The sequence below is a fragment of the Pedobacter sp. genome, from assembly GCF_041662865.1.
Lineage (GTDB): Bacteria > Bacteroidota > Bacteroidia > Sphingobacteriales > Sphingobacteriaceae > Pedobacter.
In genome coordinates this window covers 1-54,298 of record NZ_JBAZRL010000021.1, presented here as the reverse complement: position 1 = coordinate 54,298, position 54,298 = coordinate 1, and the positions used below count along the sequence as shown (strand labels likewise).

The following is a 54,298-nucleotide window of genomic DNA, read 5'->3' as shown; positions in this document are numbered from 1 at the left end:
ATAGAAATTTGGTTTTTCCCAATGGGAAATGTCAATCTCCCATTACGCAAAGGACATTTCCCATTACGCAAAGAGCTTTTCCCATCACGCAAAGAGCTTTTCCCATTACGCAAAGGACATTTCCCACTGCGCAAAGGACATTTCTCGTTACGCAAAGGACATTTCCCATTACGCAAAGCCCTTTTACCATTGGGAAAAACGGAGAAATAGAGGTGAAAAATGTCTAACCGCTAAATTTAAGGGTTAGATCTTTTAAAAAGGGCTAAAATAATTGACTTAGGGAAACAATCTCTTAATGATGTATTCTATTAAAATGACAAGTAACTTTGATTCGCTAAGCTTATTCTCAAATAGTAGACAAGTCGAACTTTCTAAGAAAAACTAAAATATATTAATTCGTATAATCTTTTGTAAACGTGAATGTTATGAGTTAGAAGTGAAAAATAAAAAACTTATCTGTGGAATTGGTACGATTTTTACATCTGATAGGTATAACACACAAATTTAAATATCATAACATGAAAAAATTAATAGCATTAGCCTTTGTTGCCTTATTTAGTGTAAGTGCCATGGCTCAACAAGTAGACTTAAGAAAGAAAATTAATGTAAGTGGTTCGGCTGAAACAGAAGTTACACCAGATATTATCTACATAGGCATTTCTCTAAAAGAGTATTTAAAAGATAATAACAGTAAGAAAAGAGTAGATATTACAGAGCTGGAAAATCAGTTGTATAATGCAGTTTTAAAAGCAGGAATTGCAAAAGAAGATTTGATGATTAACAATGTATCGAGCTACAACTATGCTACAGAAAAAAAGAAAAATCCTGATTTTTTAGCGAGCAAACAATACCGTTTAAAAGTAAGCGATCTGAACAAATTTAACGAAATTATGAGTGCTATTGATGTAAAGGGGATTGCAAGCACTAACATTGAAAGCTATGATTATAGCAAAATGGAAACGCTAAAAAAAGACCTTAAAATAAAAGCATTATTAGCTGCAAGAGACAAAGCAAGTTACATGGTTACTGCTCTAGGTGAAAAGCTAGGTGGTGTGCTAGAAATACAAGATGGTGGCGACAGTGTAGTACAACCTGTATACAGAAACTACATGATGAAAGCTGAATCAGCCGATGCTGCTGCACCTGCTCAAGAAATTGATTTTAAAAAAATAAAGCTGAGTTTTACTGTAAATGCAGTTTTTGAAATTAAATAGCTAATTATTTAAATTAAATAGCGTTTTTAAGACCTACCAAACATATTGGTAGGTTTTTTGTTATCTTACAAATAATTAACCTTTAAAATCAAAATCACATGAAAAAATTTATTTACTCTCTCGTTCTAATTTTCACATTGGGAATTAGCACCAACACTGTTTCTGCAGCCGATAAAAAAGAACCAAAAACAGAAATGACTGCTGAACAAAAGGTTCAATTTGAAAAAATTGTAAACAGAGTTGAAGAAATCCGTAAAATGGATAAGTCTAATTTAACTAGAGTTGAGAAAAAGGAATTACGTAAAGAATTGAGAGAAATGAAAGATAAAGCTCGTGCTTTGTCTGGTGGTGTTTACCTTTCAGTTGGTGCAATTATTATCATTATTTTATTGTTGATTTTAATTTTATAAGAACGTACACAATCCTATATAAAAGAAAAAGCCCCCGATATATAATCAGGGGCTTTTTCATTCTGTAGAGTTTTTATTAATCTATAATATCAAATCCAGTATATTTTCTTAAAACTTCTGGAATAACAATTCCATTTTCCGTTTGATAATTTTCTAAAATTGAAGCTACAATACGAGGTAAAGCCAAAGCACTTCCATTTAAGGTATGTGCTAATTGAGTTTTACCTTCCTTTCCTTTAAAACGTATTTTTGAACGATTACTTTGGAAAGTTTCTACATTTGAAACAGAAGAAACTTCTAACCAACGCTCTTGAGAAGCACTCCAAGTTTCCATATCGTACGTCATTGCAGAACCAAAACCCATATCACCACCACATAAACGTAACACACGATAATGTAATCCTAACTTCTGTAATAAACTTTGCACATAGGTGCTCATTTCTTCAACGGTTTCGTAAGATTTATCTGGATGCGTAACTTGTACCAATTCTACTTTATCAAACTGATGTAAGCGATTTAAACCACGCACATGTGAACCATAAGAACCGGCCTCTCTTCTAAAACAAGGAGTATAAGCTGTATTTTTAATTGGTAAATCTTCTTCCTTTAAAATTACATCGCGGTATAAATTTGTAACTGGAACTTCAGCAGTTGGAATTAGGTACAAATCATCAATTGTTGAGTGATACATTTGTCCTTCTTTATCAGGTAATTGACCTGTACCAAACCCAGAAGCAGCATTTACCATATGTGGCACTTGCATTTCTCTATAGCCTGCCGCAACAGCTTCATCTAAGAAAAAGTTAATCAAAGCACGTTGTAAACGAGCCCCTTTTCCCTTGTAAACCGGGAAACCTGCACCAGTAATTTTTACGCCAAGTTCAAAATCAATAATATCATATTTAGCCGTCAACTCCCAGTGTGGCTTTGCATTTGCCGGTAATTTTGCAGGTTCACCATGAACTAGAACTACTTCATTTTCTTCTGGCGTTGTACCTGGCTTAACTAAATGGTGGGGTAAATTAGGTAACTGAACAAGCAAATTAAACTGATGTTGTTCTAATTCAGCTAGTTTTTCACCAAGTGACTTAATACTTTCTTTTTGAGATGCTGTTTGAGATTTTATCACTTCAGCTTCTTCTTTTTTGCCACTACGCATTAATTCGCCAATTTGTTTGGCTGCTGCATTAGCTTCTGCCGAAAGGTTATCTAACGAAGTTTGAGTTTGGCGACGTTCTTCATCTATGGAAATGATTTGATCTACCAATTCGGGCTGTTTAAAATTGCGCACATTTAGGCGCTCTAAAACTTTCTCTCTATTTTCGCGGATATAGTTAACTTGCAGCATTATTTTATTTTTTCACAAAGATAAGATTGAATTACGAATTACGACTTACGATTTTAGATTTTTAAATCGCAATACACTAAATCGTCATTCGTCTAGCTAAAAATCGTACATCAATGGATGGAAAACTATATCTCGTACCTACTCCGATTGGCAATTTAGAGGATATGACCTTTAGAGCTATCCGTATTTTAAAAGAAGCGGATGTGATTTTGGCTGAGGATACCCGTACAAGTGCTCCGATGTTGAAACATTTTGGTATCGATAAAAAGGCATATTCCCATCATCAACATAATGAGCATAAAGCAACTTCAGAAATTATAAAATTCTTAAAAGAAGGTAAAAATGTAGCTCTAGTATCTGATGCGGGCACACCTGCAATTTCTGATCCTGGTTTTTTCTTAGTGAGAGAAGCATTAAAAAACGAAATAGAAGTGAATTGTTTGCCGGGGGCGACAGCTTTTGTCCCGGCTTTAGTTAACTCTGGTTTACCAAGTGATCAGTTTGTTTTTGAAGGATTTCTTCCTGTTAAGAAAGGCAGACAAACTCGTTTAAAATTATTGGCTGATGAAGAACGGACAATGATTTTTTATGAAAGTCCCCACCGATTATTAAAAACCTTAGAAGAATTTGCAGAGTTTTTAGGAGAAGATAGGCAAGCATCCGTAAGCAGAGAGTTGACAAAAATTTACGAAGAAACCGTTCGCGGTACAGTTATGGAAATAAAATCACATTTCGAAAACAATATATTAAAAGGAGAATTCGTAATTTGTGTTGCTGGAAAACCAGAAAAAGAAAAAACAGTAAAGAATAAAGACAAATACAAACAAGAAAAATAATGAACTCAATAGATAGATTTTTAAGTGACGAGCAAGATCCAAAAGCAGTAGAAAAAGTAATTGGGAAATTAAATGATTTACTAACCAGTGGTGAAGAAATTTTATACCTCGCTGTACAAAAAAAACCAGCAGTAAACTTGTTGCCAGATAGTATTGCAATTAGTAATAAACGGATTTTTTATTGTGAACCTGGAAATTTAGGTTTAACCATGAATTTTAAAGATATTTCTTGGAAAAACATTAAAGAGGTTTCTTTTAAAGAAGAATTTTTTGGGTCTAAATTTATATGCGTACCGCAGCATGGTGAAAATATTGTAACTGAGTTTATTCCTAAAATACAGGCTAGAAAATTACACCAAGCTGCAAATGAGCAATTAGAAGCCTTTAAAGAATTAACTAGACAGCAAAAATTAGAAGAAAATCGGGCTTCAGCATCAGCTATAAATGTACCGCCAGTTGTTCAAAATACATTCGAAACTCCAATTGAAATTGAAGAGGCAGTTGTAATTCAGCAAGCACAACTCGAAGAGCCGGAAGATGAAACTACGTTGAAGTTGAGAAAACTGAAAACTCTTTACGATAAACAGCTAATTACTCGAGAAGAATACGAAAGTAAAAAATCAGCTATTTTAGATAGTTTATAATAGTAAGTCGTCACCCTGAATTTATTTCAGGGTCTATCTTGTAAGAAATAATAGCATAAAAGATACTGATCTCGAACGTTCGGGATCAGCATAACGACAGATTAAATAAGATTGTAAAAATGGAAAGAGGTGGTTGTGTTTATATTTTGGCAAACTTCACTCACTCCGTTTTATACATTGGTGTAACTTCAGAACTATATTTTAGAAGTATAGAGCATAAAGAAAAGTTATATCCAAAATCTTTTACTGCTAAATACAATTGTAATAAATTAGTTTATTATGAACAATTCAGTACAATTGAAGAGGCTATTGGCAAAGAAAAACAATTAAAGAATTGGAGAAGAGCTTGGAAAATTAATTTAATTAATTCCTTTAATTCAGAATGGGATGATTTGTTTTTTAAGTTAGAATAACAAATAAGCTGATTGTCTTGAATTTACTCAGGATATAGGCTGGAAAAAATGGAATAGCATGAAAGATGCTGAAATAAATTCAGCATGACGACCGACATATAATAAAATGACCAAAAAAAACTATCTCCTAGCTCTATTTAGCGCACTTATATTATGGTTAGCATGGCCACCACATGTTTGGCTAGCTCCTTTATTACTTATTGGTTTAGTACCGTTGTTTATTGCATTAAATAATACTACTGATCAAAAACAAAATAAGACTGGCAAACGTATTTTTTTAACCGCTGGATTAACTTTTTTAGTTTGGAATACCGCCAGCATTTATTGGGTTTATAATGCCATAAGCGCTTCGAATACTGGCTTTATTGGTGTGGTGGTTTCTTTATTGGTATCACTTATCCCGTATGGTTTAGGTGCGTTATTAATGACCTTTGCATTTTGGCTTTATTATCAGCTAAAAACAAAAGTAAATACCAAAATGGCCTATTTAGGACTGATTTCCTTTTATATTGCTATGGAATATCTCCACCAAAGTTGGGATTTAGCTTTTCCATGGATGACTTTAGGTAATGGATTTGCAGGCATGCATCAATTAGCCCAATGGTATGAATACACCGGTGTGTATGGTGGTTCTTTTTGGATTTTATTAAGTAATATTTTAGCTTTTGAAGCTTACAAGACTTGGAAAAATAATAATCCAAAGTTAAAACCTACTTTAAGTTGGATATTGGTTGTTGCAATACCTATCGGATTTTCTCTATACACTTATTATAGCTATAAAGAAAAATCTGTTCCAGTTAATGTAGTAGTTGTTCAACCAAATATAGACCCTTATCAGAAATATGGATCAATTAGTCCTGAACAACAATTAAATATCCTTACCCATTTATCAGATTCTGTTGGACAAGTAAATACTGAATATTTTATTTGGCCAGAAACAGCTTTACCAAGGTATGCTGATGAAGAAAAAATAAGAAGCAATCCAGATTTTTTAAAAGCGCAACAGTTTTTAAGCAAGTACAAAAATGGAACATTAATTACAGGAATTGAAAGTGTAAAATGGTATAATACAAAAGAGACGATTTCAGCTAAACAATCTAAGGACGGTACAGCTTGGTACGATAATTATAATGCAGCAATGCAAGTAGAAAATTCAGCAGAAGTTGAGTTCTATCATAAATCCAAATTAGTACCTGGAGTAGAAAAAATGCCTTTTCCTAAAGTATTTTCTTTCTTAGCTCCAGTTTTTGAACACTTAGGCGGTAGTGCATCTGGCTGGGGTTGGCAAGAGAAACCAGCTGTTTTTTATTCGCAAAATGGAATTGGGGTAGCTCCTGTAATTTGTTACGAATCTATTTGGGGAAGTTGGATTGGTGAATCCGTAAAAAATGGGGCGCAATTCATTGCTGTTATTACTAACGATGGTTGGTGGGGGAATACATCTGGCAAAGACCAACACCTATTGTATGCAAAGTTAAGAGCTATCGAAACACGCAGATGGGTTGTTCGCTCTGCAAATACTGGTATTTCAGGATTTATTAATCAACGTGGTGATGTATTTAAACAATCTAAATGGTGGACAAGAGCTGCTTTAAAAGCCGATATCAATTTAAACGATTCTATAACACCTTACGTTAATAGTGGTGATATACTAGCACAAATATTCTCAGTTTTAGCGGTATTGTTAGCCTTAATTATTCCTTACAAAAAATGGATAAAAAAATAAAGCTTGTTTAATCGTTATGCAAAAGAAGGAAACGTTAAGATTGATTTTACTTTTGACAATAGTTGCTCTGAACATTGGCTGCGATCAAGTTTCAAAAAGTATTGTAAGACAAAAGATTGACTATGATGAAAACATCAGCATAATTAAAAATCATTTTATATTAACCAAAGTAGAGAATACGGGTGCTTTTTTAAGTGCGGGAAACGATTTACCTGAAGCAGTCCGGTTTATTTTATTGAGCATTTTACCTGTTTTTGTGCTGGGCTATGGCTTATTTTATCTGCTCAGTAAAAACAAATTATCTACAGGTATACAATTAGGACTGTGTTTTTTAATTGGTGGCGGAATTGGAAATGTTTATGATCGCATTTTATTCGGTTCAGTTACAGACTTCCTCCATTTAGATTTTGGAATTTTCAGAACTGGCATTTTCAATTTGGCAGACGTTTCTATCATGATAGGCATAGCTCTCTTATTTATCCAATCCTTAAAAAGGAAAATAATTAAGCCAGCCTCTTTAGAAAACAATTTTTAAGCCTAAGGCAATTTCTTAAATATATTAGCAACTACGTTAGGGATATCGTTAATTGCCTTTTGTGGATCATTAACTTCCCCTTCTGCCCAACCTCTCCAAATTAATTTAGAAGTTCTACGTTCAATAATATCAATCATTATACTACCTTCTTTCACTTGCATTTTTCTAGCTCTGCTGCCTACATACACTGGAAAAGGATCTGTATAAGCGTAATAATATATTGCTCTACCACGATAATAACCTAATCTTGGAGATAATCTTGCTGGTGGATTATAATATACTGGCTCGTCATAAGTTCTAGTCTCTTTATTCACAACTGCTGTATATTTAATCAATAAATCTGGATTGCTATTTTTTAATGTCAATCCTCTTTTATTTAATTCAGCACTTGCCGCATCCACAATTTTGTCTGTTGCAATATCATTGTTATAAGTAGATGATGCTTTAGATTGAGATTCTGGAATCCAAGCGTATGTTTTATAGCGAGCAGTATTTACGGGTTTATTACTAACTGAATAGTAGTCATAACTTGAGCATGATGCTAATCCTATTACAATGCTCACTAAAATTAATATCTTTTTCATGGCACATCATTTTATTGTTTAACAATTTTTGATGCATTAAGTTTAATGTGCCAGTATAAAAATTACATATGTATTACCGATGCTAATAACTTCTTAAGCCATATATTTTCCAACAATAGGCATTCTTCGGCCCATGCCAAATGCTTTAGGCGAAACCCGTAAAATTGGTGGCGTTTGGTACCGTTTAAACTCAGCAAGATTAACCATTTTAAGAACACGTTGTACTAAAGCCTCATCAAAACCTTTTGCTATGATAGCTTTTGACCCCTTTTGTAATTCGATATGCTGAAATAGTATTTGATCAAGAATTCCATAATCCGGTAACGAATCAGAATCCTTTTGATCTGGCCTTAATTCGGCTGAAGGTGGTTTTACAATCGTGTTTTCAGGTATGATTTCTCCATCTTTATTAATGTAACGTGCTAATTCAAAAATCTGCGTTTTGTAAACATCACCAATTACACCAATTGCACCACACATATCTCCATATAAAGTACCGTAACCAACTGCACACTCACTTTTATTAGAAGTATTAAGCAAAATATAGCCAAACTTATTAGACATAGCCATGAGTACAATCCCTCGACAACGAGCCTGAATATTCTCTTCTGTTAAATTAGGAGCTAAACCTGTAAAAGGCTTAGCTAGCATACTATCAAATGCAGCAGCAGCTTCTTTTATTTCAATTATTTCATGTTTACAGCCAATAGCATTAACCAAGTCTAAGGCATCTTTAACGGAATGATCTGATGAGTACTTAGAAGGCATCAACACCGCCATTACATTTTCTGCACCTAAAGCTCGGCAAGCCAATGCACAAACAATTGCAGAATCTATTCCGCCAGAAAGACCTAAAACCGCTTTACTAAATCCAGACTTTTTAAAATAATCTTGAATACCCATAATCAATGCATCGTGAATTTGGCTAATATCACTTGCTCTTTCTGGTTGAGGATATTTATTTTTTACATGTTGTATTTCATCCAAATCAAATATCTGAAGATCTTCTTCAAAATATTTCATTTCTGCTTTAACTTCTCCAGTTTCGTCAAATACTAATGAACCACCATCAAAAATTATCTCTGTTTGTGCCCCAACTTGATTGACGTAAAACAAGGGTAATTTATATTTTCTGGCATTATCAGCTAATACTTGAATACGATCTTCATCGTGGCGATAGTTAAACGGAGATGCTGCAATATTAATCATCACATCTGGCGATTGTTTTATTAATTCATCCATTGGACAAGAAACGTACAAAGGATTATCGTTAATGTTCCAAAGGTCTTCGCAAATGGTCAATGCAATTTTCTGCCCCTTAAATTCTATGCACTCAAATTTTGTATTCGGTTCAAAATAGCGATACTCATCAAACACATCGTACGTTGGCAACAATGCTTTTTTAGTAATTACGTTTACTTTTCCGTTTTCAATAAAATAAGCGGCATTGTATAAATCCTTACCTTCTAAAAGTTCATTTTTAATTGGCAAACCAACAACGCAAGCAATATCAACACAATGTGTAGCTATTTGCTGGGCAGCTTCTTCACACAGTGTTATAAATTCCGAAAACTCTAAAAAATCTCGAGGAGGATAACCGCAAATTGCCAGTTCTGCAAACACAACAAGATCAGCTCCTTTAGCTTTTGCCAAAGCTATATTTTCTATAATTCGTTGTGTATTAAGTTCAAAATTACCAATGTGATAATTAAGTTGTGCGAGTGCTATTTTCATTAAATGATATGAATAGAATAGTTTACTAAAAGAATACGCCTAAATTTAAAGCAACATAATGATTACGAATATTGTTTTCCCCAGTCGAAATATTAGTAAAACCATTATTTAACGTAATACCTGTCATGATACTGGTTTTGCCATTGATATTAAATTCTGCACCACCACCAATAATTAGCCCTGCTCTGTAAAAACGAGTCCAATCCGACGAATTTACATCATCTGCTAATTCTTTTCCGTTAGATTCCGCATCTTGTTTAGCGCCTATTTTGATATCATTCGATAAACCAAACTGACCAAACCACCGAATATTCCCAAAATTGCCAGTTTTTAATTTAATAGTTAATGGAATCTCAACATACTGCATTTTATATTTTAGATCATAACTTACGGGAGTAGTACTACTTACACTAGCATGATAAGGCAAAGCATTTATTTCTGTGCTTTTACCATTAATAGTAGTAATCGTTAACCCTGTAGAAAAGCTATAATTCTCTGCAAAATTAAAATCACCAATCAAACCATAAGAAAATCCTAAACTAACGCCATTGCTTTTGCCATTTTCTGCTTTTATATAGCCAAAGTTTGGATGTGCAGTTAACCCAAGTCTAAAACCATAATATGGAGCAGCATTTTCTTGAGCATAAAGATTCAATGTAAAAAAAAGGAATAGTATTGCGGTTACTGTTTTTTTCATGTTACTTGTGGTTATATTTGTTATTCATGGCTTATAACGTAAAATACCTTTCGAAAGGGATGCCTTCGGCACAAATTTATCTATTTTTTCTGTGTGTAATGGTAATTTTTTCTTGCAAGCAGGATAAAAGGCCAGACATCAGCAATAGCAAGTTGGATATAAAAATACAACGATTTGACCAAGATTTATACCGTGGTAAAAATAAAGATGTACAACAAACAGATAGTCTTTTACAACAGAAGTACGGTTTCTTTTACGATGACTTTGTGCATAGAATGGTGGGTAATCCCAGTTTAACTGGAACAGAGGTATTAACAGGTTTATACAAAGATCAGGCTTATACAGATTTAAATGGCGAGGTGGATAGTATTTATCCTAATTTAAAAACTGTAGAGAAAGATTTAACTCAGAGTTTTAAGTACATTAAATATTATTATCCTAAAGCAAAAGTTCCTCGTTTTATTTCTCATCTATCAGGCTTTGCCTATCAAATTACAACCGGAGATGACTACATGAGCATTGGGTTAGATATGTTCTTAGGCAGAGACAGCAAATTTTACGGGGCTATTGTGCAAAGCATTCCCATGTATCAATCTAGAAGATTTGAACCACAATATATTGTACCGAGAGTTACAGAAGTTTATGCAAGAGAAGAGTTATTCCCAGAACGCGATGAAGATCAAACCTTACTAGCAAAAATGATTTACAATGGCAAAATCCTCTACTTTATGGACCAGATTTTACCAGAAACTACCGCCGATACTGTTAAAATTGGCTACACCGGTAAACAATTAGCTTGGTGCACTAATTACGAGGGTAATATTTGGGGCTTCTTCTTAGAGAATGATTTATTGTACCAAAGTGATAATCAAAAAATACAAACCTTTTTAACAGATGGGCCATTTACACCAGGTATAGGAGAGAAAAGATCATCGGCACCAAAATTAGGAGTGTGGTTAGGCTGGCAAATTGTAAGAAAATACATGGCAGAAAATCCAACCATAACCTTACAACAACTAATGGCCGAAACCGATGCTCAAAAAATATTAACTAAAGCCAAATACAAGCCTAAAGAAAATCAATAAACAGTTCCCCAAAAGGAATACCTATGATACAGTTAACAATCTTCAATTTTCCAACCTGTCATCCTGAGCTTGTCGAAGGAAAACAAATGAACCAATGATACTAATGAACTATTAAACCAATGACACAAATAAAACCTACAAAGAAAATCGGCATTGTATTATCTGGTGGAGGCATTAGAGGCATTGCACATTTAGGAATTTTAAAAGCCTTTATGAATGCAGGCATTAAATTTAGTCATGTGAGTGGTACAAGCGCTGGTTCTATTGCTGGTGCATTTTACGCCGCAGGCATCGATCCAGAAGAAGGTTTAAATATCTTTATCCGGACTAAGCTTTTACGATTTATTCGCCCGGCGTTAGGATCTTTGGGTTTAATTAATATCGAAAATGTTCGAGATATGTTAAACGAATATTTCCCTCACGATAAAATCGAAGACCTTAAAATTCCATTAACAATTTGCGCCACAAACTTCAGCGAAGGAAACTTAGTGTATTTCACAAAAGGGCCGTTAATTAGAGCAATATTGGCGTCGAGTTGCATACCCGGTATTTTTAGGCCAATTATGATTGAAAACCAAATGTTTGTTGACGGCGGCATCTTAAACAACTTCCCAGTAGAACCTTTACTTAATAATTGCGATTACATCATCGGTTCTTCCTGCAATCACTTAAAACCAGTCGATAAAATTGTAAAGATTTCTCACTTAATGCAACGAGCAGGAATAATGTCTATTAATCACGATATGGAGCGTAAAGCTAAGTTTTGCGATTTACTAATTGAACCCAAAGGGATGGGAGAGATTAGCACATTCGACATGAAAAAAGCAGAAACCATATATTGGTTAGCTCATGAAGAAGCTTTAAGAGCAATTAAAAGTAGCGAGAGTTTTCAGGAGTTGTTACGAGCATAAATGACTGAAGACAGAAATAATACAATCGAATTTAAATCACCCATCAGGAATTGGAATGACACGCTGTTTATTGTTCTTTTTGCACTTACAGCATTAATTACACTAGCTATACTAGGGCTTAAAATTAATTATTTATATCCCTTTATTTTTACAGCCTTAGGTTTTACAACATACTACCTTGCCAGATATTTAACCCAATCAATTACAGTAATAACAATAACCAATAATGAGCTCGTTATTAGTCAAGATAGTAAGCGGCTAAATAAGCAAAAACAAGTAGACATTGAGCTAGTTAACGTTAGGGGGTTTGAAATTGCCGAAGTAACTAGGGGTAACAAAGCATTATTTATCTACACAAATTCATCAGATTGCTATAAGTACACTATAGTAAACTCTAGCGATGAGTTTCTACTAAAAAAATTCTTAAATAAGCATCTGAAATTGCTAAATAAAAAAAGTAATCCATTATTTGATTCATTTATTTCAGCTTACATCTTTGCACTTAAAAAAGCATTTAACTTTTGCATTTTATCAGCTATTACTATAGGTACATTGTACTATATAACTATTAAATATAATATATTGCCTACTGCAAATGCACCTAAAATTATTATATTATTTTTAACTGCATTATTTTTTTGGTGGTTTACTATTCGTATTCCTGTAAAGAAACATCATTTTAGATTTGGAGCTTTTTATTGGTTTAGCAATTTCTTTTTTTATACCTCTACATTTCTCTTTATCCCTATTCTATTAAATATGCGTGCAATTAAAGAAACGCCACTTCATATTAATCGTTCTTATGAACTCTTTAAACATCCGGTAAGCAATCTTTTAATTATAGATCAGATAAGTTATAATCCTGATAGTGTACGTATATCAAGTTATACTGAAACCTATAATAGAAAAGGAAATAGCTATACTATAGAACATCAATTCGCTACCCCATTGGGTGGTGGAGATACCATTAAAAAAATTGGCATTTATAACTTATGGTTAGCCAAAATCTATCAACAAAAAACAAAAAAGTCTATAGATTTCTACGAAAAAATAGCAAGTTTCCACCGTCAATCCGAAGCTCAATTTATTAAACTCTTCAATCAAAAACCTGTTTTTTACAAGCTACTTTATACAAATGATATCAATAATTTAATTAACAATAGTGCTATCGCCAATAAGCAAAATGTGGCATTAGAACCACATTGGGAGAGCTTAGAAGCCTACAAGATTGGAATTCAGAAACAACTAATCTTATTCGTTTCAATATTTGTAGTTTTTAATTTAGTAGGTTGTATTGTGGTAGCTGTTAATAGATAGCTTATAAAATTAATACCTTAACGCTACCAACTTATTTCCTTCTAAAACAGGAATAGCTTCACAAACATCTAGCTTTAAGCAAAACTGAACATCCTCTTCAATATTTAACGCTGCCAATCTATGACTGTGAGAAGATTTATGCAAATAGGTTCTCAAGTCATCCTTAGCCATCAAATACATATCTTCTGCCACCACGCAAGCATCATCACTATGCTTAAAATCATTGCGCAAAGCATTTACCACAGCACCAGCAAACAAAGTATCCTCTAAATTGAAATTATCCTTCCAACCAGCGCAAAGCAATAACACATTTTTATCCTGTGTTTTTAGCCAATTACATAAAGCAGTTATATTTAAAAAAGATCCAATCACAACTTGGTGTGCCCTTTCTTGAGCCATATGCATCGCCTTAGTGCCATTCGTAGTGGTTAGTACAACCGTTTTACCACCAACCTTTTCTTTAGTGTAAGAAAACGGCGAGTTTCCAAAATCATAACCTTCAACAACTTCGCCATTACGTTCGGCAGCTAACAAAAATCCCGTATCAGCATAAGCTAAACAATCTTCTACATGTGCAACCGGAATAATAGTCTCAGCGCCATTATCTATCCCATAAGTAATGGATGATGTTGCTCTCAGTATATCAATTACTACAACTATACTGTTTTCAATAGCATATAAATTTAATAGAGCGGGAGTTAAGCAAACTTCAATTGTTCTAGACATATTGGGATTGTGGGTTGAGAGTTACAAATCTAGCCATCCAAACTGCAACACTATTTATAAATTGCGAGTTGTACGCATCCAAACCTGTAACACACAACTCGCAACCACTAACACTACTTATAGAATGGAAACTTAACAATCTTAGCTTTGATTTTGCTATTTCTAATATCGATAAAAATCTCCGAACCCTCTTTCGACAGCTCTTTCTTTACATAGCCCATGCCTATTGCTTTTTGCAAAGACGGAGACTGAGTACCCGAAGTTACTTTACCAATCACAGTTCCTTCAGCGTCTACAATTGGGTAATCATGACGCGGAATGCCACGGTCTATCATTTCAAAACCAATTAATTTACGTTCAACGCCAGCCTCTTTTTGGGCTAATAACGCTTCCGAATTAGTAAACGGTTTAGTGAATTTTGTAATCCATCCTAAACCAGCTTCAATAGGCGATGTCGTATCATCAATATCATTACCATACAAACAGAAGCCCATTTCTAAACGCAACGTATCACGAGCAGCTAAACCAATTGGCATAATTCCGTATTCAGCACCAGCAGCAAAAATGGCATCCCACATTTGCTCAGCATATTTATTCTCAAAATAAATTTCAAAACCACCAGCACCAGTATAACCCGTAGCCGAAACCACAACATTTTCAACACCAGCAAAAGTTCCTTTTTTGAAAGAATAATATTCCATCGATGCCAAATCAATGTCCGTTAAACTCTGCAAAGCATCAGCAGCCTTTGGTCCTTGTATCGCTAAAAGTGAAGTATGATCAGAAATGTTGTGCATTTCAACATTGCCCGTATTATATTTTTGTATCCAATTCCAATCCTTCTCAATGTTCGATGCATTAACCACCAACATATATGTTTTCTCGTCTATGCGATATACCAATAAATCATCAACAATACCGCCGTCAGTATTTGGCAAGCAAGAATATTGCACTTTTCCATCGTATAATTTCGATGCATCGTTACTCGTTACCCGCTGAATTAAATCCAAAGCACCATCTCCCTTTAATATAAATTCGCCCATGTGGCTTACATCAAAAACACCAACCCCGTTTCTAACGGTAGCATGTTCTACATTAATACCCTGATATTGTACAGGCATATTGTAACCTGCAAACGGCACCATTTTAGCACCTAATGATATGTGTTTTTCTGTTAATGCGGTATTCTTCATTTGTAATTTATATAATCTTAGCGGGTAAAAATACTAAGAATAGCGCAATGTTTTAAGGTTAAGTTAATTTAAACAGCATTATATAATCGAAAAACAAAGGCAGCATTGCATCGCAAGTCCAGCCCCGCGGCAACGGCGAGCTAAAAACCTTAACTCTTTACCAAAATCTCATAAATCGCTAACATCCGCGTAGCGTTGCCATTAATATCATGATCTCGTTCTACTGTTTTGCGAGCATGTTTACCAATTTCTCGCCAGCGGTTGGGTTGGGTGATGCATTGTAAAATCGAACGGTAAAATTCATCAGGAGTATCTGCAATTAGTATATCTTTTCCATGTTCACACTTAATGCCTTCCGCCGCCATAGTAGTAGCAATAATGCACTTTTGCATAGCCATACCTTCTATAATTTTTACCCGCATCCCACTACCAGATAACAAGGGCACAATCATAATGGCTTTAGAATTCATAAATTCTACTGCATCAAAAACTTCTCCCTCAACTATTAAATTATCCGAATCGTAATCGAAAAACTGTTTTTGCATGTTTTTACCAGCAATATAAAAACGCAATTCGCCGCTTAGTTTTTCTATGTCGGGCCAAATTTCATCTAAGAACCATTCCAATCCCTCTTTGTTTGGGCGCCAATCCATTGCTCCTAAATGAAACAAAGTAGGGAAACTGGTTTTCTTTACGTCTACTTGGTATTTCTCAAAATCTATCGCTACTGGAAAAACATCTAACCGTGTTTGACAACCCAAACGTAATATATTTTGCCTATCTGGATCGCTTATAGCAAACACTTGGTGAAAACGATTAATTTGCTCGGTTTCATAAACTTTTAATCTCCGAGATAAAAACTCTAAATACTTTCTCCGAGGTGTAAATTGCTCTCGAGCAGCCAAACGTTCCCAAACATCAAATTCTATGTTATGCGCTCTATAAATCAGCTTTGCTTTGCTATATTCTTTAACAAGATCTAAATAAGGAACAACAAATAGTCCTTCAAACTGGATGATATCAAACTCGTTCTCTCGTAAAACATTTTCTAATAATTTAGCCGCATCATCGTCGTAAAATCTTGAAACGTTGTACGATTGATTAGAGAAAATATTGAAGAAGGCACCCCAAATATTTACTTCGGTATCTATATTAAAGGAGTGAAAATTGATTTGCTCAAAAACGGCGTCGTAAATATCATCAACATCCACCTTGTGTTTTGAAGCATTAATACTGAACAATGAAACCTCTACATTTAAACTAAGCAAGCCCTTTATAGTGTTGTACACCACAATTGGATAGCCACTATTTGGCGGGAAAGGTACTCGATTTGTTAAAATAAGGATTTTCACACCATGAAATTACGAATTATAGTTCTTCTTCAAAAGAAAGACGTAATTGAGGGTCGCTTATCGTAAAAGTTTTACGATGGAATGGTGATAATCCAATTTCTATAACCGCTCTTCGATGAGCTATTGTAGGGTAGCCTTTGTTTTGTTGCCAATTGTATTGAGGAAACTCCACAGCAAGGTTAGTCATAAACTCATCGCGATGTGTTTTTGCTAAAATTGAAGCTGCCGCGATGTTTAGGTATTTCCCATCACCTTTTATAATACAACTATGTGGAATTTGAGGATAAGCTTTGAAACGGTTACCATCAATGCTTAAATATTGGGGCTGGGTAGTTAATTTTTCTATCGCCCTATGCATGGCTAAAAATGAAGCATTTAATATGTTAATGCGATCAATTTCTTCGTGATCTACAGTTGCTACTGCCCAAGCAACGGCTTCTTTCTCTATAATAGGGCGTAAGGTTTCGCGTTGAAGATGGTTTAATTGTTTCGAATCTGTTAACTCTTCTAAATAAAAATCTCTAGGTAAAATTACTGCAGCAGCAAATACTGGTCCGGCAAGGCAACCTCTTCCTGCTTCATCACAACCTGCTTCTATAAATTCTTGCTGATAACAGTTTAATAACATCTTAAAAATAATTTCAAATAGTTAAACGCTCACGTTTTGTCCTTTTACATCAAAAGCATCACGTAAGCCAATGGCTAATAAATTAAACGCATAAACAGTAAGCATAATTGCCAAGCCTGGTAAAATTGCTAAATAAGCTGCATCCATAATAATATAGCCGTAATGTTCTTTTATCATGGTACCCCAACTTGGCATGGGAGGTTGTGCGCCAAAACCTAAAAAGCTTAATCCGGTTTCTAATAAAATAGCTGATGCGAAATTAGCTGATGCGACTACTAATATTGGTCCGGCTATGTTGGGTAAGATGTGTTTTGCTATTGTACGACTTGTAGAAAAACCTAATGCTTTGGCTGCTTCTACAAATTCTACTTCTTTTAGTGCCATCACTTGCCCGCGAACTAAACGTGCAACATCTACCCATGTAGATAAACCAACGGCGATAAAGATTTGCCAAAAGCCTTTACCTAATGCAAAAGAAATGGCTATAACAAGTAATAAAGAAGGTAATGACCAAATTACATTCATAAACCAGCTAATGCTGGCATCGGTTTTACCACCAAAATAACCAGCAATTGCACCTAAACTTACGCCAATACATAGGGAGATTAATACGGCCATTAAGCCAACTGATAGCGATACTCGGATGCCTAAAATTAATCTACTTAGTAAATCTCTTCCGTAAATATCTGTACCTAAATAAAAAGTTTGTGTATAACGATTTGTACCAGAAACTAAAGGATAAGCAATTTCTTCTGCCTGCTCATCATCGCCTATGTACTCTCTAGCGAAGATTTTATTTCCTACTTGGCGATAAGATGTAATTGGAATGCTTTTAAAATCGGCTTCTTGACCGTACAACATTTTCTCAAAAATATTTACTTTTTTAATGCTGTTATTTCTGCTGATAATTAGAAAATCAAAAGATCTACCTGGTTTTTTATTGGTGATTTGCAGATGCATGGTGTTGGCATATGGTGTTTGATCTGGCGTAATTAAATAGCCTAAAATACCCATTACCATTAATAAAAGAATAAATATCAATCCACCAAACGCTAGCTTATTGCGTTTAAATCTATTCCATATTTTTTTTGAGGGGCTATTATTATTCATCGTAATTATTTAACCATACGGTCTTTCCAATTGTATTTTCCAAAGTTACCTGCAATACCAATGTAAACGAAGTAAATAATATGCAAGACATTCATTATTGGCAGTAAAACTAATAATTGTTTCCGTTTAAAGAAGCTAGTTACGTTGTTTAAAAAAATCAATTCGACACCAATTTTACAAATTAATTGAAAAAGTAAAAACCAGCCACTTTCTCCATTAGGAAAAATAATGGCCAACATAGCATTTACAATAATGCTGAGATTAAATAACCAAATACTTATACCTAATACAATAACCAATTTATCTTTATAACGTGTGCTTTTAGATGCCCATCGCTTACGCTGTTGTATAAATTCTGAAAGTGTTGGTTTTGCATGTGTAAACACTATGGCGTCTCTATTTTTTAAAAACCCAATTTTACCTTCGTAAATAGCGGCCATTTTATGTAACAGTAATTCATCATCGCCAGAAGCTAAATCATCAATCCCTTTAAAGCCTCCAACATCAAAAAACGCTGCTCTTTCGTAAGCTAGATTTGCACCATTACAAGTACTTGGGTTGTTGTTACCAATAGTTGATGCCCCTAAACCAATTAAATAAGAAAACTCTAAGGTTTGTATTCTTTCGAAAAAACTTTTTTCTTCAAAATAAGCCACAGGCGATGATATCATTTTATAATTATTGGTTTCATAGCAATTAACAACAGTTTTTAACCAATTAGTTCCCATCCTGCAGTCTGCATCTGTTGTAATAATGAGTGTGCCGGTTGCTTCGCCTATTGCGGTTTGTATGGCTTTCTTTTTATAGGAGTTTAAAGCATTTGCCTCATTAAGCTGAATTAGTTTTACACCTGAGCCTGCATAGGATGAAATAATTTGCGAAGTTTTATCAGTAGAATGATCATCAATTACAATAATTTCGACTAATTTTTTATAGTAATCTTGAGCTAAAAGATCATCAATTGTTTTGGCTATTTTATCTTCTTCATTACGGGCAGCAATTAATATCGAAACCTTTGTTTTAGGTAAATTATGATTCCGTTTATACGGGATAATTTTTGCCCAACCTCTTATGAATGTCCCTACTACTAGCACATAAATTAGGGTTAAAAAAACAGTAAAATAACTAAGTACGCTGATTACTTCCAAAGAAATTGAGTTTAAAAACGAAATACGACCCTAATATAGCAGGAATTATAATATTGATAAGCCAAATACTTGCAATACATGCTACAACTGCTGTATTTTGTTGTGTTACATATTTAAAGAAAAACAGGCCGGTTATACTTCTAATGCCAATATCTAGCAAATCTAAAGAAGGCAATAACGATTGAACAAAGAACAAGATACTCACTAACATTACGATATCTAAAAAGTGAAGCTCAGGAATAAGCCACAAAAACATGATGAAATATTGCGTACTAAATACTAGGTATCGAGCTAAGCAAAAGAGTAAAATTCTAAGTAATTCGGCTTTTTTATATCGAGCCAAAATAGAATAGAATTTTTTATACTTCCTGGTAAAACGCATAGATAACAGAATGCCATTTAACCATTTAATGTTGAAGAAGAAAATGAGAAAAACCATGCAAAATGCAATAGTTAGAGCAACCGCTGCTAAAAACAAGCGATGATCTATTGATGTAAACCTATATACAAAAATACAAATTGCAACTGCACCAAAAACATTGGTTAAGACTAACTGACCAATCTGGCCAACTGCCATTGCTACTACACCAACTATTCTTCTTTTGGGTGAAAGAAAAAATACTCTACCCCCGTATTCTCCCAATCGGTTTGGTGTAAAAACTGCCCAAGTTAATCCGCAAAAAACAGATTCAATAGCCAGCCATATACTAATGGGTTCTACTTGTTTAATTAATCGTTTCCATTTTAAGGCCTCCAAACCCCAATTTATCAACATTAAAGCAACAACAATAGAAAGTATTGTCCAGATTTGAGATTTGGGCATTGCATTTAATAGCGATATAAATTTCTTTAAATCATTATTGGCGATAAGTTTTACATAGATAAACCAAAATGCAAAAACTACAATCGCGATTTTAATACTGATGGAAAATTTTTTTTTGTATTGAGGTGTCAAATTTTTGCTTTTTGATTGTGCAAATATGCTTAATATTGTTGTAATGTTGATTGAAAAAAAGGAACGTGTAATTATGGGTATCGACCCAGGTACAGCCATTATGGGTTACGGTATTGTTTTAGAAAAGGGGAGTAAAATTGAATTGGTTGGCATGGGGATTGTAAAAATGAACCATTTAGATGATCACTTTTTAAAACTTCAACGCATTTTTGAAAAAACAATTGCTTTAATTGACGAATATAAACCAGATGTTTTGGCTATTGAAGCCCCATTTTATGGTAAAAATATTCAGGTAATGTTAAAATTGGGTAGAGCTCAGGGAATTGCAATGGCTGCAGCTTTATCTAGAAATATCTCTGTTACTGAATACGCTCCTCGAAAAATTAAACAATCTATAACGGGTAAGGGGACAGCTAGTAAAGAGCAGGTTGCTGCTATGTTGCAACGGTTGCTGGGTTTTAAAGAAACTCCAGAGTTTTTAGATGCTACTGATGGTTTGGCTGTTGCTGTTTGTCACTCTTTTCAAAGAATTAGCACTGCTAATACTGGAAAATCTTATTCTGGTTGGGATGCTTTTGCTAAGGATAATAAGAAAAGAGTTAAGTAAATTTATTGGGGTTTATCTACTTGATATACAAAATTTAATTTAACAGGTTCTCCGTAATAAGCCACCTCTAGCTCCCCAATTTTTTTAGCACCTAATTTTTCTGTCGCCTTTTGGGATCTGAAATTAGTTTCACCAATGTGCAAGATTATTTTATCTACAAATTGGAAAGCATAATCAAACATTAAGTTTTTTAATGCTTTGTTATGGCCTTTGCCCCAATACTCCCTTCCAATAAAAGTATAGCCAACAGCCACAGAATTGTTTTCTTCATCTAATTCGTAATACCTAGAGCTTCCAACAATTTTTCCAGTTTCTTTTTCATACACTAAAAAAGCTCCTTTAGATTCCATTGCGCCTTTAAAGAAATTATGAAATACTTCTCTTTGGTAACGATTTTTATTAGGGTGTTGTTCCCAAATTAGTGGATCGGAAGCTACTTCATATAACTTATCAAAATCTTCTTCTTGCAAAGGAACAACTTTAATTAGCTCATTTTCTAGTGTGGGTTGTAAATCAAATTCCATACTTATTTGCTAAGTTTTTTGATCGGTTTTAATAACAACTTTTTAAACTCAACTTCAGAACCCTCTGCTTGTAATGCAATCTGACCTTTATCAACTGTACAATTCGTTCCTTCATTAACTAAAACTCCATTTACCCAAACTTTAACAGAGTTCTTATAACATTCAATCACCATCGTATTCCATTCTCCTAAAGGTTTTTCACTTCCATCCGTTAGGTTTTTAATTCTACGCAATTTATTTCCATTAATACCCCAATTTTCTTTTGGTCCACGACGAGCTTCCATATCAGGAACAGTAATGTCTTCTTCTATACACCAAAAATCGCCAGCATCTTGATGTTGCATTTGAACCTCTAAAGATTTTGGGAACATACCATATAATGCTCTTGGTGTAGATGCATGAATTAAAACCCCGCAATTACCAGGTTTTCCCGCAAAGCGATATTCAACTTCTAAACGATAATCCTGATAAATAGCATCACTAATTAAATGACCCCTCGGATCTCCAAGACTAACCAACATTCCATTCCTCACTATAAAAGCATCTGGAGTTTTTGGATCTTTATCTTTTGCTGGTACATCTGCATGCCAACCGTTTAAAGTTTTTCCGTCAAAAAGACTTTTTTGTTGAGCTAAAGCTGGAGATATAGATAATCCAGTTATGATAAAAATAAGAATGAGCTTGAATTTTTGCATGATTTTAGGTTTGATCTTTCTCAAATATAATCATCTAAATTAAAAAAGCCATTTAGCTTTTAAAACTAAATGGCTTTATATAAATCAAGTCTTATCCTACTTAATCCTCAACAGTTTCATTATTTATTCCGACCTCATCTTTCACTTCTTCTTTAAAATAACGTTTCTGGAAGATTAAAATCGCAATTACACCAACTGAAATTGCAGCATCTGCTAAATTAAATACTGGACGGAAGAATTCAAATGACTCGTTGCCCCAAATAGGAAACCAAGATGGAAATGTTCCTTTAACAATTGGGAAATAAAGCATATCAACAACTCTTCCATGAAACAGGGTCTCATATTTATAAATCACCCCGTAAAACACTGAATCAATAATATTACCTAAAGCTCCAGCAAAAATCAAAGCCACGTTTAATATTAAGCCACGGTGGTATTTGCGCTTAATTAAATAATGCAATCCATATCCAATTCCAACTACAGCAAGCACTCTAAATAAGGATAAAGCCAGCTTGCCAAATTCACCGCCAAACTCTAATCCAAATGCCATACCGTTATTTTCTGTAAAATGGATAATAAACCAATCGCCAATAATTTTAAATTCCTGACCTAAGAACATATGTGTCTTAATCCAAGTTTTTAAAACCTGATCAGCAATTAATACCAAAAATATAAGTAGTAAGGGTTTTGTATATCCTTTCATTAACCTTGTTTCAGTTTAGCTTCCATACTTAACGTAGCGTGAGGTACAGCACGTAAGCGTTCTTTTTGTATTAACTTTCCAGTTTCTCTACAGATACCGTACGTTTTATTTTCAATGCGCACTAAAGCAGCCTCTAAATTATCAATAAACTTTTTTTGACGAGCAGCTAATTGATTGATTTGCTCCTTTTCTAAAGTTGCAGAACCATCTTCAAGCGTTTTGTAAGCACCAGAAGTATCTTCAGTTCCGTGCGAGTTCGGGTTACTTAACGACGAGGTTAGTGAAAGGAACTCTTCCCTTGAACTTTTTAATTTTCCTTGGATCAGCTCTTTAAACTCTTGTAATTCGCTATCAGAATAGCGGGTTTTCTCAGTTTTTTCCATATTATTTATTGTTTTGCAATCGAAATTTGTAGTTCAACATCTTCGATTACTATTTTGTTTCCATTATCTATGCTTTCTGACAAAACTAAGTCATTAGCTAATATTTCTGCGCAAATGTAGGCTTTGTTTTGCATTACTGCATCTGCAATGATATTATCGTGTTGTAAATTTACCGTAATGCGATCTGTAACTTCAAAATTTAACTCTTTTCTAAGGTTTTGAATACGATTAATTAACTCACGCGATAAGCCTTCTTGTTTCAACTCTGTTGTAATACTTACATCCAAAGCAACTGTTAAATTGCCCAAATTGGTCACTTGCCAACCTGGAATATCTTCAGCAATAATTTCTACATCACTTAAAACGATCGAGTAATTTGTATGTGGTATTAGGATTGAGCCTTCTTTTTCAAATTTAGCTAAATCTTCTTGCGAGATATTTTGAATAGCCTCAGTTACTAATTTCATATCCTTACCAACTTTTGCACCTAAAGCTTTAAAGTTTGGTTTTACTTTTTTCTTGATAAAACCAGCGGTATCTTTTATAAAATCGATTTCTTTGATGTTAGTTTCTGATAAGATTAAATCTTTAACCAGCTCTACTTTTATTTGGAAGTTGTCATCTAATACAGGAATTAAAACCTTCGCCAATGGCTGACGAACATTGATGCCCATTTTCTTGCGCAACGATAAAACCATCGAAGAAATGTTCTGTGCCAATTCCATTCGCTCATTTAAATCGTAGTCGATTAATGTTTCATCAACTTCGTTCCAAATTGTTAAGTGAACAGATTTTGCAGTATGAACTTCTGGATTTGCTTCTGTTAATCGAATATATAACCAATCTGCAAAAAACGGAGCAACTGGGCTCATGATCTGCGAAATGGTCATTAAACAAGTAAACAAAGTTTCATAAGCAGCTTTTTTATCTTCCGTCATTTCACCTTTCCAGAAACGGCGACGAGATAAACGGATGTACCAGTTACTTAAATGTTCATCAACAAAAGTTTGGATTGCTCTAGCTGCCTTGGTAGGTTCATATGCCTCGTAACTTTCGTCAACTTCTTTGATTAATGTTTGCAATAAAGATAAAATCCAACGGTCTAATTCGCTTCTTTGCGCAATTGGAGTTTGGCTTTCTAAGTCGATTTCAAACTTGTCGATATTTGCATAAAGCGCAAAGAAAGAGTAGGTATTATAAAGCGTTCCGAAGAATTTACGGCGAACTTCATCCAATCCATCTAAGCTAAATTTCAAGTTATCCCAAGGTGATGCGTTTGAAATCATATACCAGCGTGTGGCATCAGCACTATAAGTATCAATTGTGCTAAATGGGTCAACAGCATTGCCTAAACGTTTAGACATTTTGTTGCCATTTTTATCTAACACTAATCCGTTAGAAACCACATTTTTATAAGCAACACCTAAGTTATTTACGTGTTTGTTGATTGCTTTAATTTCATCGCTGCTTTCGCTTAACATTACGGCGATGGCGTGCAAAGTAAAGAACCAACCACGAGTTTGGTCAACACCTTCAGCTATAAAATCTGCTGGATATGCATTTTCAAATTCTTCTTTATTCTCAAAAGGGAAGTGCCATTGCGCATAAGGCATTGCGCCGCTATCAAACCAAACATCGATAAGGTCTAATTCGCGTGTCATTTTTTCGCCTTTGGCAGATACTAAAATCACATCATCCACATAAGGACGGTGCATATCTTTTAGCTCGAAACCAGCAGGCATAAAACCAGCATCGATAGATTTTTGGATTTCTGCATTCAGCTCTGCTATAGAACCAATACATTTTTCCTCCAAGCCATCTGCTGTGCGCCAAATTGGTAATGGTGTACCCCAATAACGAGAACGAGATAAATTCCAGTCAACCAAGTTTTCTAACCAGTTGCCAAAACGCCCAGTTCCTGTAGCTTCAGGTTTCCAGTTAATGGTTTTGTTCAATTCCACCATTTTCTCCTTAACGGCAGTTGTTTTGATAAACCAACTATCCAATGGATAATATAAAACTGGTTTATCTGTACGCCAGCAATGAGGGTAAGTGTGAACGTATTTTTCTACCTTAAAGGCTTTATTTTCTTCTTTTAATTGAATGGCCAGCTCAACATCAACAGATTTCTCTGGCGCATCTCCATCTGCATAATATTCGTTTTTAACGTATTTACCACCATAATTGCCACCTAAAGAGGCGATGAATTTTCCTTGTAAATCTACCAAAGGAACGGCGTTGCCTTTATCATCCAAAACCAACATCGGCGGAATTTCTGGTGTCGCCAATTTAGCAACACGAGCATCATCTGCACCAAAAGTAGGAGCAGTGTGAACAATACCTGTACCATCTTCTGTAGTTACAAAATCTCCAGAAATTACTCTAAAAGCATTTTCTGCATTTTGGTAAGGAAGTGCATAAGGCAATAATTGTTCGTATTTGATGCCGACTAAAGCTTCGCCTTTACATTCGGCTAATATTTGGTAAGGGATTTTCTTGTCTTCAGCTTTGAAGTTGTTAAAATCTTCATCAGCCTCTGCCAAAAAGTATTTGCCAGCAAATTGTTTGCCTACCAATGCTTTTGCTAAAACAACTTGTATTGGCTCAAAAGTATATTGATTGAAAGTTTTAACTAAAACATAATCAATTTTTGGCCCAACTGTTAAAGCGGTATTACTTGGCAAAGTCCAAGGAGTGGTTGTCCAAGCAAGGAAATAATCCTCCCCCAACCCCTCCGAAGGAGGGGAGTTAAAAGCCTTTGAAATGGAATTTCCATTTCCCCCTTTGGGGGTTAGGGGGACTTTAAACTGGGCTACTATGGTGGTATCGCTTACATCACGATAAGTTCCAGGTTGGTTTAATTCATGAGAACTTAATCCTGTTCCTGCTGCTGGCGAGTAAGGTTGTACAGTATAACCTTTGTATAATAATCCTTTTTCGTAGAAAGATTTTAAAATCCACCAAAGGGTTTCGATATATTCATTGTGGTAAGTAACGTAAGGGTTTTGCAAATCAACCCAATAACCCATCTTTTCGGTTAAATCGTTCCAAACATCTGTATAGCGCATTACCTCTTCTTTACAGGCAGAATTATATTCTTCGACAGAAATTTTCTTTCCGATATCGTCTTTAGTAATGCCTAATTTTTTCTCAACAGCAAGTTCAATTGGAAGCCCGTGAGTATCCCATCCGCCTTTGCGTTTAACTTGGTAACCTTTTAAGGTTTTGTAACGGCAAAAAATATCTTTAATAGCACGAGCCATAACGTGGTGAATACCAGGCATTCCGTTTGCAGAAGGCGGACCTTCGTAAAAAGTAAAAGGCTTAGCTTTTGAGCGAGTAGAAATGCTTTTTTCAAATATCATTTCCTCTTTCCAAAACTTAAGTATTTCTTCTCCTATTTTAGCTAGTTCTAAAGTTTTAAATTCCCTATACATCAATCAAGTATCTTCAAAAATTAAAGGATGCAAAGCTAAGGTTTTAGAATGAATTTTGGTAGTTTTGAATTCAATTTGTTTTATGGAAAAACGACTAAAAACCGGACTTATTTTTATGGTTGCCGCAGTGGTGTTAATGCCGGTTGCTATTTTGCTAAAAAATAGTAATGAAACACTAACTATTGCGGTTCTTATTTTCACCATGTTTTTAGAACTTATTGGACTAATCTTTGTTATATTGAGTATCATTAAAAAAAGAAAAATCTAAAGCTCAAGGCCATGCTAAAAGTTTTGAAATTACAAAAAGGCGTATATTCCATTATTCTAGGAATTTTGGCGCTTATTGCTGCTCGAATAATGAATAGCTATAAAGTAGAAGGAAGTAATTTTGTACTTGGCGTTTCTGGAGTACTTTTAATTATTGGTGCATTATTATTCCTGTACCCAATTCTTTTTGCAAAAAAGGTTGATAACGAAGGTGAGGAAGTTGAACTAAAACCAGTTGAAAAGGATAGTACAGACCAATAGTTTTGACATTGCAATGGAAAATATTAAAACAGATTTAGTGTGGTTTTGCACTGTTTACCGTCGGTATAGGCTCGGTATACCGTCGGTTCACCGTCGAAATGGGCTTTTCGACGGTGAACCGACACAGGATCGACGGTAAAGCGACGGTAAAAACTCATGTTTTTACTCAGTTTGTCGATATCTATAATTACAAATGCCCCAAAAGATTTAAAAATAAATTTAAAATTTAATGATCAATCTTTTCCTCATTTCTAGCAGCTTCATCTGCTGGAATTAATTTGCGAGCTTTCTTAGCATCTAACCATAACATTAATGCTGGTAATAAGGTTAAATTGAAAACCAAAGCCACAATTAAGGTAATGGAAAGTAATAAACCTAAAACTACTGTGCCGCCAAAAGTTGATGCAGTGAAAATACCAAATCCAAAAAATAAGATTAAAGCAATGTGTGTCATGCTTACTCCAGTTTCTCTAATCGTATCCGAAACCACTTTTGCAACGCTGTAATTTGTTAACGTTAATTCTTGCTGATAGCGTGTTAAAAAGTAAATAGTTTGATCAGATGCTAAACCAAAGGCGATGGTGAAAATTAAAATGGTTGAAGGCTTAAGTGGAATATTAAAATAACCCATCAGTCCTGCTGTAATTACCAAAGGGACAATATTTGGCAATAAAGAGATGAACATAATGCCTAAGCTTTTAAACTGTGCCAAACGCAAAAGCGAGATTAAAACAATTGCTAATCCGATACTCTCGAATAAATGTTTTAACAGATAATCTGTTCCTTTTGAGAAAATAATACTGGATCCTGTTAATTCTACATTGTATCGTTTAGGTGATAAAATAGAATCAATTCGAGGTTTAAGTTCTACTAATACTGCATCTAAACGTTTAGAGCCAATATCAGCCATTTGAAAACTTACACGAGCAGTCTGTTTATCCTTATCCACAAAATTGGTGAGCATATTCCCGTTACCTTTGCCAGAGTTGGCAGCGTAAGCTAAAATGAAATTCTTTTCAATGTCAGTTGGTAAACGATAAAATGCAGAATCGCCATTGTAAAATGCTTGGGATGCATATTTTAGGCCAGTATTTAAAGAAATAGAACGTGAAAATTCTGGATAGGAAGCAATCATCCTTTCCATTTTATCAATTTTATTTAGCGTTGAAATACTTAAAATTCCATTTTTCTTTTTAGTGTCGACACTAATTTCTAATGGTAAAATTCCTTCAAAATTCTTTTCAAAAAACTTTAAATCTGTTAAAATTTCTGAGCTTTTAGGTAAATCATCTACTACATATCCATTTATATTTATTTTGTAAATCCCAATGAACGATATAGCTGTTAAAATAAGTGTCACGACATAAATTAATACACTTTTTTGCTGAACTAACACATCGGTTTTTGCCAATAGATGATCTAAAAAATTTGGAATATGTTTAGCATTTGCTTTTCCTTTTGGCATTGGCAAATAGCTGAAAATAATTGGAATTAAGCAAAGACACATTAACCAGGTAAACATTACATTTAAAGCAGCTACGCTACCAAATTGCATTAATAATTCGCTACCCGTAAAATATAAAACCCCAAAACCAATCGCTGCAGTTACATTCGCAATTAGCGTGGTAACGGCAATTCTTTCAATGGTAATAGCTAGTGCCTTTTGTTTATCACCATGTTTTTTGAGTTCGTTATGGTATTTATTTAACAGTAAAATACTATTTGGAATGCCGATAATTACAATTAGTGGTGGAATTAATCCTGTTAATATAGTAATCTCATAGCCGAATAACACCAAAGTCCCAATACTCCATATTACACCCATAATTACCACCAAAATAGGGAAGAATACAGCGTAAAAGCTTCTGAAAAAGATTAATAATATTAATGCAGAAACTAGTATTGACAAGCCTAAGAAAAGCACAAACTCATTAGAAACCAGTTTGCTTGTTGCGGTTCTAATAAATGGCAAACCTGATAAATGAACTTCTATGTTAGTGCTTTTTTCAAAAGCTTGGGCTTTTGCTTCTATTTCCTTTAATATCGGGTTTCTTTCAACTGAATTTAATATCTTAATATCGAAGGTAATGGCCATTAATGTAGCGTTACTTTCTTTATTAAATAACAATCCGCTATAAAAAGGCATTCCTTGTATCTTGTTTTTTATCGAATCCATTTCTGTATCCGTTTTAATCAAGCCACTCGGAATTGGACTAACCACAAATTTTTGATTAACTGTGTCTTTTTGTAGTTCGAACAGCTTTCCTATAGATAAAACTCCTTTTATCCCTTTTAATTTTTGGATTTCATCTGATAATTGTATCCACTTGTTATAATTTTCTTTTTTATAAATGTCTGGGCTTTGAACACCTAAAACCATTACACTGCCATCTTCTCCAAACGTCTTTTTAAAAGCGTTGTACTTAATAAAAACTGAGTCGGTTAATGGTAAAATCTTACTGCCAGCATAAGAAAGTTTTAAATTTCGAGCATGCCAAGCCATAAAAATGGTTGCAATAAGGAAAAAAAGGATAATTAGAATTCGGTTTTGAAGTATAGCTCTGGAGAGTTTAGCCCACATAATCAACTGCGTTTTAAAAAAGTAAAGAAAGTATAAAAATGGCTTAATGCAAAATCTACACCGATATTTCGCTTTAGTTTAACATAAAAAAAGAGGTATTGTTTTGCATTGAAATACACATCCCACAATTTTGATGTATTTTAGCATCATCATGAAAAGGTTTTTAAAAAGTTTTTTTTATGCGTTCAAAGGTTTAGCATATGCTTTTAAAACACAACTAAACTTTAAAATTCATTGCTTTTCTGGAGTTTTGGTGATATCATTAGGATTATACCTCAATCTGTCAATTATAGAATGGTTGTGGATTAGTTTGGCAATCGCATTGGTCTTAATTTTAGAATTAATTAATACTGCAATTGAGGTTTTGGTAGATTTAATCTCACCCCAACAACATCCAAAAGCTGGAGCGATTAAAGATATTTCCGCAGCTGCGGTTTTAATCTCAGCCTTGCTTGCTTTGGGTATCGGATTACTTATTTTTGTTCCAAAGTTGATTTAATAAATGCTACACAAAACCCGTGGAATTGTTTTAAAAACTACTTTGTATAGCGAGAGCAGTGTGATTGTTCAAGTTTTTACAGACAAATTTGGCATACAATCGTACTTGATTAATGGTGTAAAAAAGGCAAAAGCAAAAATACCGATGAATGTTTTACAGCCTTTGCATTTGTTGGATATGGTGGTTTATCATAAAATGAATACGCAAATTCAACGTGTAGCCGAAGCTCGACCATTGCCGGTTTTTCGCTCTATCCCTTATCAAGTAATTAAAAATACAATTATTCAATTTCTGAATGAAGTGCTCTATAAAAGTATCCGACAGCAAAATACTGATGAAAATCTTTTCGACTTTATTTACAATGCGATTAGTTGGTTTGATGAAACAGATGAACCGAGCATAAATTTTCATTTGGCTTTTTTGCTTAAGCTGTCGCGATTTTTAGGGTTTGCTCCACATGCTCAAACTCGTAACGATCAAAAATATTTCGATTTACAAGAAGGAGATTTTACTTCTATACCTCCAATTCACCCTTACTTTATTAATAAAACGGAAGCTGATTACTTTTTATTGCTATTTAATACACCGTTTGAAAGGCTAAATGAAATAAAAATTGACAACAAAATTAGAAGATTAATTTTAGATAAAATATTGGTTTACTATACGTTACATACAGCATCTTTTGGACAAATTAAATCTCATCAAATACTGGAGGATGTGCTTTCTTAAAAAAAGTGAAATTATTTTTGCAAAACAGTTAGAAGACACTATATTTGCAATCCCAAAACGAAGGAACATTTATTAAGTTTAACGTTAAGGAAACCAAAAGGGAAATTAGCTCAGCTGGTTCAGAGCACCTCGTTTACACCGAGGGGGTCGGGGGTTCGAACCCCTCATTTCCCACCAAAAGCCTTTCAGGAAACTGAGAGGCTTTTTTTTTAAATTATTATATTTAGAGATGTATTTTCTTTATATTCTTTATTCAAAACTTCGCAATAAATACTATGTTGGTTCAACTGGAGATATTGAGGGAAGGCTACAATCCCACAATTCAAATCATTCGGGTTTTACTGGTCATGCTGGGGATTGGGTTGTCGTTTATCATGAAAGTTTTGAGAAGAAAGAAGAAGCTTATGCTAGGGAAAGAGCGATAAAGAAATGGAAAAGTAGAAAGTTAATAGAAGCGCTAATTAATTCAGCTGGTTCATAGCATTCCGATTTAAATCGGAAGGGTCGGGGGTTCGAACCCCTCATTTCCCACCAAAAGCCTTAGAGAAATCTGAGGCTTTTTTATTTTAAAAGCATATATTTAGTAAAAAATTCTTTCATACTCATGGATAGTGCTCGCAAAAGAAGAATTGTATCTCTTATCATTCTTGTTGTCATCGCAATAGTTATTGCCAAAGCTTGCAATTTTAATATTGGAAATATATTTCCAGGTAATAATTCCTAAATTATCTTTTAGCTAAAAAATGTTAATCCTTAGTTAATATCTGCATCTGATTCTGATTTTCTTTTTCTATTTTTAAATCCATGAACTATAAACTAGGGATGGCTTGGTTATTAATACTAATCAGTTTTAAATCAGTAGCGCAACAAAAGCACGAAACTTATATACAAAAATTAGAAGGCACGAAACTTTCATTTGATATGCAAGCTATACCAGCTGGAAATTTTTTAATGGGTAGTAAAAATGGCAATGCCGATGAAAAGCCAATTCATAAAGTAAAACTCGATCCTTTTTGGATGAGTAAAGTGGAAGTAACTTGGGATGTTTTTGAGCCCTTTCTCTACAAAGATTACGAAGTAAATAATACTGCATCTGTTTCTGCACAAGTTGATGCCGTTACGCGACCAACAAAGCCATATTTAGATATGACCTTTGGGATGGGAAAGCAAAATCATCCGGCATTGGCAATGACTCAATATAATGCAATCCAGTTTTGTAAATGGTTATATGCTAGAACAGGTGTTTTTTATCGCTTACCAACCGAAGCAGAATGGGAGTATGCTTGCAAAGCAGGAAGTAATGAAGATTACTATTTTGGCAACGACAGTAAAAAATTAAGCGAATACGCTTGGTTTAATTCAAATAGTGGAAAGAAAACTCATGAAGTCGGTTTAAAAAAACCAAATGCTTGGGGTTTACATGATATGCTTGGGAACGTTGCAGAATGGACATACGACGAATACAGACCTGATTTTTATGCCAGTTCTGGTCAAACAGAAGTTAAAAACCCAGTTGCAATTGCTGATAAACTGTATCCATTAGTTATTCGTGGAGGCTCTTACGAAGACGATGCAAAAGCACTTCGCTCTGCTGCAAGAAGAGCATCAGATCCAGTTTGGAAACAAATTGACCCACAAATACCTAAAAGTAATTGGTGGTTTCCAGAAGCACCTTTTATTGGTATACGTTTAGTACGGCCAGTTAACACTCCAACAAAAGAGGAGATTGACGCTTATTATAATCGACCTCCAATAGCAGATTACTAACTAAATATACACACCTGATAAAACCAAAACTAATGAACGACAACAACAAAACACACAACGAACGTAGAGAATTTCTAAAAGCCTCTGCGCTTGTAGCTGGCGGCGTAATGATGAGCGGCTATTCTTGGGCAGGTATGCCATCTTCTAATGATGATACCATTAAAATTGCCTTAATTGGTTGCGGAGACAGAGGAACGGGAGCTGCATTTCAAGCTTTAAGTACCAAGTTTAATTTAAAATTGGTAGCAATGGCTGATGCTTTTCAGGATCGCCTAGATAATAGTTACAAAGCAATCTCCACCAAATTTGGAGCAAAAGTTGATGTACCTAAGGAGCGTCAGTTTGTAGGTTTTGATGGCTATAAGCAAGCTATCGCATTGGCGGATGTAGTTTTATTGGTAACTCCTCCAGGTTTCAGACCAATTCATTTTGAAGAAGCTGTTAAACAAGGGAAACATGTTTTTATGGAAAAACCAGTAGCGGTAGATTCTCCAGGAATTAGAAGAGTTTTAGCTGCAGCTGAATTAGCAAAACAGAAAAAATTAAATGTAGTGGTTGGTTTACAACGTAGATATCAAACCAATTATAGAGAAACGCTAAAAAGAATACAAGATGGTGCTATTGGCGATGTTGTTTCTGGTCAAGTGTATTGGAATAGCGGTGGGGTTTGGGTAAAACCACGTACAGCAACTCAAACTGAAATGGAATATCAAATGCGTAATTGGTATTACTTTAATTGGTTATGTGGAGATCACATTGTAGAACAACATGTGCATAATATAGATATCGCGAATTGGGTAAAAAATGCATATCCTGTTTCTATTCAGGGTACTGGAAGTAGAGCGTGGAGAACTGGTAAAAATTACGGAGAAATTTATGATAACCATGCAGTAGAACTTACTTACGCGGATGGTTCCGTAATTTACAGTCAATGTCGACACTTTGAAGGAACAAATAATCGTGTTGATGAAAGTTTTCAAGGTACAAAAGGCAAGGTTTACCTTTCAGCAAATAATTCTGGAATTTTATGGGATCATAAAGGCAAAGAAATCTTTAACCATAACACTAAGGGGAATGCCAATCCTTACCAAACAGAACACGACGAATTATTTGCGGCAATTACTAACAATGAATATAAATTTTGGGATGCAGAACGAGCTGCTAAAAGTTGTTTCACAGCTATAGTTGGGCGTTATGCAACTTATTCTGGAGAAGTTATTAAATGGGATGATGCGCTAAAAGCGGAAAATAGCCTTTTTCCAGAACAATTAAGTTGGGATGCTAAACCAAGAGTTTTACCAGATGCAAACGGACTTTATCCAGTAGCCATGCCAGGTAAAACCAAAGTGTTAGGTCAATCGTAAAACTTAATGCAATCACATTTAAAATACTTTTTAATAGGGTCATTTGTTTTTCTTTCCGCAGCAAATCGTTTGCCTTTGCGTGAGTTTAAAATGAGTGGTTATGCGCAAGGAACAAGTTATTCGATTAGCTATTTTGCTACCGATAGCCTAGTTTCCCAAACACAAGTAGATAGTATTTTAAATGTGATTGATTTATCAATGTCGCTATACAAACCGAATTCAGCTATCAATAAATTCAATACATCTGAAACAGGAATAGCCTTGGATTTTCATTTTGCAAAAGTAGTGAAGCGATCGTTCGATATTTTTAAAGATAGCAATGGCATATTCGATATTACTGTGGCTCCTTTAGTGCAATATTGGGGTTTTGGACCTAAATCATTAACAGATAAACCAAATACAGAAACCATCGAAAGTATTATGCAATGCGTTGGAATGGATAAGCTTGAGCTCACAAAAGATTACCTCACCAAAAAGAAATCCTGTGTAAGCATAGATTTAAATGGTATTGCGCAAGGCTATTCGGTAGATGTGGTAGCAGATTTTATGCTTGCCAAAGGGATTAAAATATTTGTAGTAGAAATTGGTGGAGAATTACGTGTAAAAGGACCTAAACCTGATGGTAAAATAATGCGCATTGGTATCGAAGGACCGAGTGAAACTCCAAATGCAGAACCAGGTATTAAACACATCATGTCGTTTACAGAAGGCGCTGTAACTACATCAGGTAATTACCGTAAATATCTAACTAACGGCTCAAAAAAAATCTCTCATTTAATTAATCCAAAAACGGGTTACCCGTTAGCTAATGAAATGATAAGTGCAACTGTTTTTGCACCAGATGCAATTACTGCTGATGGTTATGACAATGTACTTATGGGAATGACGGTAAAAGAAGCCTTAACCTTTGTTGAAGCACACAAGAATTTAGAAGCCTACCTCATTTATAAAAAATCGGATGGTAAAATAGCCGACACACTCACTACTGGTTTTAAAAAGATGATTATCAATTAAATGTTATTTAATGTTAATTTCGTAATCATTAGATCCCAATTTTCTATTTTTAAGCGGTATGATATTTATAGAGAATGAACACATAAAAGTATCCTTTGCTGCAAAAGGCGCAGAGTTACAAAGTATTTTAGGTACGGATAGTTTAACTGAATATATGTGGAGTGGCGACGCCAATTATTGGGGTAAGTTCAGCCCTGTTTTATTTCCAATAGTTGGTGCTTTAAAAGACAATATGTATCAGTTTGAAGGTAAAACATACGAATTATCACGACATGGATTTGCTCGAGATTTGGAATTTGAATACCATCATATCAATGAACAAGAAATTCTTTTTACACTGATGCATAGTGATGATACCTTAAAAGTTTATCCCTTCGAGTTTAAGTTAAGTTTGCGATATAAACTCTCTGGTGCAAGTTTAGCCTGTACCTATGAAGTAACTAATCCTGCAGAAAAAGATTTGTTATTTTCTGTCGGTGGGCATCCAGCGTTTGCTGTTCCTTTAAACAAACAAGGCGCATATACCGACTACTTTTTACAGTTTAATAAAGACACAGAATTAACTTATCATCACATTGTGAATAATTTAATTTCAGATAAAAAATCTGTTTTAAAACTAGATGAAGGCAAACTTACCTTACAACATGAATTGTTTTATGAGGATGCTTTAGTCTTTAAAAATTTAAAGAGCGATAGTATTTCTATTTTAAACACTAAAAATTATAACGGCTTAGAATTCAATTTTAAAGATTTTCCTTACTTCGGTATTTGGGCCGCAAAAGATGCAGACTTTGTATGTTTAGAACCTTGGTGTGGTATCGCCGATGGCATAAATCATAATCAGCAATTGAAAGATAAAGAAGGCATAGTTACTTTAAATCCAACGCAACACTGGCAAAGAAAATGGCAAGTAACTTTCTTTTAACGTAATAAACTATTTCCCCAATGGATTCGAGAAGAGATTTTATAAAAAAAGCAACATTATTATCGGGTGTTTTTGGCGCTGCTAACGTAATTCCAATGTCTATACAAAAGGCAATGGCTATTAATGCCGAACCTGGCAGTACATTTTACGATGCAGAACATATCGTTTTTTTGATGCAAGAAAACCGTTCATTCGACCACATGTTTGGTAAAATGAAAGGAGTGCGTGGCTTCAATGATCCAAGGGCAAAAACACTACCCAATCAAAATAAAGTATGGCTGCAGAGTGATGAGAAAGGAAAAACTTATGCGCCATTTCATGTAGATATTAATAAAACCAAAATTACCTGGCAAGGTGGTTTAGCGCATTCATGGCCTGACCAAGTTGCTGCAAGAAATAAAGGTAAATACGATAAATGGGTGCCTGTAAAATCGTTGATGACTTTAGGCTATTATAAGCGAGAAGATATTCCTTTTTATTACGCAATGGCTGATGCATTTACCATTTGCGATCATCATTTCTGCTCATCGTTAACAGGTACTACACCAAATAGACTCTTCTTTTGGACAGGCACAATTAGACCGGAGCAAAATGGAAATTCAGTTGCAGTGGTAAATAATTCGCAGGCCGAATCGCAAGATAATGTGTTTGTAGATTGGCAAACTTTTCCAGAATTGTTGGAAGATAATGACGTATCCTGGAAAGTTTATCAAAATGAATTGTGGACTGCAAAACTGACTAGCTTAGATAAAGACGGAGAAATTGACGATTGGTTGGGCAACTACGGCGATAATCCTTTGGAGTATGTTACTCGTCACCATGTAAAATTATCAGCTTATTTCCGTAAAAATGGAGATAGAACCAGTCATCCTGCTTTAACAGTCGATGAAGTTTTAGCGAAATACAATCAGCTCTCGCAACGCGAAAAAAATCTAATAAATAAGGCATTTACAACAAATATTGATAACCCTGATTATTTAAAATTAGCACCTTTTACGTTTACAAACGATGAAGGCAAAGCAGAAACGTTAAACATCCCGAAGGAAGATATTTTTGAACAGTTTAGAAAAGATGTAGATACTGGGAAATTGCCAACCGTTTCGTGGTTAGTAGCTCCACAACGGTTTTCAGACCATACCAGTTCGCCATTGTATGGTACGTGGTATGTTTCGGAAGCGATAGATATCTTAACTAAAAATCCAGAGGTCTGGAAGAAAACTATTTTCATTTTAACCTACGATGAGAATGATGGTTACTTTGATCATTTGTCGCCTTTTGTGCCTCCAAAACCAGAAGATTTATCAACTGGTAAGGTAAGTGAAGGATTAACCACTTGGGCCGATTATGAATTTAAAAAAGATAGTCCGATTGGTTTGGGTTACCGTGTGCCTATGATGGTTGCTTCGCCGTGGAGCAAAGGAGGTTATGTAAATTCGCAGGTTTTTGATCATACTTCTTCGTTGATGTTTTTAGAAAATTTCTTGAGCCATAAAACTGGAAAGAAAATTAAAAGCCATAACATTAGCCCATGGCGAAGGGCGATTTGTGGAGATTTAACATCGATATTTAGACCCTATACTGGGGAGAATATAAATACTCCAGCAAGGCTGAAAAGAGAAAAAGTTATAGGTGATATTCAGAATGCAAAATCTAAACCCGCTCAAGTAACGCCAACAGCTTTAGCAAAAGAAGAAATTGATAGAATAAATTCGTTAATGCCATTCCATAAGGATGCCTCTGAATTTGCACCTGTACAAGAAAAAGGAACAAAACTTGCTTGTGCATTGCCTTATCAATTACAAGTAGATTCACTTATTAATATAACTACTATTGAGCTAGATTTTACATCGCTTAAAACTTCATTTGGGCAGAAACTGGAAAATGTGGGTGCTCCATTTACTGTTTACACACCGAGTGCCTATCAAAAAGAGGCGGGCAAAACCTGGAATTATGCAGTAAATGCAGGCGGTTGGTTAAGGGATAGTTGGAAGATTGCAGATTTTGAAAATGAAATTTATAATCTCGTCGTTAACGGACCAAATGGATTTTTTAGACACTTTAAAGGTGATAAAAATGATCCGCTTTTAAGTTTAGATTGTACATATGAGCAAAGTGGTGTACTAAAAAAAGCGACAGGAAATATTCAACTTTTGCTAGAGAATATTGAAACGTCGGCTTTGCAAATTCAAATTACAGATGATGTTTATAAAGCAAATACTAAAACTATAACCATTCCTGCAAACAGTAAAAAAACAGTAACCTTAAATCTGCAAAAGAGCAATGGTTGGTATGATTTTAAAATTGAGGTAAAGGGTAAAACTAATTTCAGTAAACATTATGCAGGCCATGTAGAAACAGGTGAGGATTCTATAACAGATCCTTTTATGGGTGGGATGTTGTAAAAATTAGGGGCTCTTCGTCTTTGCGAGGAGACGAGTAATCTCCTAATTGCGTCGTGTAAGCAAGGAGGAGATTGCCGCAGTCGGTGAAGAACCTCCTTCGCAATGACGGACATGGGTTAGCGAACAACATGCCTTTCAAGTATCTATGTAGGTTGAATAACTCTTTAGGGTTGTATATTCTTTTGACAGGTGGGATAATTCTTTTTTACATAGCTAGATTTCTTTTTGTAGGTATGCGAATTTGTGATAAAGCACTAACTTTACATTATGCAACCTATAATACGACCAATTAAGTCTGGCGATGATGCTCCGCTAGGCAAACTCATTAAAAGTGTTTTAACAGAATTTAAAGCAAATAAGCCAGGTACAGCTTACTTTGATGAAAGTACAAACCATTTATCAACTGTGTTTGAAAACCCTAAATCGACCTATTGGGTGATAGAGGAAAATGGAGCAATAATTGGTGGAGGTGGAGTTTTTCCGACGGCAAACTTACCAGAAGGAACATGTGAGCTAGTGAAACTTTATTTATATCCAGCAGCTAGAGGAAGAGGGTTGGGTAAAGCAATTATGGATAAATGTTTTTCATCTGCCAAAGACTTAGGTTACCAAAATGTTTATTTAGAATCTATGCCTGAATTAAATAAAGCGGTAAGTATGTACGAACGGATGGGCTTTGAAAAATTATGTAGCTCACTTGGTGACTCAGGGCATTTTGGTTGTGATATTTGGATGGTGAAGAAATTATAACAAGCTCTGTTTTGTCATCCAGAGCGAAGTAAAAATCTATGTTGGCTCATTGCCAGCTGACTGACAATCGTAATGATAAAAAGGTTGAATAGTTATTTATAAACCATTGGGATACGCAATCGAGTTGGGTATGACTTACAATTCAAAGTCATAGTCTCGGAATGACAAATCTTTTTACTACTCCAATAATAAATCATCATCCTCATCGCCTAGGCTTAATTGGATATTATCATTACCAGAAATTCCTTCTATAGAACCACGAATATGCGCTGCATTTAATAACACTTTTTCTAACTGTTTTTCTCTGCTTTTCCATAAACGTTCCATGGCATCGCGTTCTCGCTGAATAGATAATTTCATGCTCATAAAACCCTCGCGGATAGCTTTCCATTGCTCAGAAAATTCGTTTCCGTTTAGATAATCATAGAGCATGTGCATTTTATCGCCTTTGTTTTCTTGCGTTTTGGTAGCGCCGAACAATTTTACAATTCCATCTCTCAGGATGTAAGAAACTGCTTTAACTTCGTCAAAAGAGCAAATCCACACCCCATCTTTTTCTCCGAAGCAATCCATCCCCTTTGGGTAACATTGTGTTACAATTACAGCAACATCTACGCCCATACTACGCATATCTTTTTTCAATTTCTCAATCCATTCCATCGAAAAATCTTTAGTACGCTTGCTCTCGTAAATAATTCTACCGCATTCCTGTCCGAATTGATTACGCACATTATGCACACAATCCGCTCCGCGAACACCTTTGCCAACCTCCTCAATTAAATCGAATGGAAATGTATTTCGTAGCAATTCTTCCAAGATTAATTCTTGTACTTCGCCTTGCAGTTGCATAGAACCTTGCTCGGCTTTGCGCTTCATTTCTTCCGCCAGTTTCTTTTGGTCGTCTAGCTGTTTCTCTAATTCTTTTACGCGAAGCTGATGCTCGGTGTCCTTCAAATTATTTTTCTCTAATTCTTGCTTGCGTACTTGTGCAACTAATTCTTCGCGTTGTTCTTGCAACTTACGTTGAATACTTAATTCTAATTCAGCTTCGCGATTTTTAATCTCTTGCTCTTTCTTTAGAAATTCAATTTCTTTAGCACGAGCCAGCTTTAGCTTTTCTTCGTTTTCTTCATTAGCTGCTTTAGACATTTTCAATTGGTTCTCGAAATCTGCACTAATGGTTTTACGTAAATTCTCAGCCATCGATGTTTGCAAAGCAGCTTTTTCTTGCGCTAATTTTTGCTCAAAAGCCAATTCTTGTTGCTTCTTTTGTTGCTCAAAAGCTTCCGCTTTTTTCTGAAACTCTTCTTCTTTTTGTTTGGTAAAAGAAACCATCTTCTCTCTCAAATCCTGTTTGTATTCTTCTGCCATTACTTCTTCAATAGGAAAAGTATGGTTGCAATTAGGGCATTTTATTTCTGTTGACATGTGGCTGTGCTTTGGTTATCCGAAATGTTGGATGAATTCAAAAATACAGAAATTATGGATAGGTTTTTACAGCCGAATGTCTATTTTTGTTTCTAACTAAACCCTCAATGTTCCGACAAATAATTAACGCTTATAAAACCTCTTTTTCTGGGTTAAGTAAAGAAACTTGGCTTTTAAGTTGGGTTATTTTATTGAATCGCTGCGGGTATATGGCGGTGCCATTTATGGGTTTGTATGTTACGCAAGCATTGCATCGCCCAGCTTCAGATGCTGGTATTATTATTTCTTTATTTGGATTAGGTTCTATTTTAGGTGCAACAACAGGCGGTAAACTTACTGATATGTTTGGCTTTAGGCCTGTTCAGATTTTTTCATCTTTAATTGGTGGTGCGCTTTTTTTAGTTTTCTCTCAAGTGAGTCATTTTAATACGTTATGTGTATTGGCCGTATTAATTAGTTTTTTTTACGATGCATTTCGCCCTGCGAATTTTACTGCAATTGCTGCATACGCTGCGGAAGGGAAAGAAACTCGTTCTTATTCTTTAAACCGTTTAGCAACTAATGTGGGTTGGGCAGTTGGGGTAAGTATGGGTGGAATTATTGCTTCTTTCAATTATCAATTACTATTTATTGTTGATGGAACGGTAAGTATTTTAGTTGCCCTAGCTATTTTTATGTTTTTGCCAGCTGTTAAAGGTTTTAGAAAAGCAGCTATTGAAAAAATGAAGGGTATTGTTGTACGCAAACCTTGGCAAGATCCATTATTTGTGAAATTTATTTTGTTGACCACAGTTTTTGCAACTTGTTTCTTTTTAATGTTTAGAGTAGTGCCCGTATTTTTTAAAGAAGTTTGGCATTTAGATGAAGCTTTAATCGGATTAATTTTAGGTGTAAATGGAGTAATTATTGCACTCTTTGAAATGATTATGATTAGTAAAATTGAGAACAAGCGACCAGCTGTTTTTTACATTGTAATAGGCGTTTTAATTGTCGGGCTTTCTTTTGCTGTGCTATTATTACCTAAATTTTTGCCAGTTGTTGTAGCGTTGTTAAGTGTAATTTGTTTCACTTTTGGTGAGATGTTTGCCATCCCGTTTATTAACACATTTGTAATTAAACGAAGCAACGAATTTAACCGTGGACAGTATGCAGCAGGTTATACTGTAGGTTGGTCTATGGCGCAAGTAATTGGCCCAACTGGGGGTTTTTATTTAGCAGAAAAACTAGGCTATAATTCCCTTTGGGTCGGCATTACCATTTTGCTTTTACTTTGCGCTTATGGGTATAGTGCATTGGATTATAAAGAAGAATTAATTTGCTGAAAACAATCCTTCTATTTTTTTGTTCATATTAGCATATGAAGAAACGGATACACATTTTAGAAGACGATAAAGATATAGGTTACATCATCGAATTTTTATTGAAAGATGAGGGATACGATTTACAGCTTTCCTCTACATTTAAAGAAATGAAAAAAAAGTTAAAGGATTCAATTCCTGATCTTTTTATTTTAGATGTAATGCTTCCGGATGGAAATGGGATTGAAATTTGTCACGATTTAAAGAATGACATTTTCACTAAACATATCCCGGTTATTGTAATGTCTGCTAATATTAGAAGCAAACAAATGAGCGAAATGGCTGCGCCAGATGATTACATTAGCAAGCCATTTGATTTAGACGATATTGAAAATAGAATTAAGAGATTAATAGATAAAAAAGCAGTGTCATAGGCTTTTAAAGAGATGAACCAGATTTAAAAGTCTGTGTTCATCTTTTTTTATTGGGTAAATTGCCAAGGCAAACGATCTATTTTATCGCCAATTAACTGCACGCTTTCTGCAGTTAGTTCTTCTTTTGCGTATTCTTCCATCATCCAACCGCCATCTTTTTTTCTTATAAAGCCAATCGGTTTATTATCTACGGTAACTCTATATAAATTTTTTTCTATTGGTTTTATTTTAACCATTCTTTCGCCCAAGCTATACACCAAATGCTCTTCCATTCGGTAAAACTAAATTTTTATTTTAACTATTTAGAAAAGGATTTCAACAACCTTTTTGCTATTTTGCAGCCCTCAATTTTTAGAATGGCAATAGAAGAAAATCTTTATTACGTTAATCAGGTATTCGAAAAAGTTCCACTTCCCCCAAAGGGATTACTAGAAACACAATTTGATGAATGCACTTTTATCAATTGCGATTTCACAGAAACAGATTTCTCACAATGTGATTTTATCAAATGCACTTTTGATGGATGTAATTTAAGTATGGTTAAATTTGGACCGATTGGCTTTGACAAAGTTCAGTTTACTAATTGTAAGATGATTGGTGTAGATTTTTCGAATACTAAGGATTTTCTATTTGCCGTAGATTTTACTAATTGCATTTTAGATTATGCCGCTTTTATGAAGAAGAAAAATCGTAAAAGTCACTTTAATAATTGTTCACTAAAAGGAACTGATTTCTCTGAAGCAGATTTAACATCAGCTGTATTTGAGCGTTGTGATTTAAGTGCTGCAGTTTTTATGCGAAGTATTTTAAATAGTGCCAACTTTACATCGGCCATTAAGTTTACTATTGATCCCGAAAAAAACTTACTCAGAAAAGCAAAATTCTCGGCAGATGGTTTAGCAGGTTTGCTCACCAATTATGGCATTGTTGTTGAAGAGAGCTAGCATAGGATTTAATACTAAAAACAAATCGACACCGTTTCAATACCTACGAATTTAACATAAAATATACATGAATAACTTTAAAAAATTAATTCCACTCGTATTATTAGCTGCATTACCTTTTCTATCATTTGGCCAAAAAGCTAATTGGCAAAACCTCGATTTTAAAAAGGATTCTATTTTTGGTATCAGTACTGAAAAAGCATATGCCGAACTATTAAAAGGAAAAAAATCTACCCCGGTACTAGTTGCTGTATTAGATGGCGGTGTAGATTTAAATCATGAAGATTTAAAAAGAGTAATCTGGACTAATAAAAAAGAGGTTGCTGGAAATGGCGTGGACGATGACAAAAATGGTTACGTTGATGATATACATGGCTGGAACTTTTTAGGCGGTAAAAATGGTTCGATAGAATTTGAAGCCTTAGAACTTACACGTTTAGTACGTAGAGATAATGCACGTTTTGCAGGTGTAACAGCGGCAACTGTAACTGCAAAAGATAAAGCAGATTATGAAACGTATATCAAAAACAGATCGGAAGTAGAGAAAGAGTTAGCAACTGCAAAAAGTAATTTGGCTGGTGTTTCTGGTTTTAAATTCGTGTTGGATGGCGTAGTGAAAAAAATTGGTAAAGAAAATCCAACTAAAGCAGATTTCGAAGCATTTAAATCTGCAGATCAGCAAGAAATGAGAGTTAGAGAAGCTTTGCTTGATGTATTAAAAGAGATGGATTTCAAGACTTTTTACGAAACACAAATTGCTGAAGGCGTAAAATATTATACAGGTCAGGTAAAATATAACTACAATATTGATTACGATCCAAGAGCTATAGTTGGTGATAATCCTAATGATAGTAAAGAACGTTTTTATGGAAATAACGACATTAAAGGCCCTGATGCTTTACATGGTTCACATGTAGCTGGTATTATCGGCGCAGATCGTACCAACAAAATTGGTATCATGGGTGTGGCTGATAATGTAGTAATTATGGGTGTACGGAATACGCCAAATGGCGATGAAAGAGATAAAGATGTTGCAAATGCTATTCGATATGCGGTAGATAATGGTGCAAAAGTACTGAACATGAGCTTTGGTAAAGGTTATTCATGGGATAAAGCGACCGTAGATGAAGCTGTAAAATATGCAGTGAGTAAAGATGTATTGTTAGTTCATGCAGCAGGTAACGAGAATGCTGATATTGATGTAGAAAACAATTTTCCTACTCATAAATATTTAGATGGCAGTGTTGCAAGTTCTTGGATTACTGTTGGCGCATCTGGGCCAAAAGATGATGAAACGTTAAAAGCAGCATTTTCTAATTATGGTAAAACATCGGTTGATGTTTTTGCGCCTGGTGTTCGTATTACATCTACTGTACCAGAAAATAAATACATTGAAGAAGATGGAACAAGTATGGCAGCGCCAGTAGTAACAGGTTTAGCTGCTTTAATACGTTCTTATTATCCAAAGTTAACTGCAATGCAAGTAAAAGAGATTATTATGAAATCTGTAGTGAAAGTGAACCATAATGTTTCAACTATGAAAGGTGCAGATACAGTAAGTATTCCATTTGCAGATTTATGTGTGACTGGAGGAATTGTAAATGCCTATAACGCATTAAAATTGGCAGCCACTTATAAATAGAATTCCAATTGACATAAGATTTAGCCTCGATAATTTATCGGGGCTTTTTTTGTACTGCTTTACTCAGAAAGCAATAAATTGCTATGCATGCAGAATAAATTTAAAATCGGTTGTTGCAGAAAAGATAATTTATTAGATTTGAGAAACGGCAGTAGTAGCCAAGTTAAAAAGTCATCCCATGTCTACAACCATAACCAGAGTATTTGATCTTTTAAAATATAACCTCGAGAATTTTCCAAAACCAGAATTTATTAGCGGGAAGACTAACGGGAAATGGAAGAAATATAGTACCCAAGAATTTTGTGATGTAACTGATAACCTTAGTAGAGGTTTAACTACATTAAAAATTGGAAAGGGCAGTAGAGTTGCAGTAATGTCGCATAATAGACCAGAGTGGAACATTTGTGATTATGCAATTATGCAATTGGGTGCCTATCAAATTCCGCTTTATCCAACTTTAGCAGAGCATGATGTTAAGTTTATTATTGAGAATGCAGATATCACTGTAGTTTTTGTAAGCGATGAAGCGATTTGTCAGAAAGTAAAAGCCGTTGCTAAGGAGTTAAAACATGCTATTAAAATTTACACATTTAACAAAGTTGATGGCGCTGAAAACTGGCAAGAATTGATTGATGAGGGTAAAGCTAAACCAGAAATAGACTTAGAAACCTACAGAAATGCAGTAAAAGGCGATGATATTTTAACCTTAATTTATACATCTGGGACTACTGGCACACCAAAAGGTGTAATGCTTACACATGATAATTTGGTGCAGAACTTTGAAAAATCAGCTATTATTTTTCCTAAAGAAGTAAAAACAGCATTAAGCTTTTTGCCTTTGTCGCATATTTTCGAAAGAATGATTTCCTACCTCTATGTCTATTCAGGGGTTTCTATCTACTATGCTGAAAGCATGGATACCATAGTTGCCGATATTCAAGAGGTTAAACCAAATGCATTTTCTACTGTACCTCGATTATTAGAAAAGGTGTACGATAAAATCATGGAAAAGGGAAAAGATTTAAAGGGAGTTAAAAGAGGTATTTTCTTTTGGTCTTTAGCTTTAGCCGAAAAATATGATTTTAAAAATGGATGGTGGTATAATTTTGAATTAAGCATAGCTCGAAAATTGGTATTTAAAAAATGGCAAGAAGCATTAGGTGGTCGGATTGTGGTGCTGGCATCTGGTGGTGCAGCATTAAATCCAAGATTGGCACGTATATTTTGGGCTGCGGGTATGCCTGTTTTCGAAGGCTACGGTTTAACTGAAACTTCGCCAGTAATTACTGTGAATCATTTTGGCGCTACTATGTTTGGGACAGTTGGCCCAGTTATAGAAGGTGTAGAGATTAAAATTGCAGAAGACGGTGAGATTTTAACGCGTGGCCATCATATTATGAAAGGTTATTATTTAAGAGATGACTTAACCGCCGAAAGCATTGATAAAGATGGCTGGTTCCATACTGGAGATATTGGTGAGATTTTACAAGGAAAATTTTTAAAAATCACTGATCGTAAAAAAGAAATTTTTAAAACTGCCGGGGGAAAGTACATCGCTCCTCAAATGCTAGAAAACAGATACAAAGAATCGCCATTAATTGAACAAATTATGGTATTAGGTGAAAACAGAAAGTTTCCAGCAGCTTTAATTGTACCTGCTTTCCCTGCTTTAAAAACTTGGTGTGATAAAAAAGGGATACCCTACACTAGCAATGAAGAAATGATTTCTAATGAGCAAGTAATTGATAAATTTAACCGCATAATTACTACTTTAGGAACTGAATTTGGCAAATGGGAACAAGTGAAACGTTTTGCATTATTAGCAAAAGAATTTAGTATTGACGGCGGCGAACTCACACCAAAATTGAGCTTTAAACGTAAAGTTATTCTAGAAAAAAATAAAGACATCATCGAAAAGATTTATAAAGATGCAGAGAATTACAAAGTATAAATTGAAAATTACAGGATTTACCTGTGCAGTACTGGCAACAAGCTTATTGTTAAGTTGCGTTGGCGGTCAGTTAGGTAAAAATAATAGTGGTGAGTTTAGAAATGGAATGGTGGTTTCTGCAAATGAAGTCGCTTCAGAAGTTGGCGTAGAAATACTAAAAAAAGGAGGTAATGCGGTTGATGCAGCCGTTGCTGTTCAATTTGCATTAGCCGTTGTTTATCCAAATGCTGGTAACATTGGTGGAGGGGGTTTTATGGTATATCGTTCTGCCAAAGGCGAAATTAATTCATTAGACTTTAGAGAAAAAGCTGGTGCAAATGCAGGTAGAGATATGTATTTGGATGCTGCGGGGAATCCGATAGTTGATAAAAGTTTACATGGACAATTGGCAGCTGGCGTGCCTGGTTCTGTAGCGGGCATGGCTGAAGCACATCAAAAATATGGTCATTTAAAATGGGAGGATTTAATCGCCCCAGCTATACATTTAGCACAAGATGGGTTTAAATTATCGGCCAGACAAGCCAGAGAATTAAACGGATTAAAAGGCACGTTTACAAAATTAAATCCTTTAGGTACCGTATTAGTAAAAGATGCTAAATGGGTAGAGGGTGATGTTTTAGTGCAAAACGAATTAGCAAATACTTTAAAATTAATTGCAAATAAAGGTAGAAGCGGTTTTTATGAAGGTGCTGTTGCCGATTCAATTTTAGCCGAAATGCAACGTGGTGGTGGAATTATTACAAAACAAGATCTTGCTTCTTACAAAGCAATTTGGCGCAAACCTGTAACTGGAGAATATAGAGGTTATGAAGTAATAACCATGCCGCCACCTTCAAGCGGCGGAATCGCTTTAATTCAATTGCTAAAATCAGTTGAGCCTTACCCATTAACTAAATGGGGTTTTAATTCAGATTCTACCGTTCAATTAATGGTTGAAGCAGAGCGAAGAGTGTATGCAGACAGAGCTGCGCATTTGGGAGATCCAGATTTTTATCCTGTTCCTCAAACAAAGTTGATCGAAAATGGATACATAAAACAACGCATGAGTACGTTTAATTGGCAAAATGCTAGTACAAGCGCAGAAATTAGTGCTGGTGAAATTGCGCCAAGAGAACACGAAGAAACTACTCATTTTTCTATTGTGGATAGAGATGGGAATGCAGTTGCAATTACTACAACTTTAAATGGATCGTATGGTGCTGGTGTTGTTGTAAAAGGTGCTGGTTTCTTATTGAATAATGAAATGGATGATTTTTCTGTGAAACCTGGTGCACCTAATATGTACGGATTGGTTGGTGGAGAAGCAAATGCTATTGCTCCCAATAAGAGAATGTTAAGTTCTATGACGCCTGCGATTTTGTCTAAAGATGGTGAATTATTTATGGTGGTAGGTACGCCGGGCGGTTCTACTATCATCACATCCGTTTTCCAAACCATTTTAAATGTAGTCGATTTTAACATGTCGATGCAAAGTGCTGTAAATGCAAAGAAATTTCATCATCAATGGTTGCCAGATGAAGTTGCTATTGAAGATAAAGCATTAGATAGTTTAACAACAGAAAAGCTAAAAGCTAAAGGATATAAAATCGTTAATCGAGGTGCAATTGGTAGAGTAGATGCCATTCTTAAAACTAAGTGGGGCTATTATCAAGGTGGTGCAGATCCGAGAGGAGATGATAAAGCGGTAGGTTGGTAGTGTTGTGAATATATTTTGATAAATATACATGCAACAGTTTATTAGATTATAAAGTCATTTGATTAAATTCATTTTATGAAAATCAAATTCTTATTATCCTTTTTCTTCATTTTTCTAGGTGTATTCAATGTTAAATCTCAAACCTGTAATTGTATCACCGACTTAGATGAGATAGCAAAAGCGGTTAAAAAAGCGCCAAGTTATAAAGATGGGGTAAAAGAAAAAGGAGAACCCTTTTTCGAAACGAAACTGAAGAAAATTAAAAATCAAATTATACAGGACCCTCTGCAGACCAAAAACTGCTCTGCTTATATCCAGAAATACCTTAAGCTTTTTAATGATAAACATTTAACCCTTTATTTCGATTACAGCAAAATAAAGTCGCAAAAGGATGTGCTTGAATCAGAATTGTACAAACAAAATCAGTTTGTAAAAATCGATTCTAATCAATTAAAATTTATAGACGAGATAGAAGGTATATATTATGATGTTTACAAGTATTACAAAGTTGCAGTAATTAAAGATACAACTAACCTCAATCAGTATTTGGGTGTCATTTTAACAAGTAGAAATGGACTTTGGAAGAACGGTCAGGTTAAATTTGTTTTAAAGAAAAATGAAGACAAAAGTTACGATGGCTTTTTTTATGATGATATTCATTTTGCAAAATATAATAGTGTTACTTATTCTGATCAAAAATTACTCGGAGTAGAATGGATTAAACAAGAACGGATTAAGTTGGAACCAATTAATCCTTTTATTGTACCCACAAAAAAGAAATGGGATTATCAAAAGCTAGATGAAGAAACAGATTATGTCTACTTGGGAACTTTCAGCGGAATGTTAGCCTATGAAAGTGATACATTTTATAGGGATCTTATTCCTAAATTGAAAGGCAAAAGATTAATTGTTGATGTAAGAAACAATACGGGTGGTGGAGAAAGGAGTTACAATATGTTCTTGAATTTTGTAAATAGCAGTGCTTGTGCAGCTAAACAGATTGCCCTCATACAAAATTCAACATGCGGCAGTGCAGGTGAACATTTTATTTTAGCGATGCGCAAAAATCCGCTCGTTAAAACATTTGGAGAAAATTCTGCTGGTTTTATGGGTTATGGTTATGGAAATAGGGCAAGTATTACAATTAAAACATCGTGTTTTAATTATATTTCGGAAATAACAGAAAATAAATATCCGTCTTTTAAAATATATGAAACGGTTGGCATACCGCCTGACGTAAAATTATTAAGAGATAAGGATTGGATTAAACAAGTTATTGCATATTTAAGTACAAATAAATAATTATCTGCTATGCGTAAGCTATTATTCTCCCTTCTCATTTTAACACTAATTAGTCAAGTATCAAATGCACAAAGCAATGAAGAGAGTAGTGTAAGTGCATTTATTAATCAGTATCAGGCAGATGAAACCATGCTTGGACGTAAGTATACATTAAAACGTTCTGAAGAATATTTTCAAAGAATGGAACGCTTTTATACAGATTGGTTAACTAAATTAAGAACACTGCCTTTTGCTAACCTTAATGTAAATGAACGTGTAGATTATACCTTGCTTAAACGCGATATTAATACAGATTTTAGAACTCTGCAAGAATCCTATACAGAATTCAAAAACACAAATTTTACCATTCCTTTCGCAAAAGCGATAATTGATTTTGAGCAAAAAAGAAGAGTAGGTAAACAACAAAATGCGAAAGAAACTGAAGAAATTTTCAGTAAGCTAAAAGATGATATCGATAACGCGACCAAAGCAGTACTGAATCAGCAGCTTACATTAAATCCTGTGCAAGCAAATTGGGCACAGCAAACGGTCAATCAGTATTTAACTGTTTTTACAGAAGCGTATAAATTTTACGATGGTTATGATCCACTGTTTACAAAAGCGACTAAAGGCATTTACCCAAATGTGGTGAATGCATTAAAAGAGTATGCTGCCGAATTAGGGAAAATAGCAAAACTATCGAACGTAAAAGATGATGGTAGCGGAATTTTAGGTAATCCTATTGGAAGAAATGCTTTATTAAGTAATTTGAAAGATGAGATGATTGCTTATACGCCAGAGCAAATAGAAGCAATCGCTATGCGAGAATTTGCTTGGTGCGATGCAGAGATGTTAAAGGCATCACAACAAATGGGTTTTGGTAGCGATTGGAAAAAAGCATTAGAAAAAGTAAAAACAGATTATCCAGACTTAGGAAAGCAACCCGAATTAGTTTACGAATTAGCTAATGAAGCTATTGATTTTGTAGAAAAGAATAACTTAATCAAAATTCCAGCAATGGCTAAAGAAGGTTGGAGAATGAGAATGTTAAGTCCACAAGAGCAACAATTTGCGCCTTTTTTTTTAGGAGGGGAATCTGTTTTAATCGCTTATCCGACAGAAGAAATGAGTGAGGATGCAAAAATGATGACCTTAAGAGGAAATAACAGACATTTTTCTAGAGCTGTAGTTTTCCACGAATTAATACCAGGTCATAATTTGCAATATTACATGCAAAGCAGGTATAAACCTTATCGCAGAGGTTTTGGCACTCCTTTTTGGACAGAGGGCTGGTCTTTATATTGGGAAATGTTGCTGTGGGATAAGAATTTTGCGAAAACACCTGAAGATAAAATTGGCATGTTGTTTTGGAGAATGCATCGCTGCGCTCGCATCATTTTTTCTATGAACTACCATTTAGGTAAATGGACACCAAAACAATGCATTGATTTTTTAGTAGAACGGGTGGGTTTTGAAAGAGCAAATGCAGAAGCGGAAGTGCGCCGTTCTTTTACCGGCGGGTACGGACCGCTTTACCAAATAGGTTATATGCTTGGTGGATTAGAATTCAGAGCACTGCATAAAGAATTAGTAGAAAGTGGAAAAATGACGGATATCCAGTTTCACGATAGAATTTTAAAAGAAAATAATATGCCTGTGGAAATGGTTAGAGCAATTTTAACGCAACAGCTCTTACCGGAAAACTTTACAACCAACTGGAAATTTGCAGGTTTAATTCAGTAAAATGAAACAAAATAGATACTTGTTTGTTTGCCGTTCTTCAACACTTTTACTTAAATTTTGTATAGCAAACTACACACTTTTTAACATTTTTTAACAAAAAATCCTCTATTAAAAATGTCCTAAGTACTTATGAATAAGTAGAATAACGTAAAAATATTAATTTTAAAACCAGCTTTGGTATAGCGATTGACTATTGCAATGTAAATAGCAAAAACGCTTATTAAAATTAGTATTATGAAACTCAATCTATTAAAATGTTTACCAGTTGCCTTAGCTGGTTTATTTATTGGTGGTGCTGCACAAGCGCAAACAACAACATCAACAATGGCTCCTTTTAGAACATGGTCTATTGGAGTAAATGCAGGTGTAATTTCTCCAATCTCACCACTAGGTGGACAAAACGATTATTCTAACTGGGAATCTAGCTTGGGATACGGTTTATACATCAAAAAACAAATTACACCATATTTCTCTTTACGTTTAGATGGTAATAGAGGTAAAGCAAAAGGTGATAATTTAGAGCCGTACAATGGCGGCGCAAATGTTAGTCCTTTTAAATCTTTTTCAACTGATTTAAATTACTCAGGAAGTTTAAATGCTGTCGTTAATATGTTTAATTGGAGCATGTTTAAACAACAAAATAATGCACAATTATATGCTTCTGTTGGTGGTGGTTTCGCAAATTATACCACAACTACTGTAAACTCTGGTGGTACAACAGTAGAAAATGCAACAGTAGATAAAATGATTATCCCAGTAGGATTAGGTGCTAAATTTCGTTTAGCAGAAGCAATAAATCTAGATTTAGGTTGGACCATTAGTTTTGTAGATGGTGATACTTTTGACGGTTATGCAAGAGGAGCAAATGATAAATATAACTATGCTTATGCTGGTTTAGAATTTGCTTTGGGTAAAGGAAAACAATTAGCTTTTTATAGTCCAACAGCAGCAACTTATGACGAAGCTGTAGCAGCTAAAAACATTGCAAGCGGTTTAAAATCTGATTTAGATGCTCAAAAAGCTGAAAATGCTAGATTACGTTCAGAAATGGGCGATTTATTAAAAGATAGCGATGGTGATGGTGTTGCAGATAAATTAGATAAATGTGCTGGAACTCCTGCAGGTACTGTAGTTGATGGTTCTGGTTGTCCATTAAAAGTGCCAGCTCCACAAGTTACAGAAAGAGTAATTGTTACTGAAGCAGACCGTAAAGTTGTTGCAGATGCGATTAAAAACTTAGAATTTGATTTAGGTAAAGCTACTATTCGTTCAAAATCTTATGCTACTTTAAATAGAGTTGCTGCATTATTAATGGAGAAAAACTTTAGCTTAAAATTAGCAGGTCATACAGATAACACAGGTTCAAACGAACTGAATATGCGTTTATCTAAGGATAGAGCAGAATCAGTAAAATCTTATTTAGTATCTCAAGGTGCTAATGCAAGTAGAATTGAAGCTACAGGTTATGGAGAAGATCAACCAATTGCAACTAACAAAACTGCAGCTGGTCGTCAGCAAAACCGTAGAGTAGAATTTACTTTATACTAGTACAAATCATCCTTAAATAGTAAAAGCGTTCCGAGCAATCGAAACGCTTTTTTTTATGTAAACAGACTTGGGAAGTATAAAGCAATCTCCTAGTATTATACTTCTAAAATATTTTCACATTCTACTTGCATCATAAATTCTTATTGCATAAATTTGTTATGCAAGCATAGTATTTAATGAAGCAGAAAGAAACAGTAGATTATTTTTTAAAGGTAGTTTGGCAGAACGTGGCCAATACATATAACCAGATCGCCTCTGGTTTTGGAATAACCCAGGCAATTGGGTATGTTCTGATCAATATTGACAAAGAAGGTACGGCCGTGACACAGCTTGCAGGTTTGCTGGGTGTAAAGGCGACCAGTCTGTCCCGGATGTTAAACAATATGGAAGAACTGGGGTTGATCTACCGTGAGGCTTCATTGGGCGACAAACGCTCAGTAAAGGTTTACCTGACTGAGTTTGGGGTGGAAAAGCGACAGCTGGCCAAGGGTGTCGTGATCTCTTTCAATGAATACCTGAACGCAAATCTGACCATATCGGAAAAAAATAACCTGATCAATACTTTGCAGAAGCTCAACAAACTCACTTTAGCATATTCAATCCCTACTCAAGATGAGGAACAAAAAAATAAATAAGGTTGCGGTACTGGGCTCCGGTATTATGGGTTCCCGTATCGCATGTCACTTTGCCAATATAGGCGTAGAGGTGCTGCTGCTGGATATCGTCCCTAAAGAGGGGCCCAGGAACAGTATTGTCGATACCGCTTTGCAAACTGCCGTAAAAAACAATCCTTCACCCGTATACTACAAGAAAGTGCTGAGTAAGATCGGTACCGGTAATTTTGAGGATGACATGGCAA

General features: G+C 34.8%; 53 protein-coding genes and 1 tRNA gene. 35 read left to right on the top strand and 19 right to left on the bottom strand.

Going from position 1 to position 54,298, the window contains the following annotated elements; all coding sequences use genetic code 11:
• The 3 genes from WC622_RS09145 to WC622_RS09135 form a co-directional block, all read left to right on the top strand.
• Nucleotides 1-210: hypothetical protein (locus WC622_RS09145; protein WP_372819384.1), on the top strand; the 210-nt coding region annotated here is incomplete at its 5' end.
• A 308-nt stretch (nt 211-518) separates the two neighbouring features.
• The gene (locus WC622_RS09140; protein WP_372819382.1) at nt 519-1,214 is read left to right on the top strand and encodes an SIMPL domain-containing protein; all 696 of its coding nucleotides are present in this window, start codon (nt 519-521) and stop codon (nt 1,212-1,214) included.
• Nucleotides 1,215-1,312: 98 nt separating this feature from the next.
• Nucleotides 1,313-1,624: a hypothetical protein gene (locus WC622_RS09135; protein ID WP_372819380.1), complete on the top strand. Its 312-nt coding sequence runs from the start codon at nt 1,313-1,315 to the stop codon at nt 1,622-1,624.
• Between the two features lie 76 nt (nt 1,625-1,700).
• Here WC622_RS09135 and serS read toward each other — a convergent pair whose 3' ends face one another.
• Entirely contained in the window at nt 1,701-2,972 is a 1,272-nt protein-coding gene (gene serS / locus WC622_RS09130; protein WP_372819378.1) for a serine--tRNA ligase, read from the bottom strand.
• Nucleotides 2,973-3,085: 113 nt separating this feature from the next.
• On the opposite strand from serS, the gene rsmI reads away from it, so the two are divergent.
• From rsmI to lspA, 5 genes are all read left to right on the top strand, one after another.
• Nucleotides 3,086-3,808 carry a 16S rRNA (cytidine(1402)-2'-O)-methyltransferase gene (rsmI, locus tag WC622_RS09125; protein ID WP_372819376.1) on the top strand — a complete coding sequence of 241 codons (723 nt, stop codon included), beginning with the start codon at nt 3,086-3,088 and terminating at the stop codon, nt 3,806-3,808.
• Nucleotides 3,808-4,452, top strand: coding sequence for a PH domain-containing protein (locus WC622_RS09120; protein ID WP_372819374.1), 645 nt, complete (start codon nt 3,808-3,810; stop codon nt 4,450-4,452). Before rsmI ends, WC622_RS09120 begins: the two co-directional genes overlap by 1 nt.
• A gap of 119 nt (nt 4,453-4,571) precedes the next feature.
• Nucleotides 4,572-4,865, top strand: a complete 294-nt coding sequence (locus tag WC622_RS09115; RefSeq protein ID WP_372819372.1) for a GIY-YIG nuclease family protein — start codon at nt 4,572-4,574, stop codon at nt 4,863-4,865.
• Nucleotides 4,866-4,971: 106 nt separating this feature from the next.
• Nucleotides 4,972-6,591: an apolipoprotein N-acyltransferase gene (lnt, locus tag WC622_RS09110; RefSeq protein WP_372819370.1), complete on the top strand. Its 1,620-nt coding sequence runs from the start codon at nt 4,972-4,974 to the stop codon at nt 6,589-6,591.
• A gap of 16 nt (nt 6,592-6,607) precedes the next feature.
• Nucleotides 6,608-7,126: a signal peptidase II gene (lspA, locus tag WC622_RS09105; protein ID WP_372819368.1), complete on the top strand. Its 519-nt coding sequence runs from the start codon at nt 6,608-6,610 to the stop codon at nt 7,124-7,126.
• 2 nt (nt 7,127-7,128) lie between these two features.
• Here the strand turns inward: lspA and WC622_RS09100 are convergent, their stop codons facing one another.
• The 3 genes from WC622_RS09100 to WC622_RS09090 all read right to left on the bottom strand — a co-directional run bounded on the left by WC622_RS09100 (nt 7,129) and on the right by WC622_RS09090 (nt 10,141).
• Complete coding sequence (locus WC622_RS09100) at nt 7,129-7,710, bottom strand: DUF4136 domain-containing protein (protein WP_372819366.1); 582 nt, start codon at nt 7,708-7,710, stop codon at nt 7,129-7,131.
• A gap of 93 nt (nt 7,711-7,803) precedes the next feature.
• On the bottom strand, nt 7,804-9,444 hold the full coding sequence (locus WC622_RS09095) for an NAD+ synthase (protein WP_372819364.1): 1,641 nt from the start codon (nt 9,442-9,444) through the stop codon (nt 7,804-7,806).
• 25 nt (nt 9,445-9,469) lie between these two features.
• Nucleotides 9,470-10,141 (bottom strand): porin family protein, encoded by a 672-nt coding sequence (locus WC622_RS09090; RefSeq protein WP_372819362.1) that lies wholly within the window; start codon nt 10,139-10,141, stop codon nt 9,470-9,472.
• 26 nt (nt 10,142-10,167) lie between these two features.
• Here WC622_RS09090 and gldB point away from each other — a divergent pair, with 26 nt between their 5' ends.
• The 3 genes from gldB to WC622_RS09075 all read left to right on the top strand — a co-directional run bounded on the left by gldB (nt 10,168) and on the right by WC622_RS09075 (nt 13,454).
• A complete protein-coding gene (gldB, locus tag WC622_RS09085) occupies nt 10,168-11,226 on the top strand; it encodes a gliding motility lipoprotein GldB (protein ID WP_372819360.1) in 1,059 nt (352 codons plus the stop codon).
• 119 nt (nt 11,227-11,345) lie between these two features.
• A complete protein-coding gene (locus tag WC622_RS09080; protein WP_372819358.1) occupies nt 11,346-12,137 on the top strand; it encodes a patatin-like phospholipase family protein in 792 nt (263 codons plus the stop codon).
• Entirely contained in the window at nt 12,138-13,454 is a 1,317-nt protein-coding gene (locus WC622_RS09075) for a hypothetical protein (RefSeq protein WP_372819356.1), read from the top strand.
• 9 nt (nt 13,455-13,463) lie between these two features.
• On the opposite strand, the gene WC622_RS09070 is transcribed toward WC622_RS09075, so the two are convergent.
• The 7 genes from WC622_RS09070 to WC622_RS09040 form a co-directional block, all read right to left on the bottom strand.
• Nucleotides 13,464-14,180 (bottom strand): 2-phosphosulfolactate phosphatase, encoded by a 717-nt coding sequence (locus tag WC622_RS09070; protein WP_372819354.1) that lies wholly within the window; start codon nt 14,178-14,180, stop codon nt 13,464-13,466.
• Nucleotides 14,181-14,293: 113 nt separating this feature from the next.
• Nucleotides 14,294-15,373 (bottom strand): glycine cleavage system aminomethyltransferase GcvT, encoded by a 1,080-nt coding sequence (gcvT, locus tag WC622_RS09065; RefSeq protein ID WP_372819352.1) that lies wholly within the window; start codon nt 15,371-15,373, stop codon nt 14,294-14,296.
• Nucleotides 15,374-15,522: 149 nt separating this feature from the next.
• Complete coding sequence (locus WC622_RS09060) at nt 15,523-16,725, bottom strand: glycosyltransferase family 4 protein (RefSeq protein WP_372819350.1); 1,203 nt, start codon at nt 16,723-16,725, stop codon at nt 15,523-15,525.
• Between the two features lie 16 nt (nt 16,726-16,741).
• A complete protein-coding gene (locus WC622_RS09055) occupies nt 16,742-17,353 on the bottom strand; it encodes a ribonuclease HII (protein WP_372819348.1) in 612 nt (203 codons plus the stop codon).
• 21 nt (nt 17,354-17,374) lie between these two features.
• Entirely contained in the window at nt 17,375-18,463 is a 1,089-nt protein-coding gene (locus WC622_RS09050; RefSeq protein ID WP_372819346.1) for an ABC transporter permease, read from the bottom strand.
• A gap of 5 nt (nt 18,464-18,468) precedes the next feature.
• The gene (locus WC622_RS09045; protein ID WP_372819344.1) at nt 18,469-19,611 is read right to left on the bottom strand and encodes a glycosyltransferase; all 1,143 of its coding nucleotides are present in this window, start codon (nt 19,609-19,611) and stop codon (nt 18,469-18,471) included.
• The gene (locus WC622_RS09040; protein WP_372819342.1) at nt 19,589-20,566 is read right to left on the bottom strand and encodes a hypothetical protein; all 978 of its coding nucleotides are present in this window, start codon (nt 20,564-20,566) and stop codon (nt 19,589-19,591) included. The genes WC622_RS09045 and WC622_RS09040 overlap by 23 nt, the downstream gene beginning before the upstream one ends.
• 43 nt (nt 20,567-20,609) lie before the next feature.
• Between WC622_RS09040 and ruvC the strand changes: the two genes are divergently transcribed.
• The gene (ruvC, locus tag WC622_RS09035; protein WP_372819340.1) at nt 20,610-21,173 is read left to right on the top strand and encodes a crossover junction endodeoxyribonuclease RuvC; all 564 of its coding nucleotides are present in this window, start codon (nt 20,610-20,612) and stop codon (nt 21,171-21,173) included.
• 2 nt (nt 21,174-21,175) lie between these two features.
• Here the strand turns inward: ruvC and WC622_RS09030 are convergent, their stop codons facing one another.
• The 5 genes from WC622_RS09030 to ileS form a co-directional block, all read right to left on the bottom strand.
• Nucleotides 21,176-21,697, bottom strand: coding sequence for a GNAT family N-acetyltransferase (locus tag WC622_RS09030; protein WP_372819338.1), 522 nt, complete (start codon nt 21,695-21,697; stop codon nt 21,176-21,178).
• Nucleotides 21,698-21,699: 2 nt separating this feature from the next.
• Entirely contained in the window at nt 21,700-22,392 is a 693-nt protein-coding gene (locus WC622_RS09025; RefSeq protein ID WP_372819336.1) for a DUF1080 domain-containing protein, read from the bottom strand.
• A 100-nt stretch (nt 22,393-22,492) separates the two neighbouring features.
• On the bottom strand, nt 22,493-23,095 hold the full coding sequence (locus tag WC622_RS09020; protein ID WP_372819334.1) for a lipoprotein signal peptidase: 603 nt from the start codon (nt 23,093-23,095) through the stop codon (nt 22,493-22,495).
• Nucleotides 23,095-23,478 (bottom strand): TraR/DksA C4-type zinc finger protein, encoded by a 384-nt coding sequence (locus WC622_RS09015; RefSeq protein WP_173271671.1) that lies wholly within the window; start codon nt 23,476-23,478, stop codon nt 23,095-23,097. The genes WC622_RS09020 and WC622_RS09015 overlap by 1 nt, the downstream gene beginning before the upstream one ends.
• A gap of 5 nt (nt 23,479-23,483) precedes the next feature.
• Complete coding sequence (gene ileS / locus WC622_RS09010) at nt 23,484-26,915, bottom strand: isoleucine--tRNA ligase (protein ID WP_372819331.1); 3,432 nt, start codon at nt 26,913-26,915, stop codon at nt 23,484-23,486.
• Between the two features lie 82 nt (nt 26,916-26,997).
• Between ileS and WC622_RS09005 the strand changes: the two genes are divergently transcribed.
• Together WC622_RS09005 and WC622_RS09000 are read left to right on the top strand one after the other, a co-directional pair.
• Complete coding sequence (locus tag WC622_RS09005; protein WP_372819329.1) at nt 26,998-27,183, top strand: hypothetical protein; 186 nt, start codon at nt 26,998-27,000, stop codon at nt 27,181-27,183.
• An 11-nt stretch (nt 27,184-27,194) separates the two neighbouring features.
• The gene (locus WC622_RS09000) at nt 27,195-27,443 is read left to right on the top strand and encodes an isoleucyl-tRNA synthetase (protein WP_372819327.1); all 249 of its coding nucleotides are present in this window, start codon (nt 27,195-27,197) and stop codon (nt 27,441-27,443) included.
• 226 nt (nt 27,444-27,669) lie between these two features.
• Here the strand turns inward: WC622_RS09000 and WC622_RS08995 are convergent, their stop codons facing one another.
• Nucleotides 27,670-30,024, bottom strand: a complete 2,355-nt coding sequence (locus tag WC622_RS08995; RefSeq protein ID WP_372819325.1) for an RND family transporter — start codon at nt 30,022-30,024, stop codon at nt 27,670-27,672.
• A 151-nt stretch (nt 30,025-30,175) separates the two neighbouring features.
• On the opposite strand from WC622_RS08995, the gene WC622_RS08990 reads away from it, so the two are divergent.
• The 10 genes from WC622_RS08990 (at nt 30,176) to WC622_RS08945 (ending at nt 39,474) form a co-directional block, all read left to right on the top strand.
• Nucleotides 30,176-30,523, top strand: a complete 348-nt coding sequence (locus tag WC622_RS08990; RefSeq protein ID WP_372819323.1) for a diacylglycerol kinase family protein — start codon at nt 30,176-30,178, stop codon at nt 30,521-30,523.
• A gap of 3 nt (nt 30,524-30,526) precedes the next feature.
• A complete protein-coding gene (gene recO, locus WC622_RS08985) occupies nt 30,527-31,252 on the top strand; it encodes a DNA repair protein RecO (RefSeq protein ID WP_372819321.1) in 726 nt (241 codons plus the stop codon).
• A gap of 99 nt (nt 31,253-31,351) precedes the next feature.
• Nucleotides 31,352-31,429, top strand: a tRNA-Val gene (locus WC622_RS08980).
• Nucleotides 31,430-31,481: 52 nt separating this feature from the next.
• On the top strand, nt 31,482-31,733 hold the full coding sequence (locus WC622_RS08975) for a GIY-YIG nuclease family protein (protein WP_372819319.1): 252 nt from the start codon (nt 31,482-31,484) through the stop codon (nt 31,731-31,733).
• 323 nt (nt 31,734-32,056) lie between these two features.
• Nucleotides 32,057-33,019: a formylglycine-generating enzyme family protein gene (locus WC622_RS08970; protein ID WP_372819317.1), complete on the top strand. Its 963-nt coding sequence runs from the start codon at nt 32,057-32,059 to the stop codon at nt 33,017-33,019.
• A 32-nt stretch (nt 33,020-33,051) separates the two neighbouring features.
• Nucleotides 33,052-34,383 (top strand): Gfo/Idh/MocA family protein, encoded by a 1,332-nt coding sequence (locus WC622_RS08965; RefSeq protein ID WP_372819315.1) that lies wholly within the window; start codon nt 33,052-33,054, stop codon nt 34,381-34,383.
• Nucleotides 34,384-34,389: 6 nt separating this feature from the next.
• A complete protein-coding gene (locus tag WC622_RS08960; RefSeq protein WP_372819314.1) occupies nt 34,390-35,397 on the top strand; it encodes an FAD:protein FMN transferase in 1,008 nt (335 codons plus the stop codon).
• Between the two features lie 58 nt (nt 35,398-35,455).
• Complete coding sequence (locus tag WC622_RS08955; RefSeq protein ID WP_372819312.1) at nt 35,456-36,322, top strand: aldose 1-epimerase family protein; 867 nt, start codon at nt 35,456-35,458, stop codon at nt 36,320-36,322.
• A gap of 20 nt (nt 36,323-36,342) precedes the next feature.
• Nucleotides 36,343-38,724 carry a phosphocholine-specific phospholipase C gene (locus tag WC622_RS08950; RefSeq protein WP_372819310.1) on the top strand — a complete coding sequence of 794 codons (2,382 nt, stop codon included), beginning with the start codon at nt 36,343-36,345 and terminating at the stop codon, nt 38,722-38,724.
• 267 nt (nt 38,725-38,991) lie between these two features.
• The gene (locus WC622_RS08945; protein ID WP_372819309.1) at nt 38,992-39,474 is read left to right on the top strand and encodes a GNAT family N-acetyltransferase; all 483 of its coding nucleotides are present in this window, start codon (nt 38,992-38,994) and stop codon (nt 39,472-39,474) included.
• 177 nt (nt 39,475-39,651) lie between these two features.
• On the opposite strand, the gene WC622_RS08940 is transcribed toward WC622_RS08945, so the two are convergent.
• Entirely contained in the window at nt 39,652-40,902 is a 1,251-nt protein-coding gene (locus tag WC622_RS08940; RefSeq protein ID WP_372819307.1) for a DUF2130 domain-containing protein, read from the bottom strand.
• A 107-nt stretch (nt 40,903-41,009) separates the two neighbouring features.
• Between WC622_RS08940 and WC622_RS08935 the strand changes: the two genes are divergently transcribed.
• Nucleotides 41,010-42,224: an MFS transporter gene (locus WC622_RS08935; RefSeq protein WP_372819306.1), complete on the top strand. Its 1,215-nt coding sequence runs from the start codon at nt 41,010-41,012 to the stop codon at nt 42,222-42,224.
• 35 nt (nt 42,225-42,259) lie between these two features.
• Nucleotides 42,260-42,634 (top strand): response regulator transcription factor, encoded by a 375-nt coding sequence (locus WC622_RS08930; protein ID WP_372819305.1) that lies wholly within the window; start codon nt 42,260-42,262, stop codon nt 42,632-42,634.
• A 47-nt stretch (nt 42,635-42,681) separates the two neighbouring features.
• Here WC622_RS08930 and WC622_RS08925 read toward each other — a convergent pair whose 3' ends face one another.
• Nucleotides 42,682-42,906 (bottom strand): hypothetical protein, encoded by a 225-nt coding sequence (locus WC622_RS08925; protein ID WP_372819303.1) that lies wholly within the window; start codon nt 42,904-42,906, stop codon nt 42,682-42,684.
• 84 nt (nt 42,907-42,990) lie between these two features.
• Here WC622_RS08925 and WC622_RS08920 point away from each other — a divergent pair, with 84 nt between their 5' ends.
• From WC622_RS08920 to WC622_RS08880, 9 genes are all read left to right on the top strand, one after another.
• On the top strand, nt 42,991-43,578 hold the full coding sequence (locus tag WC622_RS08920) for a pentapeptide repeat-containing protein (protein ID WP_372819302.1): 588 nt from the start codon (nt 42,991-42,993) through the stop codon (nt 43,576-43,578).
• Nucleotides 43,579-43,645: 67 nt separating this feature from the next.
• Nucleotides 43,646-45,220 (top strand): S8 family peptidase, encoded by a 1,575-nt coding sequence (locus WC622_RS08915; RefSeq protein WP_372819300.1) that lies wholly within the window; start codon nt 43,646-43,648, stop codon nt 45,218-45,220.
• 178 nt (nt 45,221-45,398) lie between these two features.
• Entirely contained in the window at nt 45,399-47,171 is a 1,773-nt protein-coding gene (locus WC622_RS08910) for a long-chain fatty acid--CoA ligase (protein ID WP_372819298.1), read from the top strand.
• On the top strand, nt 47,149-48,867 hold the full coding sequence (gene ggt / locus WC622_RS08905; protein WP_372819296.1) for a gamma-glutamyltransferase: 1,719 nt from the start codon (nt 47,149-47,151) through the stop codon (nt 48,865-48,867). The genes WC622_RS08910 and ggt overlap by 23 nt, the downstream gene beginning before the upstream one ends.
• A 75-nt stretch (nt 48,868-48,942) precedes the next feature.
• Nucleotides 48,943-50,169 carry a hypothetical protein gene (locus WC622_RS08900; RefSeq protein WP_372819294.1) on the top strand — a complete coding sequence of 409 codons (1,227 nt, stop codon included), beginning with the start codon at nt 48,943-48,945 and terminating at the stop codon, nt 50,167-50,169.
• A gap of 9 nt (nt 50,170-50,178) precedes the next feature.
• Nucleotides 50,179-51,891: a DUF885 family protein gene (locus WC622_RS08895; RefSeq protein ID WP_372819292.1), complete on the top strand. Its 1,713-nt coding sequence runs from the start codon at nt 50,179-50,181 to the stop codon at nt 51,889-51,891.
• Between the two features lie 234 nt (nt 51,892-52,125).
• Complete coding sequence (locus WC622_RS08890) at nt 52,126-53,439, top strand: OmpA family protein (protein WP_372819290.1); 1,314 nt, start codon at nt 52,126-52,128, stop codon at nt 53,437-53,439.
• A gap of 176 nt (nt 53,440-53,615) precedes the next feature.
• The gene (locus WC622_RS08885; RefSeq protein WP_372819289.1) at nt 53,616-54,074 is read left to right on the top strand and encodes a MarR family winged helix-turn-helix transcriptional regulator; all 459 of its coding nucleotides are present in this window, start codon (nt 53,616-53,618) and stop codon (nt 54,072-54,074) included.
• Nucleotides 54,052-54,298: 3-hydroxyacyl-CoA dehydrogenase NAD-binding domain-containing protein (locus tag WC622_RS08880; protein WP_372819287.1), on the top strand; the 247-nt coding region annotated here is incomplete at its 3' end. The genes WC622_RS08885 and WC622_RS08880, both read left to right, overlap by 23 nt.

Excerpts from the sequence above, each read along its gene's own strand:
- WC622_RS08950 (WP_372819310.1), top strand. The coding sequence starts at position 36,343 with ATGGATTCGAGAAGAGATTTTATAAAAAAAGCAACATTATTATCGGGT.
- WC622_RS08970 (WP_372819317.1), top strand. The coding sequence starts at position 32,057 with ATGAACTATAAACTAGGGATGGCTTGGTTATTAATACTAATCAGTTTT.
- WC622_RS09095 (WP_372819364.1), bottom strand. The coding sequence starts at position 9,444 with ATGAAAATAGCACTCGCACAACTTAATTATCACATTGGTAATTTTGAA.
- WC622_RS09115 (WP_372819372.1), top strand. The coding sequence starts at position 4,572 with ATGGAAAGAGGTGGTTGTGTTTATATTTTGGCAAACTTCACTCACTCC.
- gcvT (WP_372819352.1), bottom strand. The coding sequence starts at position 15,373 with ATGAAGAATACCGCATTAACAGAAAAACACATATCATTAGGTGCTAAA.
- WC622_RS08935 (WP_372819306.1), top strand. The coding sequence starts at position 41,010 with ATGTTCCGACAAATAATTAACGCTTATAAAACCTCTTTTTCTGGGTTA.
- ileS (WP_372819331.1), bottom strand. The coding sequence starts at position 26,915 with ATGTATAGGGAATTTAAAACTTTAGAACTAGCTAAAATAGGAGAAGAA.
- WC622_RS09090 (WP_372819362.1), bottom strand. The coding sequence starts at position 10,141 with ATGAAAAAAACAGTAACCGCAATACTATTCCTTTTTTTTACATTGAAT.
- lspA (WP_372819368.1), top strand. The coding sequence starts at position 6,608 with ATGCAAAAGAAGGAAACGTTAAGATTGATTTTACTTTTGACAATAGTT.
- rsmI (WP_372819376.1), top strand. The coding sequence starts at position 3,086 with ATGGATGGAAAACTATATCTCGTACCTACTCCGATTGGCAATTTAGAG.
- WC622_RS09025 (WP_372819336.1), bottom strand. The coding sequence starts at position 22,392 with ATGCAAAAATTCAAGCTCATTCTTATTTTTATCATAACTGGATTATCT.
- lnt (WP_372819370.1), top strand. The coding sequence starts at position 4,972 with ATGACCAAAAAAAACTATCTCCTAGCTCTATTTAGCGCACTTATATTA.
- WC622_RS08945 (WP_372819309.1), top strand. The coding sequence starts at position 38,992 with ATGCAACCTATAATACGACCAATTAAGTCTGGCGATGATGCTCCGCTA.
- WC622_RS08955 (WP_372819312.1), top strand. The coding sequence starts at position 35,456 with ATGATATTTATAGAGAATGAACACATAAAAGTATCCTTTGCTGCAAAA.
- WC622_RS08910 (WP_372819298.1), top strand. The coding sequence starts at position 45,399 with ATGTCTACAACCATAACCAGAGTATTTGATCTTTTAAAATATAACCTC.
- ggt (WP_372819296.1), top strand. The coding sequence starts at position 47,149 with ATGCAGAGAATTACAAAGTATAAATTGAAAATTACAGGATTTACCTGT.
- WC622_RS08960 (WP_372819314.1), top strand. The coding sequence starts at position 34,390 with ATGCAATCACATTTAAAATACTTTTTAATAGGGTCATTTGTTTTTCTT.
- WC622_RS09140 (WP_372819382.1), top strand. The coding sequence starts at position 519 with ATGAAAAAATTAATAGCATTAGCCTTTGTTGCCTTATTTAGTGTAAGT.
- WC622_RS09020 (WP_372819334.1), bottom strand. The coding sequence starts at position 23,095 with ATGAAAGGATATACAAAACCCTTACTACTTATATTTTTGGTATTAATT.
- recO (WP_372819321.1), top strand. The coding sequence starts at position 30,527 with ATGCTACACAAAACCCGTGGAATTGTTTTAAAAACTACTTTGTATAGC.
- WC622_RS08925 (WP_372819303.1), bottom strand. The coding sequence starts at position 42,906 with ATGGAAGAGCATTTGGTGTATAGCTTGGGCGAAAGAATGGTTAAAATA.
- WC622_RS09055 (WP_372819348.1), bottom strand. The coding sequence starts at position 17,353 with ATGTTATTAAACTGTTATCAGCAAGAATTTATAGAAGCAGGTTGTGAT.
- WC622_RS08900 (WP_372819294.1), top strand. The coding sequence starts at position 48,943 with ATGAAAATCAAATTCTTATTATCCTTTTTCTTCATTTTTCTAGGTGTA.
- WC622_RS09030 (WP_372819338.1), bottom strand. The coding sequence starts at position 21,697 with ATGGAATTTGATTTACAACCCACACTAGAAAATGAGCTAATTAAAGTT.
- WC622_RS08920 (WP_372819302.1), top strand. The coding sequence starts at position 42,991 with ATGGCAATAGAAGAAAATCTTTATTACGTTAATCAGGTATTCGAAAAA.
- WC622_RS09135 (WP_372819380.1), top strand. The coding sequence starts at position 1,313 with ATGAAAAAATTTATTTACTCTCTCGTTCTAATTTTCACATTGGGAATT.
- WC622_RS08890 (WP_372819290.1), top strand. The coding sequence starts at position 52,126 with ATGAAACTCAATCTATTAAAATGTTTACCAGTTGCCTTAGCTGGTTTA.
- WC622_RS09005 (WP_372819329.1), top strand. The coding sequence starts at position 26,998 with ATGGAAAAACGACTAAAAACCGGACTTATTTTTATGGTTGCCGCAGTG.
- WC622_RS09015 (WP_173271671.1), bottom strand. The coding sequence starts at position 23,478 with ATGGAAAAAACTGAGAAAACCCGCTATTCTGATAGCGAATTACAAGAG.
- serS (WP_372819378.1), bottom strand. The coding sequence starts at position 2,972 with ATGCTGCAAGTTAACTATATCCGCGAAAATAGAGAGAAAGTTTTAGAG.
- WC622_RS08915 (WP_372819300.1), top strand. The coding sequence starts at position 43,646 with ATGAATAACTTTAAAAAATTAATTCCACTCGTATTATTAGCTGCATTA.
- WC622_RS09075 (WP_372819356.1), top strand. The coding sequence starts at position 12,138 with ATGACTGAAGACAGAAATAATACAATCGAATTTAAATCACCCATCAGG.
- WC622_RS08895 (WP_372819292.1), top strand. The coding sequence starts at position 50,179 with ATGCGTAAGCTATTATTCTCCCTTCTCATTTTAACACTAATTAGTCAA.
- WC622_RS09050 (WP_372819346.1), bottom strand. The coding sequence starts at position 18,463 with ATGAATAATAATAGCCCCTCAAAAAAAATATGGAATAGATTTAAACGC.
- WC622_RS08940 (WP_372819307.1), bottom strand. The coding sequence starts at position 40,902 with ATGTCAACAGAAATAAAATGCCCTAATTGCAACCATACTTTTCCTATT.
- WC622_RS08885 (WP_372819289.1), top strand. The coding sequence starts at position 53,616 with ATGAAGCAGAAAGAAACAGTAGATTATTTTTTAAAGGTAGTTTGGCAG.
- ruvC (WP_372819340.1), top strand. The coding sequence starts at position 20,610 with ATGTTGATTGAAAAAAAGGAACGTGTAATTATGGGTATCGACCCAGGT.
- WC622_RS08995 (WP_372819325.1), bottom strand. The coding sequence starts at position 30,024 with ATGTGGGCTAAACTCTCCAGAGCTATACTTCAAAACCGAATTCTAATT.
- gldB (WP_372819360.1), top strand. The coding sequence starts at position 10,168 with ATGGCTTATAACGTAAAATACCTTTCGAAAGGGATGCCTTCGGCACAA.
- WC622_RS08975 (WP_372819319.1), top strand. The coding sequence starts at position 31,482 with ATGTATTTTCTTTATATTCTTTATTCAAAACTTCGCAATAAATACTAT.
- WC622_RS09100 (WP_372819366.1), bottom strand. The coding sequence starts at position 7,710 with ATGAAAAAGATATTAATTTTAGTGAGCATTGTAATAGGATTAGCATCA.
- WC622_RS08930 (WP_372819305.1), top strand. The coding sequence starts at position 42,260 with ATGAAGAAACGGATACACATTTTAGAAGACGATAAAGATATAGGTTAC.
- WC622_RS09070 (WP_372819354.1), bottom strand. The coding sequence starts at position 14,180 with ATGTCTAGAACAATTGAAGTTTGCTTAACTCCCGCTCTATTAAATTTA.
- WC622_RS08990 (WP_372819323.1), top strand. The coding sequence starts at position 30,176 with ATGAAAAGGTTTTTAAAAAGTTTTTTTTATGCGTTCAAAGGTTTAGCA.
- WC622_RS08965 (WP_372819315.1), top strand. The coding sequence starts at position 33,052 with ATGAACGACAACAACAAAACACACAACGAACGTAGAGAATTTCTAAAA.
- WC622_RS09080 (WP_372819358.1), top strand. The coding sequence starts at position 11,346 with ATGACACAAATAAAACCTACAAAGAAAATCGGCATTGTATTATCTGGT.
- WC622_RS09120 (WP_372819374.1), top strand. The coding sequence starts at position 3,808 with ATGAACTCAATAGATAGATTTTTAAGTGACGAGCAAGATCCAAAAGCA.
- WC622_RS09000 (WP_372819327.1), top strand. The coding sequence starts at position 27,195 with ATGCTAAAAGTTTTGAAATTACAAAAAGGCGTATATTCCATTATTCTA.